Here is a 55,910-nt window from a genome sequence, read left to right as displayed (position 1 = left end):
GCGGACGGTCCGCACGCCGATCTCGTCGCGCATGATCCGCAGCGCCTCGGCGTACTCGGCGGCGACGTCCGAGCCGCCGGGGCCGGGCCGGTCCCAGACCAGCAGGGAGAAGTGCTCGGCACCGATCATCCGGCGCCAGACGTCGGGCAGCGGGGCCGGCGCCGTGGTCGCGTCGACCGACACGACCACCCGCGCCTGCGCCGGACCCGCCGGCTGGGGGGTGGCCGACGCGGTCGTCGACAGCGACCCTGCACCGCTGTCGCTCCACGTGGCCACCCGGTAGTGGTAGGTCGCGCCCGGCTCGACCATCGTGTCGGCGTAGGGCGGGTGCGGTACCGCGAGCACGTCGCCGCCGAGGTGGTCGAGCGGTTCGAACGGGCCGTCCTGGGTGCTGGCCCGGTGCACGAGGTAGCCGAGCGCGCCGTCGACCGGCCGCCAGTCCAGTCGCACGAGCCCGGTGCCGGCCTCGGCGACCAGGTCCTGCGGCGGGGCCAGCTCGCCGATGCCGGTGAGCCGCTCGTCACTGGGCATGCCGATGCGCTGCTCCCAGTCCCGCCGCGCGCTGGTGTCGGTCACTACGCCCCCTTGCTGTAAGCGCTTGCTGTAAGCGCATACAGTAGGTGCCCCGCCAACCCTCCCGCAACCAAGCCGCCCCGCCCCCGCGCCCGCACGAACCCCCGCGAGTCCAACGCTCGCGACCCGCGAGTCCAACGTTCGCGCACCTGGTCCGATGTCCGGAACGTTGGACACGGAGGTCCGGAGGGTTGGACTCGCGGGTCCGGAACGTTGGACTCGCGGGTTCTGGGGGTTGGACTCGCGGGGGGGTGGGGGCGCGGGGTCAGGGGCAGCCGCAGCTTCGGCGGCGGGTCTGGGTGACCGGGAGCAGTACCGAGCGGGGTTCGCGGTCCGGGTCTCCCAAGCGTTCCACCAGCAGGTCCACCGCCGTCTGGCCCAGGCGGCGCATCGGCTGGCTCACCGTCGTCAGGCTGGGGCGGACCACGCGGCCCAGCGGGATCCCGTCGAAGCCGACCACCGCCATGTCCTCCGGCACCAGGATCCTGCGCCGCTCCAGTGCCTGCAACGTGCCGACCGCCATCTGGTCGTTCGCGCACACCAGCGCCTGCGGCGGCGGGCCGTACCCGTGGAGCAGGCGCTCCGCCGCGGACCGGCCGTCGGCCTGGGTGAAGTTGCCCCGGGTGTCCGGCTCGGCGGGGACCGGGAGGCCGGCCGCGCGCAACGCCCGCTGGAAACCGAGGAAGCGGGCCGCCGCGTCCGGTGAGTCGGTGCTGCCGCCGACGAACGCGAGCCGGGTCAGGCCGTGGTCGGCGATCAGGTGCGTGGTCAGGTCGCGCTCGCCGTCGGCGTTGGCGACCTCCAGGTGGTCGAGGTGGTCGATCTCGCGCGGGCCCGCGATCATCACGATCGGCAGCCGCCGGGAGATGACCTCGAGGTCGTCGGTCGGCACGGTGCGGGCCAGCACGGCGAACCCGTCGACCCGGCCGGCGACCTTCGCCACCAGGCTCTCCGGGCCACCGGCCAGCGACGCGGCGATCAGCAGCGCGTAGCCGTGCCGCCGGGCCGCGCGCTCCATGCCGCGGGTGATCTCGTCGGCGTAGAGCATGTGCTCGGGGTCGTCGGTGTCCGGGCTGTCGGGGTCGTCGGGGTTGTCGACCTCGGGGTCGGCGTAGTCGGGAAAGCACAGGCCGAGCACGCCGGTGCTGCGGCTGGCCAGGCCACGCGCGTTGCCGCTGGGCACGTACCCGAGCTCGCGCGCGACCGCCAGCACACGCTCGCGGGTCTGCGCACGCACCGTGTCCGGGTTGCGGTACACGCGGGACACGGTCGCGATGGATACCTGTGCGCGTTCGGCGACGTCATAGACCGTGGGGGCACTCACCCAGTAACCGTCCCTCGTGTAAGCGCATTCAGCTGACCAAAACTACCCGGCGTGTCGGGCGGCAGCAAGGAGTTAACTCGCTGTGCCGGCCCCGGTCCAGCTACGCCACAACTCCGCGTACCGCCCGCCCGCCCGCACCAGGTCGGCGTGCGCGCCCGTCTCGACCACGCGGCCGCCGTCGAGCACCAGCACCCGGTCGGCGAGCTCGGCCTGGGTCAGCCGGTGCGCGACGATCAACGTCGTCCGCCCGGCGGTCGCGGCCAGCGCGGCCCGCTCCAGCTCGCGGGCACCCGCGCTCCCGGCCTCGGCGGTGGCTTCGTCGAGGATCGCGACGGTCGGGTCGGCGAGCACCAGCCGGGCCAGCGCCACCTGCTGCGCCTGGGCCGCGGTGAGCCGGTGCGCGCTCTCGCCGACGACCGTGTCCAGCTCGGCCGGCAGCGCGCGGACCCAGTGCGTCGCGCCGACGGTCTCGAGTGCCGCCCGGACCTCCGCCTCGGACGCGTCGGCCTTCGCCAGCCGGAGGTCGGCGACCAGCGGGCCGGAGAAGACGTGCACCTCCTGGCTGAGCATGGCGATGTGCCGGCGGTCCAGCTCGCGGACCGGCACGCCGCCGACGCGGACGACGCCCCCGACCGGGTCGAGCAGACCCGCGGCGATACCGGCGAGCGTCGACTTGCCGGCCCCGGTCGCACCGACGACGGCCAGCCGCTCGCCGGGCTCGATCCGGACCGTAACGTCGGCGAGGACCAGCGGCCCGTCGTCGTAGCGGTGGCTGACGCCCTTCAGCTCGAGCCCGCGGTCGGTCGGCTCGCTCGTGGTCTCCGGCGGGCGCGGCCGGTCGAGCTGGGCGACGCCGACGAGCCGGGCGAGGCTCGCGCCGGCCGACTGGATCTCGTCGAACTCGATGACCACCGCGCCGACCGGGTTGAACAGCCGGTGGAAGTACAGCGCGGCCGCGGTGGTCGCGCCCACCGAGACGATGTCCGCGCGGACCAGCAGGAACCCGGTGACGAGGATGGCGGCGAGACCCACGAACTCCGCCCGGTTCATCCGCGCGACGAGGCGGGTGAAGATCCGGAACACGCCGATGGACAGGTCCATGGCGGCGCGAGACCGGTCGTTGATGGCCGCTGTATGCGCTTCCTCCAGCCTGTAAGCGCGTACGGTCGGGCCGGCCTGCAGCGAGCTGACCATGGCCTGCGCGCGCTCGCCGATCGCGACGCGCTCGCGGGCGTAGAACGGGCCGGAGCGGGGGAGGTACCAGCGGACGGCCAGGACGTACATCGGCCCGGCGAGCAGGCCCGCGAGGCCGAGCCGCCAGTCGAGTGCGAACATGCCGCCGCCGGTGAGCACGATCGTCAGCACGGCGGACACGAGCTGCGGGCCCGTGGTGACGAGCGCGGTGGTGACCACCGAGACGTCGTCGCCGACGCGGGACAGGAGATCGCCGGGGCTGACCTTGTCCAGGGTGGCGGCGGGCAGGTGCAAGGTCCGGTCGAGCACCCGCTCGCGGAGCCGGGCGAGGACGGTCTCGCCGAGCCGGGACAGAAGTGTCGCGGACACCCCGGTGAGCAACCCCGTGGCGAGCGCGGCGACCGCGATCACCGCGGCGGCCGCCATGACGTCGCCGTGGTCCCCGCCGGTGGCGATGTCGTCGATCATGTCGCCGAGCACCCATGGCGCGACGAGCCCGCCCGCACTCGCCCCGACGGCGCTGACCGCGGTGGCGACGCCGAGCCAGGGCAGCCGCCGGACCTCGGCCCAGAGCGCGGCCCAGGTCCGCCGCGACGTGGCGATGGGCAGGAGGTCGGTCATCGCGGCGGCTCCGCCGCACGAGGCCGCCGCACGAGGCCGGCGACGGGCGCGGTCATCGCAGTACCGCCTCGCGGTAGCGGTCGTCGGTCGCGGCCAGGTCGGCGTGGGTGCCGGTCGCCACGATCCGGCCCGCGTCCAGCACCACCACGCGGTCGGCGATCGCCAGCAGGGCCGGGCGCAGCTGGTGCATCTCGTGCTGCATCGCGGTCATCAGGTGCCGCGCGCCCCATCGCCAGAACGTGGTCAGCGAGGTGAACAGCACACCGAGCACGAGCACCCACGCCAGCAGCGGCACGACCTCGCCGGTGGCCACCGCCCGGTCGATGATCACCCCGATCAGCACCGGCACCAGCGCCTCGGCCGACTGGTGGCCGGAGAGCAACAGCACACCCGCGGTCATCCGGCCGCGGTGCCGCCCGACCGACCGGCGCAGCAGGCGGCCTCCGGTGAGCTCACGCACGACGGTCCTCCCAGTTCTTAGGCGAGCCTAACCGGGAGCGAACCATGCGCGAGCGTCCAGCGATGTGGCACTTGATACACCGCGCGGCCGCCGAGACAGCCCGGGTCCAGTGCTGTGGCCGGATGGGTTCACCGGGTTGGCGCGGCAGCGGGGCGGCGTCCGCCGAATGCTGTTTCGAGCGTTGTCGCGGTGCCTCTACTGTGGCGCGGTGGCGGCTCAGGTGATCGTTCTCAATGGTGGTTCCAGTTCTGGGAAGTCCGGGATCGCCCGGTGTCTGCAGGCGGTCCTGCCAGATCCATGGCTGGCTTTCGGGGTCGACACACTGATCGACGCGATGCCCGCGTCCATGAGGGCATCGGATGCGGGGATCGAGTTCGCTCCGGACGGCGAGGTGATCGTCGGGGCGGAGTTCCGGTCGCTGGAAGCGGCGTGGATCGAGGGGGTCGCGGCGATGGCCCGCGCGGGCGCCGGGGTCATCGTTGATGAGGTCTTCCTCGGTGGAGCGGCGTCCCAGCAGCGGTGGCAGAAGGCTCTTGGCGGACTTGACGTGCGCTGGGTCGGTGTCAGGTGCGAGGGCGGTGTTGCCGCGGCCCGCGAGGTTGCACGGGGCGATCGGATCACCGGAATGGCCGTATCCCAGGCAGACGTGGTTCACCAGGGCGTGGTGTACGACCTGGAGGTGGACACGACGCATACCGAGCCGATGCAGTGTGCGCGGATCATCGCCGCCAGTCTCAGGTGATCGAGTGCGGGCCGGCGGTGACCGACGCGGCGGACAGGTCGATCACCCGCCGCACCCCGGCGGCCACCGCGCGGGCGAGCACGTCCGCCGCAGTCTCTTCCACCGGGAGCAGACAGATCCGGTCCACGCCGGCGAATGCCGGGTCGACGAGCTGCGCGACCGGCTCCGGGCTACCGCTGCGCCGTTCCGGTGGTCCGCGGGCCGAGGAGCTCGGTCAGCCGCGACAGGCCGTCGGAACCGTGCCCGGCCTCGACGGCCCGCAGCGCCACCGACCGCGCGGCCCGCATCGTCTCGACGGTGATCCCGCGCGCGTCCGCGGACTCGATGATGTGCGACATGCCGGCCACCGCCGAGGCGATCGTCGAGTGGTCGCCGTCGTGGCGGCCCTGGTCGACCCGGCACGCGTGGTTGTCGATCACCAGCGGCAGCAGGCTGCCGATGCCCTTCGCGAACGGTGCCAGCTCGGTGGCGGTGATGTTCTCCGCGCGGGCCATGGCGAACCCGTGCGTCATCCCGGCGACCGATGTCCAGAAGATGTCCAGCAGCGCCACGTCGTACGCGGCCGCCCGGCCCGGGTCGGGCCCGAGATAGGTGGTCGAGCCGCCCAGCGACGCCATGGCCGCCGGCGGTTCCTCCTGGCCACTGAACAGGAACACCGCGTCCGGCGTGCCGATCGTGAACGTCGGGGTGAGGATCGCGCCGTCCACATAGGTGACCCCGTGCCCGGTCGCCCAGTCGGCGAGCGAGCGCGCCGAGTCCGGCGAGCCGGAGGTCAGGTGCACCAGCGACCGGCCACCCAACGCGGGCGCGGCGGCGGCGAAGACCTCACGCGCGGCGGCGTAGTCGAGCACGCACGCCACCACGACGTCGCTCGCGGCGGCCGCGTCGGCGGGGGTCGCCGCCCGGATCGCCCCGCGCGCGACGAGGTCGCCGGCCTTGGCGGGGGAGCGGTTCCACACGGTCGTCGGGTGGCCCGCGGTCAGGAAGGTGCTGGCCAGCGCGTGGCCCATCGGGCCGAGGCCGAGCACGGTCACGGCGGTCTTGGTCGTCATGGGGGCTAAGCTAAACCTTGACATCAGCGTGAGGGTCAACCCGCGAGGGGGCATGGATGCGCATCGGAGAGCTCGCCCGGCGGACCGGGGTCAGCGAGCGGTCGCTGCGCTACTACGAGGAGCGGGGCCTGCTGCGCCCGCGGCGCCGGCCGAGCGGCTACCGGGTGTACGTGGAGTCCGATGTGGACACCGTGCGGCACGTTCGTATCCTGCTCGCCGCGGGGCTGTCCACCACGCTCATCGCCGAGGTCCTGCCGTGCATGGTCGAGATCGAGGCCGGCGCGGGCCTCGCGCCCAGCTGCCCGGAGCTGGTTCCTCACCTCGACAAGGAACGCGCCCGGATCACCGCCGCCATCGACGAGCTGACCTCCGCCCGCACCCTGCTGGACGCCGTCATCACGGCCACACCCGACGGCGACACCGAGTACCAGGCTTGGGCGGCGGCCGCGGGCTGAGCGCCTGCTCCAAGGAATGGACGGTTGCAACCGACCGTTGACGGTCGGCGCGCGGTTCTGTTGCGATGCAGTGGTGACCATCGAGGTAGTCCTGACCAAGCGGCGTCACATCGACTTCGTCCGGATCGGCACCCAGGCCTGTCCGCGCTGAGCGCGGCCCTGACGTCTCCCTGTCACTGATCTCCCTTGCACGGCAACGCCGTCGTGCCGCTGAACCCTGCCCGCACGACGGGAGGGCCGCCATACCGGCCCTCGTCGGCACTCCTTGGGAACCCGCAGTGTCCACAATGGAACTACTCGACCGCACGGAGGTGGTGGGTCCGCCGGCCGGGCGAGTTCGTCGCGCTGCTCGGCCGCGGCGGCTTCGGGAAGTCCACGCTGCTGCGGGTTCTCGCCGGCCTGGACACCGCGGTCGAGGGCACCGCGACCGTGCGCGGCGCCGTGTCGGTCGCCTTCCCAGCAGCCCCGGCTGCTGCCGTGGCATCTTCTCCGGCTACCCGCACCTGGAGGAGGCCTACTGGTTCGGCGAGGGCGTGCGGCCCGAGCTGGACCGCCGCGGCCTGCTCACCGACATCCCCGTTCAGGCGCGCGTTGTCATCTAACCCCATATGGGGGTATATATGGGGGCATGCCAAAAATCAACGTCTACCTCCCCGACGACCTCGCCGAGGCCGTCAAGGACATCGGGGTGCCGGTCTCCGCCATCTGTCAGCGCGCCCTGGAGCTGGCGGTGAAGCGGGTGAGCGCCATCCGTGCGGCGGTGACGGGCGACCTGACCGGCGCGGACCCGACCGCCGGGCTCACCCAGTTCACCCAGCGCTCGCGGGATGTCATCAAGCTCGCGATCGCCAACGCGCGCGAGCGCGGCGCGGCCGAGATCGGCACCCGGGACCTGCTGCTCGGCATGGTCACCGAGGGCGCGAACATGGCGCTGCTCGTACTTCCCTCGATCGAGGTCGACCCGGCGACCGTGCTGCGCGAGCTCGGCCGGGTCGAGTCGCCGGACGAGGGCGGCTCGGCGGACCGCATGAGCCGTACCGCGGCGGGCGCGCTCGAGCTCACCGTCACCGAGGCGATCTCGTTGGGGCACAACTATGTCGGCTGCGAACACCTGCTGCTGGGTCTTGTCGCCGAGCCGGCCGGCGCCGCGGGTCAGGTGCTGCGCGGTCTGGGCGTGGAGCTGCGCGGCGCCCGGCACGCGGTGCGCGCGGCCCTCGCCGGCTACGTGCACCTGCGGGACCATCAGGCCGCGCAGGCCGGCACGGCCCCGATGGCGAACGTCGTGGTGGCCGCCGTGGACGCCGCCGTGGACACGGCGCTGCAACCGGTGCTCAACCGCCTCGACCGGCTCGAGGAGAAGGTCGGTTAGGTCGTGTCTGGTGGATCTTGGTCGATGGGATTCGTGATCCAGATGGCTCCTGGCAAGGCGGCGGAAGGTCGCGCATACCGGGTTGTATTCGGGCCTTCCGACAACGCGGCCAGGGGGCATCTGGGCGCGAATACCACGACCCAAGATCCGCGAGACATGGCCTAGCTCGTCGGCTTGATCTCGGGGACGATCCGGCCGCCGACGCAGCGCAGCCGGACCTCGATCTCCCGCTCGCCGGACTCGAACTTGATCTGCGGGTGGTCGTCGAGCTCGTCGTCATCTGAGTCGACGCTGAAACCCTGCGCCGGCACGGCCGAGAGCACGTCGACGAGGCCGCCGGGCGCGCAGCGGGCGAGCACCGTGCCGCCGTCGGAGGTCACCGGGGTGGCCTGCGGGGTGGGCGGGTCGCTGGTCGTCGGTGGCGTCGACGGCCCCGTCGACGCGGTGGTCGAGGGCGGCGGCGTGGTCGCCGCCGGGGTTCTGGTCGACCCGGCCAGCTGCTCGTCCACTTGGGACTGGCTGAGCGGCTGCTGGTCGGAGCCGAAGATGTCGTTGCCGATCGCGCCGACCGCGAACATGCCGACCGCGGTCGCGGCCGCCGCGGCGGCGAGCCACAGCACCACCCCGGTGGCGGTGCGCACGGATCGGACCCTGGTCACCTCGGCAGTATGCCCGGCACCCGGGTTAAGGGACTCCTAACGCAGCCATAGCGGAGCCGGTGAGCACGCGGATCCGGACGGGCGTGCCTTAGGTTCGTGCACATGGCGCAGGTACTCGTCGTCGAGGACGACGCGACGATCCGCTCGTCGATCATCCGCGGGCTCACCGACCGCGGGCACGCCGTGTTCTCCGCGCCGACCGCGATGGCCGGGCTCGAGCAGGCGGTCAGCGCGCGACCGGACGTGGTGATCCTCGACCTGGGCCTGCCCGATCTCGACGGCACCGCGATGCTGCGGATGCTGCGCGGGGTCAGCGACGTCCCGGTGATCGTGGCGACCGCGCGCGACGACGAGACCGAGATCGTCGCGGTGCTCGACGCGGGCGCGGACGACTACGTGGTCAAGCCGTTCGGGGTGGCGCAGCTCGACGCGCGGATCCGGGCGGTGCTGCGCCGCGGCGCCGACGACGAACGGGTCGCCGCGGTCGAGGTCGGCGGGCTGCGGGTCGACCCGCGCTCGCGCGAGGCGTCCCTGGACGGTCGCGAGCTGGAGCTGACCCCGCGCGAGTTCGACCTGCTGCACTACCTCGCCGCGCGGGCCGGGGAGGTCGTCAGCAAGCGCGAGCTGCTCACCGAGGTGTGGCAGCTTCCCTACGGCGGCGCGGACAAGACCGTCGACGTGCACCTGTCGTGGTTGCGCCGCAAGCTCGGCGAGACCGCGCAGCAGGCCCGCTACCTGCACGCCGTGCGCGGGGTCGGCGTCCGGCTCGCGGCGCCGGAGGGCTGACCCGTGCGCCGCCGGGTCCTGCTGCTCGTCGCCGCCACCACGCTGCTCGTGCTGGTGGCGTTCCTGGTGCCGCTCGCCGTGCTGGTGAAGAACGTCGCCGCGGACCGCGCCGTGCAGAACGCGACCGTGCGGGCGCAGTCGCTGACCTCGCTCGTCGCGACCACCCCGCCGGACGCGCTCGGGGTGACCGTCCAGCAGGTGGACGCCGCCACCGGGTACGACGTCACGATGTTCCTCGAGGACGGCACCCGGTTCGGCGCCGAGGCGGACCGGTCGCCGCTCGTCGAGCTCGCCTGGCGAGGGCGCAGCGAGTCCGCCGAGGTGTCCGGCGGCCGCGAGATCGTGTTCGCCGTCGGCGGTCCCGGCCGGGTGGTCGCGGTGATCCGGACGTTCGTGCCGGACGCCGAGCTCACCCGCGGCGTCACCCGCGCCTGGCTGCTGCTGGCCGGGCTCGGGGTGGCGCTGCTGGTGGTCTCGCTCGTCGTGGCCGACCGGTTGGCGCGCACGCTGGTCCGCTCGACGATCGACCTCGCGGCCGTGTCGCACCGGCTCGGCGGGGGCGAGCTGTCCGCGCGGGCCGACGTGTCGGCGCCGGACGAGCTGGGCGTGGTGGCGAGGGCGCTCAACGGGCTGGCGGGGCGGATCACCGACCTGCTGCGCGAGGAGCGCGAGACGATCGCGGACCTGTCGCACCGGGTGCGAACCCCGTTGACCACGCTGCGCATGGACGCCGAGTCGCTGTCCTCTTCGGACGCGGAGCGGATCGTGGTCGGGGTGGATGCAGTGAACCGCGCGGTCACCGATGTCATCCAGCAGGCCCGCAGGCGCGGCGCCGACCCGTCCGGCGCGTCCGTGGACGCCGCCGAGGTGGTGCGCGAGCGGGTGGCGTTCTGGTCGGTGCTCGCCGAGGACACCGACCGGGAGCTGACCGTCGACATCGGACCGGGCTCGCTGCCGGTGCCGCTGGCCCGGGTGGACCTGGAGGCGTGCGTGGATGCCTTGCTGGGCAACGTGTTCGCGCACACCCCGAACGGGACCGCGCTCGCCGTGCGGCTCGCCGGCCGGCCCGGCGGCGCCACCCTGGTCGTCGCCGACGCGGGCCCCGGCCTGCCCGGGTCCACGACCGGGGCGTTGCGGCGCGGGGCCAGTGGGTCCGGGTCCAGCGGGCTGGGCCTGGACATCGTGCGGCGCGCGGCCGAGCACACCGGCGGCGAGGTGCGGCTGGAGCCGGGTTCGCCCGGGTTGACCGTCGTCGTCGAGCTGGGTGCATTAGGGCCGCGTTAACCGTCGGGCAGCGCGGTGCTAGGCCGGGTCGCGACACCGTGGTGAGGACCTTGCAGCTGATCCGAAGGGACTCACCATGAGCGAGCTTGCGAGCGAATCAATGTCACAGGGCGACCGCGAGGGGCTCGACCGAGCCTGCGAGGGGGAGTCATGAGCGAGCTTGCGAGCGAATCAATGCCACAGGGCGACCGCGAGGGGCTCGACCGAGCCTGCGAGGGGGAGTCATGAGCAGGAAGACACTGGTCATCGTCGCGGCGGCCGGGGCCATCGCGGTCTCCGGCGGTGCCGCGGTCGCGCTGGCGGCGAGCGGCGATCCGCTCTCGGCCGGCGCCCAGCCGACAACGAGCACGACGTTCGACCCGACCTCGTCCGCCGCCACGTCCCCCTCCACCGCCACCCCGACCGCCGCGACCGGTCAGCTGACGCCGGACGACGCGGCCCGGATCGTGCGCGAGCGGCTCGGTGGCGGGACCGTGCACGAGATCGAGCGCGAGCTCGAGCACGGCCGCACCGAGTGGAAGGTGGAGATCACGAAGGACGGCGTGACCTATGACGTCCGGGTCGACGCCGAGACCGGCGACATCACCCGCATCGAGCAGGACGGCCGCCGCGGCGGCCGCGACGACGACCGCACCGGCATGCCGACGCCCAGCGCCACGGTCGACGACCACGGCGGCGACCGCCACGACGGCTCCGGTGACGACCACGGTGGTGACGACGACCACGGTGACGACCACGGTGACGACCATGGCGGCCACGGTGGTGACGACGGCCCGGGCGACGACAAGGGCGGCGACCGTTGATCAGCCGCCGGCGTTAGCCTGGCTGTTTGTGCACCGAGGCATCATCATGCGCCGCACCGACGCGATCCAGCTCGGCCGGCACGCCACCCAGCTCGAGAGCCTGTACCGGCGCTGTTTCACCGAGCCACCGTGGCGCGAGTCGGCCGAGCGGCTCGCCGGTTTCCCCGACCGGCTGACCGCGCACCTGGGCCGCGGCGGCTTCGACGGCCTGCTGGCGGTGGACGATGGCTACCTGGTCGGTGCGATCTACGGCTGGCCCGCCGGCCCCGAACTGGCCTCGGGCTCCCGCTTCGACGACGCGTTGGCCGCCGCGGTCACCCCCGCGGTGGCCGGCCGCTTGGTGGGCCCGGCGCTGATCGTGGCCGAGCTGATGGTCGACCCGGCCCACCAGCGCCGCGGCATCGGCCGTTCACTGCTCACCCGCTTCGTCACCGGGTGGCCCTCCGCGTGGCTCTGCACCCACCCCGAGGCCCCGGCAGCCGGCATGTACCGCCGCGGCGGCTGGCGCGAGGAGGCCACCTTCGCGATGGAGGAGTACCCGATGGTCCTGTTCACCTGGCAGGCACCGGTCTGACCTCGTCCCAGGCGAAGGGGGCCAGGGGCTCGTCCAGTGGGGCGGCGGTCATCCGGTTGGCCAGTGTGGACAGTGTGTAGGTCCCGATGCCCAGCACCACCTCCAGCGCCTGCCTCCGCGTATAGCCGGCCGCCAGGAACGCGGCCATGCGCTCGTCGCCGACCGCGCCTGCCGACTCCAGAACGTCCACAGTGAACAGTCGAAGCACCTCCAGGCGGGGGTCGGTCAGTGGGACGCCGGAGCGGAGCGCGGCGATCAGCGCGGGGTCGGCGTCGAGTGCGTGCAGCTTCGCCGTGTGCATGGCCACGCAGACGTGGCAGCCGTTGCGGGTCGCGATCGTCATGATCAGGGTCTCGCGGGCGAGGGGATCGAGGGTCGTGGTCTCGAACAGACCGCTCAGCTTCAGGAAGCCGTCGAGCACCTCCGGCGCCTCGGCCAACCTGGCGACCGCGGCCGGCAGGTAGCCGAACCGCGCGGCGGTCGCGGTCAGGGTCCGGCGGGCGGCCGGCGGGGCGGACTCGACGGTGTGGTCGACGAACATGAGACTCCGGTAAGTTAGACAACATGGTTGACGAGATAGTAAACCGAGTTGTCGAATCTGGCAAGGACGGTGCTCCCGGCTTCGAGCTGCCCCTGCTGCTGTTCGCGGGTTTCCGCTCGCTCATCGACCAGCTGCACGCCGAGCTCGCCCGCCAGGGCCACCCCGACGCCCGCCCGGCGCACGGGTTCGCCCTCCAGGCGATCGGCCGCGACGGCGCCACCGCCAGCGAGCTCGGCCGCAGGCTCGGCGTGTCCAAGCAGGCCGCCGGCAAGACCGCCGACCGGCTGGCGAAGGTCGGCTATGTCGAACGCGCGGGCGACGACGCCGATGCGCGGCGCAAGCTCATCCGCCTGACCCCCCGGGGGGCCGACGCACTCGCCCGCTCGGCGGCGATCTTCGACGACCTGCGTGCGCGGTGGGTGCGCACCCTCGGCGCGAACCGCGTCCGCGACATCGAGTCGGCCCTGCGCACGGTCACCCCGGACGGCATGTGGCGCCTGGACGTGGCGGGCTGGTTCGGCTCGTGATCCCGCCCCGCATCCGTCGAGCGGGTCGAGGTCGTCGACCCGGGCCCCGGCGAGCACATCCTGGAGATCGGCTGCGGTCGCCGGCATGGACAAGGCGTTCTCCGTCGACGTCAACGTGTTCTGGACCCGCGACCACGCCCGCGAGCTGGCCGTGCTCCACCGGGCGCTGCACCAGGGCGGGCGCCTGTACATCCTCTACGGCACCGGCCCCACCGGCGAGGACCGGGTGATCCGGACGATCGCGGCATCCCTGGCGGACCACGGCGTCACCCGCCGTCGGGCCGTTACGCTCGGCCGACGGGATGGGCATCATCGCGGAGAGGACGGAGCCGTAGTGGACGCCAAGGAGATCAACCGGAAGGTGATCGAGCAGTTCCGGGCCGGCGGCGAGATCGAGGGCATGCACCGGGACCGGCTGCTGCTGCTCACCACCACCGGCGCGCGGACCCGCCACGAGCACACCACGCCGATGATGTTCGTCTCGGACGGGGACAGCGTCCTCGTGCTCGCCTCCAACGCCGGCGCGCCGTCGCATCCGGACTGGTACCGCAACCTCGCCGCGCACCCCGACGTCACCGTCGAGATCGGCGCCGAGCGGTACGCCGCCACCGCCACCACGCTCACCGGCGACGAGCACGACCGGAAATGGGCGGAGATCAAGGAGAAGTTCCCGTTCTTCGCCGACCACGAGGTGAAGGCCGGCCGCACCATCCCGGTCGTCGCGCTCACCCGGTATTGAGTCCCACCCGCCACTTTTGTCTCCGCGCGCAGAACCGTGCGGCATGGGCGGAGCCGCCGTCAGTCGGAGACTGTCACGAGCATTCCTACTCCGAACTGGTTCTACTTCTGTCGAGATTGCCCTTTGCCGTTATCGCGTTCGAACACGCGACGAGTCCCGCGGCCGGCGATCAGGCACCGGCGGGATTCATGGAGATGCGAGTTGTGGGCGCCCGGTCCGACGGCCGGACGCCCATTCGCAACTAACCAACTGAAACTGGATGGATGGTGGTTGGCTGACCAGCGGTTTCGGTGGTTTCCTCCTCCGTTTCCTCAGTGTTGCCTCAGTGGCAGTACCACCAGCCGCAGCAGAGGGAGATTCCGATACCCAGCCCGATGATGATCACGAGCACCTCCACCTGTGGGGGTTTCGTTTCGCTGTTGCGAACGTGACATCGACGTTAGCGACGGGTTGGGCGCACTGTCTTTCCCCGGTCAGGCTGACGATTTGTCGCCGTGCGTGGCTCAGTTTCGGAAACTCCCCGCGAATGGCCTAGTGCGCGACCTCGTTCAGGTGGATCGGCCCCACTTGCGGCGGTATCGCTCGGCCTCGTCGGCATGTTTCGCCGCGTCTTTCGCGCGCCGCGTCGCGGTCGCGTGTCCCGGCGGGAACCCGTACCGGACGAGCCGCGCGTCGACGCTCTCCATCGCGTTGGTCACCGCGAACCGCAGGCTCACCAGCACCCCGAGCAGCACCGACCCCAGCGCGACCGGCCAGTTCCCGCCCACGAGCCCCAGGAGTACCAGCAGCACCACGAAGATCGGCGCCAGCACGACGAACGTGCGCAGCAGCGCGCGGGCGAGCCAGCCGCGGCACGTGGCGTCGTGCAGGACCCAGTCCCGGTAGCGGGCGGGGAGCCGGCCGCCGTACTGGTACCACAGCCACAGTGCCGGGTTCGGGCGCCTCATGGTCGCGGCTCGGCAACGGAGATCGTGCCCTGCGCCGCACCGGTCCGCTCCACTGGATCTCCCTTCCTCGCCGGCAAATCCGGATCTTGCCATTGTTCACCGCCGTCTGCTTGTGTGATGTGATGCGCACCCTCACCCGGCTCGTCGCGATGTCGTTGGCCCTGCTTGGTTTCGCCGCACCGCCCGCCTCGGCGGCCACCGCGCCGGTCAGCACGGCGACAACGACAGCGGCCACCACCGTCAAGGTCCTGCAGCTCAACATCTGCCACAGCGGTGTGGCCGGCTGCTACGCCGGCGCGGAGCCGGTGATGGCGAAGGCGGTCTCCGTGATCTCGTCGACGACGCCACAGGTCCTGTCGGTGAACGAGGCGTGCTCGGGCGACGTGGCCCGGCTGCGCGCGGCGATGGGTGACGCGCAAGCGGCGTTCGTGGCGGCGCAGCGTCGGGACGGCTCGCCGGTGCTGTGCACCAACGGCCAGCAGTACGGCAACATCATCATGGTCGTCGCGGCACTCGCCGGCGGCCCCGCCGTCACCGGCCGCTACACCGCCCAGGACGACAGCAACGAGATGCGCGTGTGGGCCTGCATCCCGGCAGGCGGGCTGAGTGCCTGCACCACCCATCTGTCCGCGCGCAGCGGCACGACCGCGCTGGCCCAGTGCCGCGAGCTGATGACCCGTGCGGTGGGCTACGCCGCGAACGGCCCGGTGGTGGTGTCCGGCGACATGAACCTGCGCTACCAGGGCAGCCCGAACGTGCAGGACTGCAACCGCTCGGGCTTCTACCGCAAGGGCGATGGCAGCGTCCAGCACGTCTTCGCCACGACGAGCCTGACCTTCGTGAGCGGCCGGTCGATCAGCATGTCGGGCACCACCGACCACCCGGCGTGGCTGGTCACCACCACGATGGGCTAGGCCATGTCTCGCGGATCTTGGATCGTGGTATTCGCGCCCAGCTGCCTCCTGGCCGCGTTGTCGGAAGGCCCGAATACAACCCGGTATGCGCGACCTACCGCCGCCTTGCCAGGAGACATCTGGATCACGAATCCCATCGACCAAGATCCACGAGACACGACCTAACGGCGCTCCGCGACGATGGAGACGCCGTGCCGGTCGACGCCGAGCAGGCAGGGGATCATCTCCGAGGACGGGTAGTCCGACTCCATCACCATCGAGCGGATCGTGCGCACGTGCGGGGACGACGCGGCCGCCACGATCACGTGCTGCGGGCAGGGGATCGCCGCCACGAAGCGGTCCTCGCCGACCAGCGGGGCCAGCTGCTCGTGGAAGTCCGGCAGGCACACCACCGGCGCTGCCAGGCTGCCGTCCCGGTGCATGTCGATCACGCCGTTGTCGTAGCCCTCCATCCGCAGCCCGGTCGTGAGCGTCGTGCGGGCAGTCTCGAACAGGTCATCGAACGTGCCGGGGAACGCGCCGGCCGGGCTCAGCTGGTGGTGCGTCATGTGACTGACGCCCAGCCCGCCGCCCCGCGTCGGGCCGACCATCGCCAGCGACACGTACAGCCGGCCGGGAACCACCGCGCGGTGCGGCATCGTCTCGAGCAGGTCGAACTGCGGTGACGACGCGCTCCACAGCATCGGCAGCAGCTCGCCGTCCCGTTCCACCTGCTCGGCCCGCTCCGCGAACCCCTGCGTCGCGACCGCCTCGAGCTGGTCGCGCGCGGCCGCGAACGCCTCCGCCCAGCGGTCCGGGTCCGGCCGCGGGAACGTGTAGTACACGGCCGCGTTCGGGAACGTCGTCTCGATGAAGAAGCTGTCCGCGATCGACGGCTCCCACTCCGAGTGCAGCGCCACGACGTCCTCCGGCCGCGCGTGGTGCCGGTAGCGCGCCGAGTCCCACGCCCGGCGCACGCAGTCGTCCGCGATGGTGGGCGCGCTGGCGGCCGCGTGCTCGTCGCGGCCGCGGCGCAGCTGGAAGACCACCACGTTGCTGGAGGGGTCGGTGTCCACGTGGGACACGATGCCGGCGCTCGCCGGTGCGGGCCACGTCCGTTGCACGGCAGGGCACATCCGCTGCGCGTCCGGACAACACGATCATCGCACCAGCCGGAGGAACGTCCGCACCTCCCCGACGAACAGCTCCGGCTGCTCGAGCGCCGCGAAGTGCCCACCCCGGTCCAGCTCCCCCAGTGCCGGATGTCCGGGTACCGCTTGGCCGCCCAGCGCCGCGACGGCCTGGGCACCTCCTTCGGGAAGATCGAGCAGCCGGTCGGCACCGGCACGGTGTCGTCGGTGGACGTGGTGAACCACTCGGTCACCTGGCGGATGCTCTCCCAGTACAGCCGCGCCGAGGACGCCGCGGTGCGGGTCAGCCAGTACAGCGTGATGTCGTCGAGCATCTCGTCGCGCGTCAGCACGTTCTCCGGGTGGCCGTCGGAGTCGGTCCACGACGCGAACTTCTCCACGATCCACGCGGCGAGGCCTGCCGGTGAGTCGGTCAGCGCGTAGCCGACGGTCTGCGGCTTGGTCGACATCTGCGCCGAGTAGCCGGACTCGTACTCGGCCGAGCGCCTCAGGTCGTCCAGCGCCGCCCGTTCGGTGTCCGTCAGGTCGCCGAACGTGTCCGGGTCCGGGGCGGCGATCGGCGGGTTGAGGTGGATGCCGACCAGGTGCTCGGCGTCCTGCTGGGCGAGGCTCGTGGTGATGCTCGTGCCCCAGTCGCCGCCCTGCGCGCCGTAGCGCTCGTAGCCCAGCCGCGCCATCAGCTCCCGCCAGGCGGCCGCGATCCGCTGCACAGTCCATCCCGGCTCGGCCGGCTTGTCGGAGAAGCCGTACCCGGGCAGCGACGGGCACACTACGTGGAACGCGTCCGCGGGGTCGTCGGGTCTGGTCAGCGGGCCGATGACCTTCTCGAACTCGATGACCGAGCCCGGCCAGCCGTGGGTGAGCACCAGCGGCAGCGCGTCCTCGTGCGGGGAGCGGACGTGCAGGAAGTGGATGCCGAGCCCGTCGATCTCGGTGCGGAACTGGGGGAGCGCGCCCAGCCGCGCCTCGGTCGCCCGCCAGTCGTAGCGCTTCTCCCAGTGGTCGCACAGCTCGCGGAGATAGGTCAGCGGCACTCCCTGGGACCAGTCGGCGACCGGCTCCCGCTCGGGCCAGCGGGTGCGCGCGAGCCGGTCGCGCAGGTCGTCGAGCTCCGCGTCAGGGATGTCGATCCGGAACGGGAAAACCTCCGCTGACATGCGGACCTACCTTTCTGTCGGTGGTTGATGCGAACATATGTTCGTGACTGCGGCAACCATCCTGCATGCCGACCTGGACGCGTTCTACGCCTCCGTCGAGCAACGCGACGACCCCAGCCTGCGCGGCCGGCCGGTCATCGTGGGCGGCGGCGTGGTGCTGGCATGCAGCTATGAGGCCAAGCGCCTCGGCGTCCGCACCGCGATGGGTGGTCATCGCGCGTTACGCCTGTGCCCCCACGCCATCGTGGTGCCGCCGAGGATGTCGGCCTACAGCGCCGCCAGCAAGGCGGTTTTCGAGGTCTTCCGCAACACCACGCCGCTGGTCGAGGGGTTGTCGATCGACGAGGCGTTCCTCGAGGTCGGCGGGCTGCGCAAGATTTCCGGCACACCGGTCGAGATCGCCGGGCGATTACGCAGGGAGGTGCTCGAGCAGGTCGGCCTGCCCATCACCGTCGGCATCGCCCGCACCAAGTTCCTGGCCAAGGTGGCCAGCGGGGTGGCCAAGCCCGACGGTCTGCTCGTGGTGCCTCCGGACGGTGAGCTCGAGTTCCTGCACCCGCTGCCGGTCGAACGGCTGTGGGGTGTCGGCCGGGTCACCGCCGACAAGCTGCACGAGCGTGGTGTGTACACGGTCGGGCAGGTGGCGGGGCTCGCGCAGTCGTCGCTGGTGGGCATGCTCGGCAAGGCCAGTGGGCGACACCTGCATGCGCTGGCGCACAACTATGACCCGCGCCCGGTGCGGGTCGGTGTGCGGCGCCGGTCCATCGGGTCGCAGCGCGCGCTCGGCCGCGCGCCGCGCACCCGGGCCGACCTGGAGGCCACGCTCGCCTCGCTGGTCGACCGGGTGTCCCGGCGGCTGCGCGCGGCCAAGCGGGTCTGCCGCACGGTCGTGCTGCGCCTGCGGTTCGCCGACTTCGTGCGGGTCACCCGCTCGCACAGCCTCATCCACTCCACCGACGACACGCAGCTGCTGCTCGACGTAGCCCGCCGCCTGCTGCGAGACGCCATGCCACTCATCGACGAAAGGGGGATCACCCTGGTCGGCATCGCCCTGGCCAACCTGGACAACGAGGACGCGATCCAGCTGGCCCTGCCGTTCGAGCGCTACCCTGCCGGTTCGTTGGACGCCGCCCTGGACCATGTCCGCGACCGCTACGGCACCGCGGCCGTCACGAGAGCCGCGTTGCTGGGCAAGGATCCGGGCATCTCGGTCCCGCTGCTACCGGACTGACCGCGCTTGTGTTTCCAAGCCGGAAACTCTAAAGTTTCCAGTATGGAAACCGAGGGTGGGATCAGCGCGGCCGAGGCGTCGGCGGCGTTGGCGTCGGTCGGGCGGAGCCGGGCGCGCGTGGCGTGGACCGGGTACCCGAGGTGGTACTGGCTCGTCACCGCGGCAGTCCTGGCCGTGGCACCGTTGGCGACGCTGCTGCCGGACTGGCTGGGTCTCGCGGTCTGCGCCGCCGCCGTCGTGGTGCTGGCCATGCTCGCCGTTGCCGCGAGTCGGGCTCGTGGCGTGTGCGAGTCCTGGACGCGCAGCGCGATGCGGTTGCGGGACCTGCTTCTGCTGTACGGGCCAGCGGTCGTCGTGATGCTCGCGGGCACCTTCGCGTCGCGGTTTGCGTGGTGGTTGCCGATCGTGGCCGCGATGCTGGGGTTCGTGCTGTTCGCCGGCACCGGGCTCACGCTGAGCGCTCGGGCCGGGCGCAGGTGAGCCCACGGCCCGACACCGAACGGTCGGCCGCGTCGGCCGCGGGGCCGGCCGGGGCGGCCGACGACGACGGGTTCGATGCGGTGATCCACGCCCCGGTTCGGCTGCGGATCTGCGCGGCGCTCGACCCCGTGCGGGAGATCGAGTTCGGCACGATGCTCACCGTCCTCGACATCAGCAAGTCCGCGCTCAGCAAGCACATCGCGGTGCTCGCCGACGCCGGCTACGTCGTCCAGCGCCGCGCCGTGCGCGACACCCGGCAGCGGGTCAGGCTCGGCCTCACCGACCGGGGCCGGCGCGCGTACAAGGGGCACGTCGCCGCGCTGCGCCGGATCGTCGGCTGACCGATTTGTCTCAAGTGGACGATCGCGCCTCGGCTTCGTGCTGTCCTTCGGCTACCGGTCGACGAACGGTCGGTCACTGCGCGGCTGCTCGGCGTGTACGGTCTGGTCACCGTGCCGCGGTCGCTCGAGGTGCCGGAGCGGGAGTCGGAGCAGCAGGACGGCGAGCAACCGCTCGCCGCCGAGTAGGGAGGTTGGCGTTGGACGCCGGTATGGACATTGCCGCCGCGGTCGTGGTGGGTCTGGTCGCGTTGCTGCACGTGTACATCCTGGTGCTGGAGATGTTCCTGTGGCGGACGCCGCGTGTTCGGGCGATCTTCGGCACCACCGCCGAGGTCGCCGAGTCCAGCGCCGCGCTCGCGGCCAACCAGGGGCTGTACAACGGGTTCCTCGCCGCAGGCCTGGTGTTCGGCCTGGTCGCCGGCGGCGCGGACGGCACCGTGGGCTTCCCGGTCACGGTGTTCTTCACCGCCTGCGTGGTGGTCGCCGGTGTCTACGGCGCGGCCACCGCGAACCCGCGGATCCTCCTCGTGCAGGCACTTCCCGGCGCGGTCGCGCTGGGCCTCACCCTGATCGCCCACTAGCCCAAGAACCCGCGAGTCCAACACCCAGAACCCGCGAGTCCAACGTTCGGAACCCGCGAGTCCAACGTTGGCGCCGCGGGTGTCGGGCTCGCGGGTTTCCCGGGCTCCTCGGCGGTCGGACCGGGGCCCGACCGCCGGCGACCCCGCCAGCTGGTTGTCTCAACTCGCGGGATCTCGACCACGAGCGCTCCCGGGCGTGCCGCGGCCGTGGCACGGGCATACCCGTTGGGTGACCGGTCAATCCTGACGAGGCTCCTCCCAGGGAGCCGGCTCGTCGTCCGCCGGCATCTCGGACTCACGCCACTCCTCGGCGCGGTTCGGGCGGTTGGCGCGGAGCATGCCGTCGAGCTCGTGCGCGAGGTTGTCGTCCCGCCGTGGGCCCGTGCGTGTCGCTTTCCCCGGTGCCTGGGCGCGACCGCGGCGAAGTCGTTGCTGGACCAGGACTTCCGAGTGTCCGAGGAGCGCGGCACGGTCGTGTCGATGCCGGATCGGTCAGGCGGGTCGTGACCACGATGCACCCGTCGCCCGTGCTGCGCGCCAAGGACCGTGAGGCGGCCTGTGGAGAACCTGCTGGCCGCCCTCACGGTCGTGGGCGAAGGCGTTGGGTCAGCGGACGACGCGGCGGTAACGCCGCAGCCGGCGCGGGCCGGGCAGGGCGAACCGGCGGATCAGGTAGGTGAGCACGCCGCCGATCACGAGCCACAGGATGGCGGCGAGGCCCTCGTTGAACAGCGTGGCCAGCTTGGCGTTGTCCGGGGTGAACAGACCGTTGAGGCCCAGCCGGACACCGGACGCCCAGCTGTCCACAAAGGATGCGAAGCCGTTGGCCATGTTCGCCTCGCCCAGCACCAGCACGATGTGCACGCCGAGCACGGCGGCGAACGCCACGGTGATCACGTTGATGACCGTGCAGACGATGTTGACCGTGCGAATCCGCCGGTAGTCCGGGTTCGTGACGCCTTCCTCGACGACCTCGTCCTCGTACGGTCCGGTGGTGCGCGGAGTGGACGCCGGCGGCGGCTCCGGGGTGTGGGATGCCGCGGGTTGCCGCACCGTCGGCGGATCAGCGGCCGGGTAGGGATCGAGCCGGGTTCTGTCCGGGTCCTGCTCGTGGCGCATGGTTCCTCGCAGACCAGCCGCGCGGCCAACGGCACGCGGCTTATCGTCCGGGCGACTGCCTAGGAACCGAGTCTAAGTCCGGGTCCGGGGGCCCGCTGATTAGCGAGCGGCGAAGGACTCGCGCGCGCGGCGCAGCTCGGCGAGGTGTTGTCGGGTCCAGGCGCACTGTGCGGCCATGGGCTCGAACAGGGTGTGGCCGAGCGGGGTGAGCTCGTAGGTGACGCGGGGCGGGATCTCGTCGTGGGCGGTGCGGGTGAGCATGCCGTCGCGTTCGAGCGCCCGCAGCGACTCGGTGAGCACCTTGGGCGTGATGCCCCGCAGCGGGACGGTCAGCTCGGAGAACCGCCGCGGCCCGTCCCGGAGGCAGGTGATGATCTTGGCCGTCCACTTGACACCGACACGCATCGGCAGCGGCTCGGTGAGGCAGTCGGTGAACATGTCGGGGTCCAGCGGCTCGGCCATGCTTCCCAGGTTACGCACACTATCGTTGCGGAAACCGGGGTCGGGCCTCCTACCGTGCCGATCATCAGCCGACGGAGGAGGCTTTCCATGAGCAAGATCGTCGTCTTCGGCGCGGGCGGCCGGGCGGGTCGCCGCATCGTGACCCATGCACTGGCGCGCGGCCACGAGGTGACCGCCGTGGTCCGCGACCCGGGGCGCCATCCGGCCCTGACTACCGAGCGAGGAGACGTGACCGACCCCGACGACGTGGCGACCTTGTCCGCCGGGCACGACGTGGCCGTCAACGCCGCCGCGCGCCTGGACATGTCGTCAACAGGCTTCTACACCGCCGCGACGCGCACGCTGATCGCCGGCCTGGCCACCCCTCGCCTGATCGCGATCGGCATCGGCACCGTGCTGGCCGACGCGTCCGGCACCCCGCTGTACGAGGCCCCGGACTTCCCGGCCGGGGCGAGGGAGTTCACCCTGGGCCATGTGGCGGAGCTCGAGCTGCTGAAGGCGTCGGCTCTCGACTGGGTGGTCCTGGCCCCGCCGCCCACGACCCTGGACCCGGACGCCCCGGGCATGGGCCGCTACCGCTTCGGCGACACCCATGCGCTGCCGGCCGCACCGTTCTCGTATGCCGATCTGGCCGCCGCGGTGGTGGAGGAGATCGAGCAGTCCCACCACCATCGAGCCTTGGTGGCGGTAGGCCCGGCCTGACCGGGCCTGGCCTCCGGCCCCCCGACATCCAGCGTACCGACGGGCACCGACAGTGTCGGGCCACGCCGACCGAGGCTGTGGACAGCCCGGTCCTGGCGCGGGACCGTCCACAGTCAAAACCCACATCGCCCGGGGTTGTCGGTGTCCGCCACTAAAATGGATACCGGGGGCCGGGGGCCAAGGTCGGCGGCGGGTCGGCGGCCTCTCGGACTGCGCGGCGAGCCGTTCGTTCATTAGCCTGGCTTCCCGTGCGAGTCAGTCGGGCGCGGGTTCGGGCGCGGGTTCGGGCAGTGGCGCGGCAGCGGGTCCTCCTGTTGCGGCGGATGGCGCTACCCATCCTCCAGTGCGCGGTCGCCGCGGCCCTCGCCTGGCTCGTCGCCACCCAGGTGTTTCAGCACGCCCGGCCGTTCTTCGCGCCGATCGCGGTCGTCATCTGCATCGGCGTCGGGCTCGGGCAGCAGCGGCTGCGGCGGGTCGTCGAGCTCGTCGTCGGGGTGAGCCTCGGCATCGGGGTCGGGGATCTGCTCGTCAGCAGCATCGGCACCGGGCCCTGGCAGATCGCGCTCGTGCTCGCGCTCGCCATGACCACCGCCGTCCTCCTCGACGGCGGGCCGCTCGTCACGTTGCAGGCCGGCTCGTCGGCCGTCCTCGTCGCGACGTTGCTCCCGCCCGGCGGCACCGACGGCATCGACCGCATGCTCGACGCGCTCATCGGCGGCGTCCTCGGGCTCGCCGCGATCGCCGTGCTCCCCGGCAACCCACCCGAGATCGCCCGCAAGCACGCCCGCCAGATGATCGCCGAGCTCACCACCGCCCTCACCGCCGCCGCCGACGCGCTCGACGGCCACGACCGCGACCTCGCCGCCCGCGCGCTGCGCCGCATCCGCACCCAGCAACCCATCGACGACTACCGCAACGCCCTGCGCACCGCCCGCGAGATCCTCGCGATCTCACCCCTGCACCGCCGCCAACGCCACCTGCTGCGGTCCTATCTGGACGCGGCCGAGCCGCTCGACCACGCGCTGCGCAACTGCCGCGTTCTGCTCCGCCGCACCCGGTCCGCACTCTCCGACGACGAGCCGGTCCCGCCCGCCCTGCCGGAAGGGCTGCGCAAGCTCGCCGCCGCCACCAAGCTGCTCGCCGCCGAGCTGGGCGAGGACACCACCGCCACCCGCGAGGCCCTTCGCGACGCCGCGGCCACCGTCGACACCGACAGCCTCGCGCACAGCGGCTTCTCCGCCCAGGTCGTCGCCGCGCAGCTCCGCTCGGTCGCGGTCGACCTCCTCCAGGCCACCGGCCTCCGCCACGACGCGGCCCGTGCGATCCTGCCTTCGGTCAACGACTGAACGCCGGGCGGCCGTCAGCGGGCCAGGGCGTTCATCTCCGGGCTGTTCAGGACTCTCGTGTCGGCGCCGCCGCCTCGGGCCAGCGCGAGCATCGCCCTGCCCACCGTCTCCGTCGTCGTGATGTGGTCGCGGAGCACCAGGCGCAGCAGCGGGTACAGCACCGACGTCACCCGGTACATCGTCCGATACAGCGCCACCTTCGACCGCGCGCCGTGCCGTGGCTGGATGTAGCCCGGCCGCAGGATGTACGCGTCGAGCGGGCCGTCGAGCAGCGCGTTCTCCGTCCGGCCGCGCACCCGCGCCCACATGACCCGGCCCTTCTCGGTGCGGTCCGCGCCCTGGCCCGACACGTACACGAACACCGCCGACGGGTCGAGCACCGAGGCGACGTACAGGGTCAGGTCGTGCGTGACCCTCGTGTAGTCCGCCTCGCTCATCCCGCTGGACGGCACGCCCAGGCAGAAGAAGCACGCGTCCACACCGGACAGCTCGGCGACACCGGCGAGGTCGAACAGGTCCGGGCGCCGCACCTCGCGGAGCTTCGGGTCGGACACCCCCGCGGAGCTGCGACCGACCGCCACGACCGACTCGACGTCCGCGGCCAGCAGGCACTCGCGGACCACACCCTGGCCGACCATCCCGGTCGCGCCGAACACCAGCACCTTCACCCCGCGACCGTACCGCCGGCCGGCATACTCTCGGCCCGTGGCCACGCCGATCATCCTCGACTGCGACCCCGGGCACGACGACGCGCTGGCGATCGTGCTCGCCGCCGCCCACCCGGCGGTGCGGCTGCTCGCGATCAGCACCGTGGCCGGCAACCAGACGCTCGACAAGACCACCCGCAACGCCAGGCGGATCTGCGATGTCGCTGGCATCGCGGGTGTTCCGATCGTGGCCGGGCGGGCGAAACCGTTGCGCGGCAACCAGATTGTCGCCGCTGATGTGCACGGTGAGTCCGGGTTGGACGGTCCCGGCTTCGGCCCGCCGGTCACCCCGGTCACCAGCACCGACGGCGTCGGCTACCTGCGTGACCTGCTGCGCGGACGGGCCGAGCAGGTCACCGTCGTCGCCACCGGACCGCTCACCAACGTCGCCGCGCTGCTGCTCGCCGCCCCGGACGTCGCCGCCATGATCGAGCGGGTCGTGTTCATGGGCGGCAGCACCGAGCAGGGCAACGTCACACCCTGCGCCGAGTTCAACGTCTACGCCGACCCCGAGGCCGCGGACATCGTGCTGCACAGCGGGATCCCGGTGACGATGGTCGGCCTCAACGTCACCCACCAGGCGCTCGCCGACGAGGCCGTCCAGCGGCGCATCGCCGCGATCGGCAGCCCACTCGCCCGCGTCTGCGTCGAGCTGCTCGACTTCTTCGCCGGCACCTACCACGACATCTGGGGCTTCCCTGCGCCGCCGCTGCACGACCCGATCGCGGTGGCGCTGCTGGCCGAGCCCGATGTCGTCGGCACCACCCGCACCCGGCTGGACATCGAGCTCACCGGGACATTCACCCGCGGCGCCACCGTCGTCGACCTCTACGAGCGGACCGGCCGCCCGCCGAACGCGGACGTCGCGGTCCGCCTGGACACCGAGCGGTTCTGGGACATGGTGGTGCGCGCCGTCGCCACCCTGTCCACCTGAGGCACGCCCCCGCTTCGGACGTCGCGGGCCTCGACGCGCTCGACGTTCGGGATGGCGCGTTTCGTGCAAGTGTCCCCCGCCGGAAGTTCGTCACTCGATTCGCCGGCCCAGCTTCCAGCTGGCGGCGTTGCCGGCCCGCCCGAGTACAAGCCAGTACGAGGAACCGGCGCCTTGCCAGCAGAAATGATCGGCGAGGACAAGGACTGGATCGCTCGGAACCGTTCCGGGCCGGTGTCCGGGGTGTGGGGCGGGCTGTCGATGAAGCTGCACCCGGTGGCGGTGATCCTCGCGGTGACGATCGGGGCCGAGCTGGCGGGGATCGTCGGGGCGCTGCTCGCGGTGCCGGTGCTGACGACCGTGCGTGGCGCCACCCGGCCGCTGCTCACTGCAGATAGCCCTCCACCACGTCGGCCGGCCTGACCTCGGCGTCGTTGGGGTTCTCGCCCGCGGAGCGGCGGGCGTGACGCTGGCGCAGCAGGTCCCAACAGCGGTCGAGCTCGACCTCGAGGGCCTTCAGCCGACGCGCGTCCGGCTCGCTGCCGCGTTCGAGCTTGTGCTCCTCGTCGATGAGCTCGTCGATGCGGGACGAGATCTCCTTGTCGTTCATCACTGCCCCTTCGTACGGCCGTTGTTCCCCGCCCATGCTCGCAGAAAAGGCTACGGTCGGCCGATGAAGGTGCTGATGGCCACGACAGCCGGGTCCGGTCATTTCGGACCGATACTGCCGCTCGGTGCCGCGCTGCTGCGGGCCGGTCACACGGTGGAGGTGGCGGCGCCGCGGTCGTTCGTTGCCGCGGTCGAGCGTGCCGGCTACCCGTACCGGCTGTGCGAGGACATCCCGCCGGAGGAGTACCAGGCCGCGCACGAGCGCCGGCTCGCGAACGTGGCGACGTTGGGCCACGCCGCGGCGGCGGAGATCTTCGCGCACCTCGCTCCGCGCGCGATGTTCCCGGGTGTGCTCGACGCGATCGACTCCTGGCGGCCGGATCTGGTGCTGCGGGAGGTCGGGGAGCTGAGCTCGCACCTCGCGGCGGTGCTGCGTGGGGTGCCGCAGGCGCAGGTGATGCTGGGCCTGTCCGCGTTCGACGACCTCCTGCTCCCGGCGATCGTGCCCTACGCGGACCGGCTGCGGTCGGAGACCGGGTTGCCGCCGGACCCCGACGGCTCGGCGTTCGCGGCCGTGCCGTCACTGTCCCAGCTGCCGCTGTCCTATGAGGACCCGTCGGCGCCGGGCCACCCGGAGATGCGTCGGTTCCGAGCTGTATCGGCGGCCCCGGCCGCGCTGCCCGCCTGGTGGCCCGCCGCGGACCTGCCGCTGGTGTACGTGACGTTCGGCTCGGTGGCGCCGGTGGTCCCGTTCGCGTCGGCGGCGCTGCGGACGGTGGTCTCGTCGCTGGCCGACCTGCCGGTGCGCCTGCTGGTGACGGTCGGCGACGCCGGCTCTGTCGACGGGTTCCCGGCCGAGGCGCACGTGGAGCGGTGGGTGCCGCAGCGGGACGTGCTCGCGGCGGCGTCGGTGATGGTGTGCCACGGCGGGATGGGCACGGTCCTGGGCGGTTTGGCGGCCGGCGTGCCGATGGTGGTGGTGCCGCAGTTCGCCGACCAGCCCGAGAACGCGTCGCGGGTGGCCGCGTTGGGCGCGGGCCTGCGGGTGGGTGACTTCGGGATGGTGGCGGAGGCGCCGCCGCCGGATCCCGCCGCGGTGCGTTCGGCTGTGTTGCGGGTGTTGGAGGAGCCGCCGTTCCGGGAGGCGGCCGGGCGGGTGGCCGCAGAGATCCACGCGCTGCCTACGGCGGACGAGATGGTGCCGGAGCTGGAGGGGCTGGCCGTTCGGGTATAGCCGGTGGCGAGACCTGGGCTCGTGGGGATCAGCCCAGGCGAGAAGTGCGCCCAGCTCCAGCTTGCCGAGGTCGGTCAACTCGTGGTAGCGCCGCGGCGGCCGGCCGCCAGTGATACCTGATCACCACGGACCCCTGCTGAACACAGCCCACACGATGGCCCGCGGGTGCTCCTAAAGTTCTGGCAAGCGCCGGCGGAGCAGGCAGAACTCGTTGCCTTCCGGGTCGGCCAGGACGTGCCACGACTCGTCGCCGGTTTGGCCCACGTCCGCCGGACGGGCGCCCAGCGCCAGCAGTCGCTCCAGTTCGGCGTCCTGGTCGCGGTCCACCGGGTTCACGTCCAGATGGAACCGCAGCGGAGCCGTCTTCTCCTCGGCCACGAGCGCAAACACGATGGTCGGCGCGGCGCTGTCGAAACCCGACTCCGGGCCGATCTCGATGTCGGCCCCCTCGCGGCCCAGCTCCACGTAGCCGAGCACCTCGCACCAGAACCGGGACAGCGCCTCGGGATCGTGGCAGTTCAGCACGAGTTCGGAGAGTCGGCAGCTCATGTGTCGAACCTAGACAGGCGGTCCCGCGCCGTCTCCAGGTGGTGGGTCATCGCCTGCCTGGCCTGGTCAGGGCGGCCGGCGACCAGCGCCTCGACGATCGCCCGGTGTTCCACGATCGTCTGCTCGCCGAACGGCTGGTTGTACGACAGCCGGAAGAAGTGCAGGTGACAGTGGGTCCGCACGAACGCCTGCTCGATCGCCAGGTTTCCGGCGATGAAGGCGAGTCTTGCAGTTCAGCGTCGGAGCCGCCGATCGTGTGCGTGACACAGACCATCTACGTGCGGTTCTGCTCGCCTGTCGGCGGCCGGAGGTTGTCCGGGAGGACCCGGTGCACGCCGGTCGGGAGCATCGCCGACGAGGTGCTGTCCAGGTGATCGTCACACCGGACGACAAGATCATCTGCGTGCGCTCGACCATCTCGTAGCCGGTGGTGGCGGACCAGAACTCCGCCAGGGTGCGGGGGTTGCGCGCGTCGAAGGTGATGGTTGTAGATGAAGGCCATCTACATCACCACGAAGGACTCGGCCGGGACGCGGACATGGGTGCCGGTGACCTCGGGCCGCGCGGAGGCAAGGAGCACCGGGCCCGGTCGGCGGTCGAGCAGGAACTCGGCGTCCGCGGTGCCCAGGTTGACCAGCACCCGGCGGCGGCCCCGGTGGAGGATCAGCCACGCGTCGGACGTCTCGACGGTGAAGTGGTCCAGCCGGGGATCCGCCAGCTCGGGATACGTGCGGCGCAGCGCGATGAGCGCCCGGTAGGTGTCGTAGACGCCGCGGTGGGCCGGGTCGTGCAGCTCGGCCCACGGGAGGGTCGAGCGGATGACCGTGCCCACGTCCATCGGGTCGGGGACCTCGGACTCGCCCCACCCGTGCTCCGCGAACTCCTTGCGGCGGCCGTCGCGGACCGCGGCCGCGAGGTCGGGATCGGTGAAGGAGGCGAAGAACTGCCATGGCGAGCCGGCCGCCCACTCCTCGCCCATGAAGATCATCGGGGTGTACGGGGAGCACAGGACGATGGCCGCGCCGCAGAGCATGCGCGCGGGGGAGATGGTGGCGGTCATCCGGTCGCCCCGGGCGCGGTTGCCGATCTGGTCGTGGTTCTGCAGGTAGATGAGGAACCGGTGGCCCGAGGTGCGTCGCGGGTCCACCGGGCGGCCGTGCGTGCGGCCGCGGAACGACGACCACGTGCCGGCGTGGAAGAACGCCTGGCGCAGCGTGGTCGGCAGCGCGCCGGGAGCGCCGAAGTCGGCGTAGTAGCCGTCGGTCTCGCCGGTGAGCGCGACGTGCAGCGCGTGGTGCAGGTCGTCGCACCATTGGGCTTCCAGGCCGTAGCCGCCCGCGTCGCGTGCGGTGACCAGCTTCGGGTCGTTGAGGTCGGACTCCGCGATGAGGTGCAGCGGCCGGCGCAGCCCCGCGGCGAGCGCGTCGACCTCGGCGGCCAGCTCCTCCAGCACATGCGTGGCGCCCCTGTCGACCAGCGCGTGCACGGCGTCGAGGCGCAGGCCGTCGAGGTGGTAGTGCTGCAGCCAGCACAGCGCGTTGTCGAGGACGTAGCGGCGGACCTCGTCGGAGTCGGGGCCGTCGAGGTTGAGCGCCGGACCCCAGACGGTGCGGCCGGCGAAGTACGGCCCGAACCGGTCGAGGTAGGCGCCGGACGGGCCGAGGTGGTTGTAGACGACGTCGAGCAGCACGCCGATCCCGCGCGCGTGGCACGCGTCGACGAACCGCTTGAACGCGGTCGGCCCGCCGTACGGCTCGTGCACCGCGCCCCACCCGACGCCGTCGTAGCCCCAGCCCGCGGTGCCGTCGAACGCGTTGACCGGCAGCACCTCCACGAAGTCGACGCCGAGGTCGACGAGGTGGTCGAGGTGCTCGAGCGCCGCGTTGAACGTGCCGTGCTCGGTGAACGTGCCGACGTGCAGCTCGTAGATGACGCCGCCCGCGAGCGGCCGGCCGGTCCAGCGCTGGTCGGTCCAGCCGAACGTGCCGTGGGAGTAGCGCCGCGACGGTCCGTGCACACCTGCCGGCTGCCACTGCGAGCGCGGGTCGGGCAGCGGCGTCCCGTCGTCGTCGAGCAGGAACGCGTAGTCGGTGCCGTCGCCGGTGCCGGGAACCTGGGCGTGCCACCAGCCGCGGTGGTCGCGCGCCATCTCGCGGGTGGCCGGGCCGAGCCTGAGCCGGACCCGCTCGCGATGCGGGGCCCAGACGGAGAAGTGCTCGTCGTCGCGGGTCATGGGGCCTCCCTGCGGAGGAAGGCGACGGGGTAGCGGTCGAGCAGATCGCCGAGCGCCGCGGTGGGTGCCACCGAGCGGCCGGTCAGCAGGTCGGTCCACGTGCCGCGCCCGGCGGGGAGCGCGAGCACGGTGTCCTGCCAGCCGGTGCGGGCCAGGCCCACCGGGAGGCGGGTGGCCACCGCGGCCAGGTCGGACCCGCGCATGAAGGCCAGCGCGTGCCGCGCGGCCGGGCCGTCGGCGTGCAGCGGCCGGTAGCCGGTGAACAGCCGCGGTTCCGCGCGGCGCAGCCGCAGGACCGTGCGGACCACGTGGAGCTTGACGGCGCCGGTGTGATCGACCTCGGGGAGCCAGCCCTGTTCCAGGCGGGTCAGCAGTTCGGCGCGCAGCGGGTGGTCGACCGGGCGGCGGTTGTCCGGGTCGACCAGGGACAGGTCCCACAGCTCGCTGCCCTGGTAGACGTCGGGCACGCCCGGTCCGGCCAGCTGGACCAGCTTCTGGCCCAGCGCGTTGGACCAGCCGGGCAGCCGGACTCGCTCGACGAACGCTTGTACCTCGGCGGCCAGTCCGGCATCGCCCAGGACCGCCTCCGGCCAGTCGCGCACGGCCTTCTCGAACTCCTCGTCGTGGTCGACCCACGAGGTGGCGACCTTGGCCTCCTTCGCCGCCTTGTCCAGGTATGCGGACAGCCGCGCCGGGGTGATCGGCCACGCGCCCACCAGCGTCTGCCAGGCCAGGAGCTCGAGCGTGGGCTCGGGCAGCCCGCGGCGGGCCGACCATCGGGCGGCCGCCTCGGCGAACTCGGCCGGCAGCTCGGCGAGCACCGCCAGCCGGGCGCGGACGTCCTCGGACCGTTTGGTGTCGTGTGTGGACAGTGCGGTCATGCCGGCGGGCCGGCCGGACTCGCGGGCCACCGCGCCCGCGTGGAACTCGGCCACCGACACACCGAACCGGTCGGGTGCGCCGCCGACCTCGTTGAGTCCGGTGAGGCGCGGGTAGCGGTAGAACGCGGTGTCCTCGTCGCCCTTCGCGACGACCATGCCCGACGTCTGCTGGATGCGGGTGGCCAGCTCGCCGTGCGGGTCGGTGCGCACCGCGCGGTCGATGGTGTCGACGGCCTCCGCGAGGTGGGGCCTGCGCGCCCGCGCGACCGCCGCCGACCAGTGCGCGGAGCCTTCCGGCAGGTACGAGCGGTAGACCGGGAACGCGACCATCAGCTCGGCGACGGCCTCCCGCGCGGCCTCCTGCGCGACCTCCGCGGGCACGCCGGGCACCAGGGCGGCGATCCGGCGCGTCTCGGCGACCAGCGACGTCGAGGTGATGAGCCGCCGGCAACGCTCCGCCTCGGCGTGGAAGTCGATGCCGCCGAACGTGGCCGCGAGCCCGGTGAGCGGCCCCTCGCCCGCCTGGTCGACGAACACCCCGCAGATCTGGCGGAGCGCGTCGTAGCCGGTGGTGCCGTGCACCGGCCAGGATGCCGGGAGCTCCTCGCCGGCCGCGAGGATCTTCTCGACGACGAGCCAGCAGTCGGTGTGCTCGCGCAGCCGCCGGAGGTAGCCACCCGGGTCGGCGAGGCCGTCGGGATGGTCGATGCGCAGGCCGTGAACCTCGCCGGACTCGACCCAGCGCAGCACCTCGGCGTGCGTGGCGGCGAAGACCTCCGGGCGCTCGACCCGGACCGCGGCGAGCGAGGTGACGTCGAAGAAGCGGCGGTAGGTCAGCTCGGCGTTGCCCCGCTTCCAGTGCACGAGCCGGTAGTGCTGGCGCTCGTGCACCTCGGCGGCACTGCCCTGGCCGGTGCCGGGCGCGATCGGGAACTCGTGGTCGTAGTAGCGGAGCCGATCCTCCCGGACCTCGAGCCTGCCCCCGTCGCCCTCGTCGCCGAGGACCGGCAGCAGGATGGGGCCGCGCGCGAAGTCGATGTCGAAGTAGCCGGCGTAGCGCGACGCCGGGCCGTGGGTGAGCACGTCCCACCACCACGGGTTGGCCAGGGGGACCTCGACCGACATGTGGTTGGGCACGAGGTCGACGACCAGCCCGAGGCCGGCCGAGCGGACCGCGGCCACGAGCCGCAGCCGGGCCTCCTCTCCGCCGAGCTCCGGGTTGGCCCTGGTGGGGTCGACGACGTCGTAGCCGTGCGCGGATCCGGGCGCCGCGGCCAGCAGCGGCGAGGTGTAGACCGCACCGACGCCGAGCCGGTCGAGGTAGGGCACGAGGTCGGCGGTGGCGTCGAGGGGGAAGTCGGGGCGGACCTGGATCCGGTAGGTGGAGCTGGGCACCATCACACCGGGGCTCCGGTGCGCTGCAGGACCAGGAGCGAGCGGGACGCCACCGTGGTCGTGGAGCCGGCGTGCACCGTGCGGGCGGCCGTGGGGTTGCCGCCGGCCACGACGCCCACCACCACGCCGCCGCCGGACTCGGCGAAGACCTCGCCGCTGGCGGTGTCGACGATGACCGTCCATTCGGCGCCGTAGCTCCCGTCCGGAACGGTCATCTCGATGTCGTCGTCGTGGGCGTTGAAGCACAGCAGGAACGAGTCGTCGCGGACGCGTTCGCCGCGGCGGTCGAGGTCGCCGATGGCGTCGCCGTTGAGGAAGACCACGATGCAGCGGCCGAACCCGGACTCCCAGTCCTGCTCGGACATCTCCTCGCCGGCCGGGGTGAACCACGCGATGTCGCGCAGCTCCCCACCCTTGCGGATGGGCCGGCCGGCGAAGAACCGGCGCCTGCGGAACACCGGGTGGTTGTGCCGCAGCTCGATGACCGCGCTGGTGAAGTCGACCAGGTCGCCGTTGCGCTCGGCCAGCGACCAGTCGACCCACGACAGCTCACTGTCCTGGCAGTAGCCGTTGTTGTTGCCCTGCTGGGTGCGGCCCAGCTCGTCGCCGTGGAGCAGCATGGGCACGCCTTGCGACAGCAGCAGCGTGGCCAGCATGTTGCGCCGCTGCCTGGCCCGCAGATGGTTGATCTTCTCGTCGTCGGTGGGGCCCTCGGTGCCGCAGTTCCACGACCGGTTGTCGTCGGCGCCGTCGCGGTTGCCCTCGCCGTTGGCCTCGTTGTGCTTCTGGTTGTAGGACACCAGGTCGTCGAGGGTGAAGCCGTCGTGCGCGGTGACGAAGTTGATCGACGCGTACGGCCGCCTGCCGTCGTCCTGGTAGAGGTCGGACGAGCCGGTGATGCGCGAGCCGAACTCGCCGAGCGTGGCCGGCTCGCCGCGCCAGAAGTCGCGGACGGTGTCGCGGTACTTGCCGTTCCACTCCGTCCACAGTGGAGGAAAGTTGCCCACCTGGTAGCCGCCGGGCCCGACGTCCCACGGCTCGGCGATGAGCTTGACCTGGCTGATGACCGGGTCCTGCTGCACCAGGTCGAAGAACGTGGACAGCCGGTCGACGTCGTAGAACTCCCTGGCGAGCGTGGCGGCCAGGTCGAAGCGGAACCCGTCGACCCGCATCTCGGTGACCCAGTACCGCAGCGAGTCCATGATGAGCTGCAAGGTGTGCGGGCTGCGCACGTTGAGCGAGTTGCCGGTGCCGGTGTAGTCCATGTAGTACCGCCGGTCGTCCTCGACCAGCCGGTAGTACGCCTCGTTGTCGATGCCGCGCAAGGACAGCGTGGGGCCGAGGTGGTTGCCCTCCGCGGTGTGGTTGTAGACGACGTCGAGGATGACCTCGATGCCGGCCTCGTGCATGGCCCGCACCATCGCCTTGAACTCCTGCACCTGGCTGCCCGGCGTGAGGCTGGCCGCGGCGTAGCCGTCGTGCGGCGCGAGGTAGGCGATGGTGTTGTAGCCCCAATAGTTACGCAGGCCCCGCTCGGTGAGCCCGTGGTCGTGGAGGAACTGGTGGACCGGCATCAGCTCGACCGCGGTGATGCCGAGGTCGATGAGGTGGTCGATGACCACCGGATGGGCGAGCCCCGAGTAGGTGCCGCGCATCTCCTCGGGGATCTCGGGGTGCAGCTTGGTCATCCCGCGCACGTGTGTCTCGTAGATGACCGTCTCGTTGTACGGCGTCTTGGGCGGCCGGTCGGTGGCCCAGTCGAAGAACGGGTTGACGACCACGCCGCGGATGGTGTGCCCGGCCGAGTCGGCGTCGTTGTGCTCGTCCGGCTCGCCGAACGGGTAGCCGAACACCGACCCGTCCCAGTCGACCGCGCCGGTGACCGCCTTGGCGTACGGGTCGAGCAGCAGCTTGGCGGGGTTGCAGCGCCGGCCGTCGGCCGGGTCGTACGGGCCGTGCACGCGGAAGCCGTACTGCTGGCCGGGGCCGACCCCCGGCAGGTAGCCGTGCCACACGAAGCCGTCGACCTCCGGCAGCCGCACGCGCGTCTCGGCGCCCGCCGCGTCGAACAGGCACAGCTCGACCCGCTCCGCCATCTCGGAGAACAGCGCGAAGTTGGTGCCGGCGCCGTCATAGGTGGCGCCGAGCGGGTAGGGGGAACCTGGCCAGGCCTGCACACGTGCTCCTCGGTGGGGCGGTCGAAGCGATCGGAAACAACGTTAAATGCCAGCACCGACAGTGCTACCGCCGTTTGAGCGGCTCCACGGCAGGACCAACCGATCGGGTTTTGGGCTCGGTCCCCGACCGGGCGGCACGCAGGAAGGCGACCGCCCGAACGACTACTGGGTGTGTCAAAAGTTCGTCCACCGACACCGGAAGAGGGATCCGCCAGTTGGGGTACTCGTCGATGGTGCCGGGCAGGTTGGGCTGGTGGACCTCGCCGAGCGCGTCCTGCGGCGAGGTGAGCAACAGCCGGCTCGCGGAGGTCGCGAGCAACGCGTGCAGCGCCGCGACCAGGTCGGTCTCGCCGACGGCACCGTTCTCGCCGGCCGGCAGCAGTCCGTGCGCTGCGAGCTCGGCCAGGAGCTCGTCCCGGTCGGCCGCGGCGCGCGCCTTCTCCGCCTCCGGGTCCGCGAGCAGGCCGCGCTCGGCCCGCACCCGCACGTGCTCGCCGCGCAGGAACCCGGCCGCCGTCGGCAGGTCGTGGGTGGAGATGCTCGCCATCGCGTCGGCCGGCCAGCGGCTCGGCGCCAGCAGCGGCTCGCCGGGGGCGTCCTCGTCACGCTGGAACCACAGCACCGCGGAGCTCAGCACGCCGCGGTCCCGCAGCGCGCCGCGCACCTCGTCGGACACGGTGCCCAGGTCCTCGCCGACGACGATCGCCGACGCCCGGTGTGCCTCCAGCGCGAGCACGCCGAGCAGCGCCTTCGCGTCGTAGGTGACGTAGGTACCCCCGCTCGCGGGCCGACCCGGCGGGATCCACCACAGCCGCCACAGCCCCATGACGTGGTCGACCCGGATCCCGTCGGCATGGGCCAGCACGGCGCGGATGACGTCACGGAAAGGGGCATACCCGGCCGCGGCCAACCGGTCCGGGCGCCACGGCGGCAGGTTCCAGTCCTGGCCTTGCTGGCTGAACGCGTCCGGCGGCGCGCCGACGGTGACCTCCGAGGCCAGCACGTCCTGCAGCGCCCACGCGTCCGCGCCGGCCGGGTCGACGCCCACCGGGAGGTCGTGCACGATGCCGACGGCCATGCCTTCCGCGGCCGTCCGCACCTCGGTCAGCTGCTCCCGGCACAGCCCTTGCAGCCACGCGTGGAACGCGGTCCGCGGGTTGTCCCGGCGCGCCGCCTCGACCGCGGTGCTCCGCGGGTGGCGCAGCTCCGCCGGCCACCTCCGCCAGTCCGGCCCGTGCCGCTCGGCCAGCGCGCAGAACGTGGCGAAGTCGCACAGCGCCGGGTCGTCCGGCGGGGGCGGCAACGGCAGCGAGCGTCGCCACAGCAGCTCCAGCGCGGCGAGCTTGGCCGCCCACACCGCGTCGTAGTCGATGAGCCCGCCACCTGGTGGCGGCGCGAGCGCGACGACCTCGGCCCGAACCTCGGGCGAGGCCCGGCGGAACGGCTCGGTGTCGGTGATCCGCAGATACAGCGGGTTGGCGAAGCGGCGGCTGGACGGCGAGTACGGCGAGCGCTGGATCGGCGGGACCGGCGTGATCGCCTGCACCGGGTTGACCAGCAGCACCCCCGCGCCGAGCTTCGCCGAGCCGGTGACCAGGGTGCGCAGGTCGGTGAGGTCGCCGATGCCCCACGAGCCGGGCGAATGCAGCGCGTAGGCCTGCACCATCCAGCCCCAGGCCGGCGGCACCGGCGGCAGCTTCGGCGGCGTCACCGCCACGGTGACCTGCCGCTCGCCCACCGTCAGCGTGTGCCAGCCCAGTGGTAGGTCCGGGGGAAGCCGGTCGGGTACCGGCCGGACGGTGCCGTCCTCGAGGGTCAGCTCGCCGGGCACGCCGAGCACGGGTGCCTCGCCGGCCCGCAGCACCATCGGGTCCGGCACGGTCGTGCGGCCGTGCCGGGCGATGGCGTCGGTCAGCTCGGCGTGGACGGTCGCTGGGGTGGTCGCGTCGACGCCGAGCTGGGCGAGTACCGCGACCACGGTGTCGTCGGCGACCTCGATCCGGCGGCGTTCGGTGTCCTCGTACCAGGTGGCGACACCGTGCGCGCCGGCGAGCGCGCGGAGCTCGGCGTCCATTCGCGGCCGGGTCAGCGCGCGTCGCGCCGGCTCGGCTGGTTGAGGCCGTCCCGCGCGCTGACCAACGCGGTGCGGGCCCCGTCCGGATCGTCCGCGTCGAGCCGGACACGCGCGGTGCGCACCGCGTGCACGGCGGACTCGATGCGGCAGGTGTCCCCGGTGGCCGCCGCCCAGGCCAGGCCGCCGACCAGCAGGTCGTCGAGCTTGTGCAGCGTCGGATGGTCGGGGGTGGCGGTCGCGGCCAGCTCCGCGAGCGCCGCGTCCACCGCCCTTCGCAGGCGATCGCCGGGCCGGGGTGCCTGGCGATGCCGGAGAATCGGCGCCGGGATGCCGGATCTCAGCTCTTCGTGGACGTCGACGGACAGATTTTGCTTGGCCACCGTGGCCCTCCGCTTGAATGATTCGCAGGGCCGGCCGGACCCGCGGCCGGCGCGTACCCCGATCCTTGCACGCCGAAACGCGATAGCCCAGTCCGGACAGGTCATCTCACCTCCCTCGGCAACTGTCGACGACATGGAGTGCGATCGGGTGAGGTGACCACGTTCCGAACGGGTCAGGCCGCCACCGCCGCGGCGGTCAGCTTTCCCTGTACCAACGGGGTGTAGCCGGCGGACTGGCCGGTGGCGTTCGGGTGGTAGGACTCGAGGATCGGGTCGGACAGGCCGTTGAGCCACTCGACGTCGTCGCAGACCGCGTGGCCGGTGAAGGCCGAGCGGACGTCCACGAAGCCGAAGCCGTGCGCGGCCGCCCGGCCGGCGATCGTCGTGGCCAGCAGATCGGCGGTCCTGTTCAGCTCGGCCTGCTCACCCGAGCTGATCCGGGCGCCGAAGTTGCACTCCTCCCCGTTGAACAGGCGCGGGTAGCCGACGACCGCGACCTGTGCGCCGGGTGCCCGGCTCCGGATCTGGTTGTAGAGGTTGTCGAGGGACCCGGGCAGCGTGTTGCGGATGTAGTTGTTCGCCGCGTCGATGTCGCCCCAGCACGTCCACGGCCACGGGTAGGCGCACTTGGTGATGACGTCGGCGAACCCGGCGTCGTTGCCGCCGACCGAGACGGTGACGAACGCCGTGGCGGAGCTGAGGCCGCCGAGCTGGTTCAGCACGTCCGGCACTCGCGCCCCGGAACAGGCGGCGAACGTCAGCGGCGCGCCGATGCGCTGGGCGACCAGCACCGGGTAGGCCTTGGGCGAGCGGTAGCAGGAGCCGCTGTCGGCGTAGTAGGTGCGGCTGCCGACGCCGGAGGAGTAGGAGTCGCCGAGCGCGACGTAGGGCCCGGCGGCGGCCTGCGCGGGTTGCAGGCCGACGAGGGTGAGGGCGACGGTGAGCACGGCGAGCAACGCTGGTCGGATGATGCGCATGGGCTGCCTCCACACGGTGCGTTGGGTGGACGCCCGGCACCGGCGGGTCTCAGCAGGGGGTGGGGCCGGGCTGCTATCAGCGTGCGGTTCCGCCGGGGTGACGATCAATCGCCCATCGAGGTGGAAGTTTTCTGGTTCCTCTGAGGACTTCGCGACTTTCTGTCAGCGCTGGCCGGCGCGGCGCGAGTGCGGCGTCGTAGGCTGCGATGCGTGGACGAGGTGTCAGCGACCGTTCGGACCGTGTGCCACGGCTGCCGTCAGGTCACCCAGTACCGGAGCGACGAGGGCGCCATCCGGCCCATGATCCTGCCCGGCGACGGGACGGTCCTGGTGGACAAGATGTCCGGCGGGATGGTCGAGGAGCAGTGCCCGGTGTGCGGTGAGTCAGAGGACCCGGGCTGGGTGCCGAGCTTTCTTCCGCCGGTGTGAGCCGGCCCGGACTGTCGGTGGCGGGACGTAGGCTCGGGCGCATGTGCCGAAACATCACCCCGCTGCGCGGCCTGGAGCCCGCCGCCACGTCCGACGAGATCGAGGCGGCCGCCCGCCAGTTCGTCCGGAAGGTGAGTGGCGTCCAGTCTCTGTCGGACAGCACCCGAGCCCCGTTCGAGGCCGCGGTGGCCGAGATCGCCGCCATCACCACGCGCCTGCTCACCGAGCTCCCACCCCGCAAGCAGCCCCCGTCGACGCTGCCACCGCTGCGCCGCCCGGAGGTCCAGGCCCGGCTCGCGGCCAAGAGTCGGGCCGGCTGACCTCGCCACCTGGCGATTGCGGTCACCCGCGGCTGTCGTGACCATGTGATGATCCTGCTCGCAACGGACCAGTCTCGCGTGGCCCGAGCGCAGGCGTGACATCCGCGTGGTTGGTTGGTGACGTTCTGCACTGATGGTCGGGTCCGACCGTCACGCACCATTGAGCTCGTCCACAGTGGCCGGGCGAATGGAGCTGACGCGAATGGACCAGGACTACCAACCGTTCTGCATGGCCGATCCGTCGTTCTACGACGCGATGCACTCCGAGGAGACCGCGGGCGCCTCGTTCGCCACCGCGGCCCGGCCGTTGCCGCCCGGATGGGCGCTGCACGAGCAGGACGACTGGTTCGTCGTCGACCCCGCGGTCCGCCAGGTCGTCCCGCCGCAGGGCTGGAAGATCCACGCATCGGCCACTGTGGACAACGCCGACCGCGTGCTCGACGCGGTCTGGGACTACTGCGTCCCGCGCGGCATCTCGTTCAAGTTCCTCCGCTCGAGCCAGGCGCTCACCGCGCGCATCTCCAAGTACGCCCCGCGCGGCTACGCGGGCAAGCTCGTCACGATCTACCCGCGGGACGACGCCGCCTGCGAGCAGATCCTCACCGAGCTGGGTGACCTGCTCGACGGCGAGGCCGGCCCCTACATCCTCAGCGACCTCCGCTGGAACAAGGGCCCCCTCCACGTCCGCTACGGTGCGTTCGCCAACCGCTACACCGTCGACGACACCGGCGAGGTCGTCGAGGCCATCGCCGACGAGACCGGCACCCTTGTGCCCGACCGCCGCGACCCCGTCTTCCGCGTCCCACCGTGGGTCACGCTGCCCGGCTTCCTCCAACCGCACCTCGACGCCCGCAACGCGGTCACGACCACCGACCTGCCCTACGTCATCGAGCGCGTCCTGCACTTCTCCAACGGCGGCGGCATCTACGTCGGCCGGGACACGCGCACCGGCCGGCAGGTCGTACTCAAGGAAGGCCGCCCGCACGCAGGCCTCGACGCCTGGGGCCACGACGCCGTCCGCAGGCTCGGGCGCGAGCACGAGACGCTGACCAGGCTCGAGGGCATCCCGGGCATCCCCGAGGTGTACGACCTGTTCTGGCTCGGCGAGCACCGGTTCCTCGTGATGGAGTACGTCGAGGGCGACGTGCTCGGCAAGGCCATCACGCTGCGCTACCCGCTGATCGACCCCTCGGCCGGCCCCGAGCGCTACGCCGAGTTCACCGACTGGGCCGTCAGCGTCCACCGCCAGGTGGCCAACACGATCGCCGCCATCCACGAGCGCGACGGGGACGACCTCGTGACCGCACTTCACGTCGGCGATCACCTCCATGTCCTCCTCGTCGGAGAGCAGGCTGACGAGCGCCGTGCGTAACAGGTCCATGTCCTCGGCCAGCAGCACCCGGATCGTCCTGGTGACCGTTCGTTCAATGGTTTCTCCGATTGCGACCTCGATCGTGATTCCGGCGGGCGTTGCCCGAGTGCCACAAGCGCACGCCTTCCGGTGACGACGGGACTCTCCGTCGCGAACTGTTACGTGGATGTCACGATCGGCGACTATAACTGGTGGGAGTGCGTGGACGACGGGGCGAGGTCGCGTGGGAAGCCGGGATGCCGAGAGTGGCGAGACGGCTCGCAACGAGGTCGCGGGCGCGGTGTCCGGACAGGTCGTGCAGGCGGGCTCGGTCGGCTCGGTTCACTTCCACGGCTCGCGGGCCGAGCGCGGGATGCCGGCCCAGCTGCCGCTGGCGCCACGGTCGTTCGCCGGCCGGGAGGCCGAGCTCACCCGGCTGCGCCGGTTGCGCGAGGCACTGCCGGAGGGGTCGCTGCTCGTCGTGCTGACAGGGCCGGCCGGGGTCGGCAAGACGTCGCTGGCGCTGCGCTGGCTCCACGAGCTCCGCGCGGAGTTCCCGGATGGGCAGCTGTTCGCCGACCTCGGCGCCGCGCAGCCGGTCCCGGTCGCGCCCACCGAGGTCCTCGACTGGTTCCTCGTGTCCGCCGGCGTCGCGGCCGAGCGGGTTCCGGTCGGCCAACCGCGGCGCGAGGCGATGTACCGCTCGGTCACCTCGACCCGGCGGCTCGTCGTGTTGCTGGACAACGTCGTGTCCGCCGCGCAGGTCCGGGCGCTCGTGCCCGCCGGGGTGCCCAGCGTGGTCGTGGCGACCAGCCGGTATCGGCTGTCCGGGCTTGCGCTCGACGGCGCGCGGTGGGTCGACGTCGCACCGCTGGACGAGGCCGGGTCGCTCTCGGTACTCCACGAGATGCTGGGCGCCGGACGGGTGACAGCCGAGGCCGAGGCCGCCCGGACGATCGCGGAGCTGTGCGGGGGCATGCCGCTGGCGCTGTCCGTGGTGGGCGCGCGGCTCGCGGCCCGGCCGCGCCGTTCGCTGGACCGCGAGCTCGCCGACCTGCGAGTCGACCAGCGCAGGCTGCCAGCGTTGACGCTCACCGGCGACGTGTCGGTCGGCGCGGTGCTGGACGCCGCCTGCGACGGGCTGGCCGGCGACGCCGCGCACCTCTACCGGCTGTGCGCGTTCCATCTCGGACGGGAGTTCGGGACCGAGGTCGCCGCCGCCGCCGCGGGCTGGCCGGCCGACCGTACAGAGTCCACATTGGACGAACTGGTGGAGGCCAACCTCGTGGCCGAGGTCGGGGACGGTCGGTTCGCCTACCACGACCTGCTGCGGCTGCACGCGCGCAGGCGGGCCGAGCTGGACGATCCCGAGCAACACGCGGTGGTGGTGCACCGCATGACCGAGTGGTACCTGGGGCGCGCGGTGTGCGCCGACGTGGTGGTGCACCCCGCGCGACCCCGACTCGGCCCGCGGTACCGAGACGCCCGGCCCGAGTTCGCCGACGCACGGGCCGCGTTGTCATGGTTGGAGACCGAACGCGTGAACCTCCGCGTCGTCGTCGACACCGCGGCGGGGTACGGCTGGCCGGAGCTGGCCTGGCAGATGTGCGAGGCATTGTGGGGCTTCTTCCTGAACACCAGGCACTACGGCGACTGGATCAAGATGCACCGGACCGGCATCGCCGCCGCGCGCCAGTGCGGCGACGCACGGGCCGAGGCGAGGATGCGCTCGCAGCTGGGCTTCGCCTACGCGAAGCTGCGTCGCTTCGACGACGCGGTCGCCGAGAACACCGCGGCGTTGCGGCTGGCCGAGGAGGCCGGGGATGACCAGGCGTGCGCGATCGCGCAGTCTCAGCTCGGCCGGGCGGCGCGGGGTCTCGGCGACCTGCCGGCGGCGCTCGCGTACTTCGAGGCGGCCCGGGACGCCCAGGTCCTGCTCGGGGAGTGGCGGGGCGTGGCGCTGTGCCGCAGACGGATCGGCGACCTCCGGAGCCGGCTCGGTGACCACGACGGAGCCGTGGGCGAGCTGATGGCGGCGGCGGCCGAGATGGCGCGACTCGGCGACCGCACCCAGCACGCGCGCACGCTGATGTTCCTGGGCGCCGCGCGGCTGCGCGCAGACCGTGCCGACCTCGCCGACGCGCCATTGCTCGAGGCGCTCGGGCTGATGCAGGCGCTCGGCTCGCCCTACTACCAGGCCGAGATCCTGGCCCAGCTCGGCGAGGTGGCCGAGCGACGCGCGGACCGGGACGTCGCGGCGGGCCGGTACCGCGAGGCCGCCGAGCTGTATGCGGCCGTCGAGGACCCGCGCGCCGATGTCATGCGGTCCCGTCTGTCCGCGCTGGAGTCCGGCTGACCCGTGCGTGGTAGGCCAGCGCGGCCGACCGGACGAGCCGGGTCGGGTCCGCGGTGGGCGGCGACGTGACGACCACGTCGGCGAGCGCGAGCCAGCGCGCGTCCGCGTGCGTGCGGTCGACAAGCACACCGTCGGTCGGCGGGTCGCCGCTGACATCGACCAGGTACACGCCGGGCGCGTGCAGGTGGACCACGGGGCGGTCATCACACATGACGGTCTCCCGGGCAGGTGGCGGGACGGGGCAGCGGGAGCACGGCGTTCGGCGCCGGCCAGGACGGCTCGTCGAGATCCAGCAGGCGGTACATGGTTCTCCGCAGGATGGCGGCCGCGGAACCCGGCCGGCTGGTGATCATGCCGGCCAGCGACGGGACCGGCTTCGCGTCGGCGAGTTGGGGGAGCACCGGTCGGTCGTGGTCGAGCCGGGGCGCGGTGCGCGCGAGGGTCGCCGCGATACTGGTTGGCCGCACTGTGCGCGCGGGGAACGCGGCGAGGTGCACCGGCCGACCGATGGCGGCGGCGTAGCTCGTGGTGGAGCCGTGGTCGCCGAGGACCCGATCGCTCGCGATCATCACGGCACGCCAGCCCTCGTCCGGCGGGACCACGATCAGGCCGCGGTCGCGGGCAGCGGCCAGCCACGTGTGCACCTGCCGCGACCCGTGCGCCGCATGGACCATCGGGTGCAGCACGGCGGCCACCCTGGTGCGGTCGTCTGCTTCGGTCAGGATCTGTTGGTACAGCTCGGGGTGCCGCCCGAAGGTCGACTCGGTACCCCAGGTCGAGCTGATGGTGACCAGCTCCTGGCCGTCGGCGATGCCGAGGGCCGAGCGGTAGTGGTCGCGGAAACCGATGCTCGCCGACATTCGGTCCAGGCAGGGGTCGCCGGTGACCACCGCGACCGGTTCGGCCTCCGGGCACGTGCGGCGCAGCACCGCCAGCTCGAGCTCGTGGCTCAGCGCCAGCGCGGCCGGCACGAGACGCCCGCGGAACGTCAGCAGGTCCCGGTCGAGCCCCGTGGTGTCCCGGGTCGCGCCGCTCGCCTTTCGGCTGCGCCGCAACGATCCTACCGACCCGGCGCCGTGCGGCAGGACGAGGACCGGCCCGTGCACCTGCTCGATGTGCCGGTGGCTCGCGGTGAGCACGAGATCCCAGCGGTGCCGCATCGCCTGCGCCCAAGGCACCACGATCCCGCCGGTGCGTCGGGTGAACTCCTCGACGCCGTGCCATGTCTCGCCGGTGTTCGGCACCGTGAAGACCGCCTGCACGCGGTGGTCGACCTCGACGAGCGGCAGCAGGTCGAGCAGCCGCGTGCCCGCGGTGACCGACGGCACCATCACCAGCACGGTCCGGAACCCGGCGCGGGTGATCCGTGCGCCGGCGTCGAGCCCGACCGGTCCGCGTACCCATGAGCCATGCATCTCGCCTCCCCGGCCGCGGGCATCGCGTCGTCGTGCGTGGAGTTGGTCTCCGGTCCCGATCGGCCACGACCAGCGTCGGTGACGGTCCTTGTCGCCGCCCTTACCCGGATTTACACATGGGAATTTCCTGGCCGCCCGGGAAAGCGCGGTTTCCGCATTCCACTTAGCCGTCGGCAGGCCTGTGGGCGAATCTACTGTCAGGAACCTTTCATGGAACTGGACATCGTGCTGTCCCGGGCAACAATTCAGCTACGACCTGCTTACTGATCTCCATCGTTCAGTAGTATCCACCGATTGGCGCCGCTCCGCGGACCCCACCGGAAACTGGTGGTCGGGACCAGCTTCATGGGGTGAAAGCTGGTGGACACGACATCGTTCGGGATCCTGGGAACAACCGCCCTCCGTATAGACGGCGGTATGGACGAGTCCTGGGGACGGCTGCGCGAACGCGGGTTTCTCGCGACTCTGCTGGCGCATCCGGGCCGCCCGGTTCCGGTCGACACCCTCCTGGAGTGGGTGTGGCCGCGGGACGCGCCGCTGCCGCAGTATCCGGCGCAGACCTTCTACACGTATGCCACGAGAATCAGGAAGTCGTTACAGCGCTTGGACTCGCCGCCGAAACTACGCGCCGCCAACGGTGGGTACGTGCTCGAGGTGGACAAGTCCGAGATCGACTATCAGCGTTTCCGCGAACTGTCCGCGGCGGCCAGAGCCGAGGCCCGCCAGCGTGATCCACATCGGACGGTCGAGCTGGTCGAACAGGCGCTGCCACTGTGGCGGGGTCGCCCCTTGGCCGACCTGGCAAGCGCCCGTGCGGATGCATGGCGCGACCAGTTCGTGCACAACATATGGCTGCCGGCCAATGTCGCCCTGCTGGACGCGCTTGTCGCGACGGACCGACTCGACGACGCCCTCGAACGGCTCGACGAACTCCAGAGCGAGCACCCGCACGACTTGCGGCTCGCCATGCTGCGCTTATCCGTACTGCACGGGGTCACCCGTGCGGACGATGCGGCGGCCTACCACCTCGGCATGCGCCGTCACTTCCGCGCCGAGGCGAACGAGTCCGCGGCCGAACACCTTCTGGCGCACTACAACAGCCTTGTGATGCAGAACCGGGACACCGTGTACTCGGCCGTGCCGGTGGTCGCACCCCGGCAGTTGCCGCACGACCTGGCGGACTTCGCCGGTCGCGAGGACCTCCTGGCCGCGCTCGACGCGGCGACGACCACTGCTGGCGGCAAGGCGACGAGCGGAGTCGTGATCCTCGATGGGATAGCCGGCGTGGGCAAGACCGCACTGGCCGTCCGGTGGGGATACAGAGCTCGTCAGCGTTTCCCGGACGGAGAGCTGTTCGTCAACCTCAAGGGGTTCGCGGACGCTGCTCGGATCGAGCAGTCCACAGTCGTGGACGACTTCCTCATCGCACTCGGCCAAGAGCCGGACGCGACGACCGTTCGCCGTTCCAAGGAACTGCTCCTCAGCCGAGTTCTCGCCTCACGGCGCATGTTGGTGATCCTGGACAACGCCGGCGAGCATGCCCAGGTGGATGGCCTCGTTCGATTGTTGTCGAGCTGCTTGGTCCTCATCACGAGCAGGCGCCGCCTGGGCACGTTGGCCGCCGCGACCGGCGCCCGTCGGGTTCGGGTCGAGCCGATGACCCACGAGGAGGGAGACGACCTACTGGCGATGAGACTCGGCGGCCGGACGCAGATGGACCCGGAACGCCGTGTTCGGCTCGTGGAGCTGTGTGGGGGGTTGCCGTTGGCGATCACGCTGCTGGCGGACCACCTGACCCGCGCCCCGGCCGCGGAGCTGTCGGGCTACGTTGACCAGCTTGACCGGCGGCAGCTGCTCACGGATGTCGGCGAGCACGGTGACGGTGCGGCGACCGTACGCGCGTTCTTCTCCCATTCCTACCTGGCCTTGGCACCCGCAGAGCGTCGCCTCTTCCGGCTGCTCGGTCTCCACCCCGGACCGGACATCAGCATTGACGCGGCGTGCGCATGTGACGGCCGCACTCGCGCAAAGACCAACGAAAGTCTCAACGCCTTACTCAGCATGCATTTGCTGGAACAACCTCGCGCACTCGATCGGTTCGACTTTCATGACCTCATCGGCGAATTCGCCGATGAATGCGCGGCGCTCGACGAGCTCCCGGAGACAAGGAATGTCACCCGAGAGCGAATCGTCGCCTTCTATTTGGCCAGCGCCCGGAACGCCGCGGCGACGCTGTACCCGGGCCAGCCCATGGCACCGGCGCTGGCGTCCGCGCCGGACATTCCCTCCATGAGCTTCGCCGACGGGCCGGCGGCTCGCTCGTGGTTCGACCGGGAACGCACCAACCTCATCGCTGCTGTCAACCTCGCTGCCGACCATGGCATGGACGAATACACCTGGCGGCTCACGGATCCGGTTGCGACCTACTTCGACCGCAGGGGCTATCTGGACGACAGCAAGGCGATTCGACGGCTCGCCGTGGCGGCCGCTCGAGCTGCGAGCCACCGGACCGGCGAAGCTTCCTCGTTGGTGGGTCTGGGCATGGTCGAGGTCTCCCTCGGCGAGCACACGGAAGCTCGTCGTTGCCTCGATGCCGCCCTCCGTCTGGTCGAGGACGAGGGGGACGAACGAGGCGTTGCCTCGACACTGCACCAGCTCGGTCGGCTCGAACTGGTTCGGGGAGACGCTCCGGCGGCTCTCGAGCTGTATCTGCGTTCATTGGACGTCGCGACCGGGATCGACGATCACGAGGCGCTGTGCTGGATCCACCGGAGCCTGGGAGAGGCCTACCGGCACGTCGAGCAGTACGACACGGCGCTCGTCCACCTCCGCGAGGCGGGTCATCTGGCGCAACGCATCGGCGAGCAGTCCGCGTACGGGGGAAGCCTCGTGGACATCGGGATCATCTACCGCGACCTCGGGAACGTGAACGACGCGGTGGCGCATTGCGAGCGGGCGTTGTCCGTCGTCGAGGACATCGACCTGGAGATGACGGCGCGGGCGTGCATCGCGCTGGCGGAGATCAACGGCGACCGGGGCGTCCCGGCGGCGGCGGTCGAGCACGCGCGACGTGCCATCGAGCTCTGCCGCGAGACGCGCAGCGTGACCGACGAGGCGCGCGCCAGGGAGGTGCTCGGCGACGCGTACCACGCCGACGCGAACCTGCCCGAAGCCGTGGTCGCGTGGCAGCTCGCGGCGGACCTGAACGTCCGCATCGGCAACGGGAGCCGCGCCGCCATCGTTCAGGCGAAGATCGACAACGTCCCGGTCCGCGAGCCCCGGCTACCGGAGGCTCGCCCAGGTCAGAGGTCGGTTGAGGGTCCGCTCGCCGACCGAGCCGTCTCGCCACACATCAAGGACCACCCGATCGTGTGATGCGTTGTCCCATTGGGTGAAGTAAGAGCCTGTCTGGGTATGGCATGAGTGAGTAAGGCCTGGTTACCGTCGTGGCTTCGACGTGGTATCCCTCTGTATACAGATGTGACACTGAGTGTCACACGTCCCGTAGGCGTTGACTTCGGACCTGGACGGGTGTGAGATCGCCGCACCGCGAGCGAGTTGCTGGGACGGCATCACCATTGTCGGCTACCGAACGTACCTATTGGACCCTGAAAGAGGTCTTGTGGACACGACCAGCATGTTTACGAACCAGGTTGCGGTGGTCGCAACCCTTCGGGCGGGTGCTGTCGACGGCGCGACTCGACGGACCAAGGGCGGTGGTCGGTGATGACGATGTTCTGGTGGTGCTGGTTTCCGTTCCGCTGATCAGCGGAGATCTGCGTCTCGACGCGCCGAGCGCGGAGGGAAGGTGGCCAGGTAGTCGACAAGCGCCGGCCGAGGAATGCCGAATATGTGGGCCATCTCGTCCACTGCCGCCGGCTCGAGAAACGCGACTTCCGACTCCTCCGACTGCGTGAGACGGTTGCTCGCCCACCGGCGCACCTGGGCGAACTCGGCGGTGTCGTCGCGTAGTACCGCTGGCAGGTCGACCTGCAGGGTCAGCGTCTGCAGTTCCACCTTGGCTCGTTGCAAGGCCAGGCCGAGCACGCTCGGCGCGGCCACGCCCAAGGCCCGACATATCTCGACGAATCGGACTACGGTGCACTGCCGAATGCCGCTCTCGTAACTCGCGAGCGTATGTGTATGAATGTCGGCCGGCATCCTGGCTATCAGCTGTGCTCTGGTCAGCCCGATTCTGTCTCTCGCCCGGCGAAGTTCCTCGCCGAGGAGACGGCTGACTGCCTCGTCGGTCACGCCGGTCAACGCGGTGTCCATCGAGGGCCCCTCCCTCTCGAGTGACCAGCCGCTGGCCGGTCGCGTAAACCCGCAAGGGGACCTGGCCAAGGTGCCCTGCTTACGCGGGACACGGCAATTCCCCGGCCCGTCGCCGCTATTTGTTGTTACTCGCGGTAGCCGGCGATATCAAGGTGCATTCGGGGTAAGCGACGTGCCGGTGGCGGGGTTCCCGGGTCTGGTCGGAGGCCGGACATAGACTGCGGGCTCAGCTGACGAGCGAGCCGAGGAGCGTCTGTGGCCGAGCCGAGTCCGGCGACCAACGGGGAGGTTGCCCCGGGTGGGCAGGTGCCGGTCGGGCTGGTGGTCGGAACCGTCGCGGCCTCGCCGCTCGAGTTCTCGGTCGGGGTGGCTCCCGACCAGTTCCTGCAGCTCGACGACGTCGTGGTCACCCGGCGCAAGCTGCCGGACGGGACCGAGGTCCAGATCGCCGGTGTCGTCACCAACGTCGAGGCCGGGCACGAGGGCGCCCGGTTCGCCTCGGACGTCTTCCTCATCAAGGAAGGGGCGCTGCCGGCCGAGGTGTCCGAGGTCGCCGAGGTCACCGTCACCCGGGTCGAGCCCGAGGTCTACGTGCCGCCGCGGCCGGGCGAGGCCGTCAGCCGGGCCGTGGGCGAGGAGCGCGACTCGGCCCTGTACTTCGACAAGATGGCCGACGCCAAGGTGCCGGTGGGCCTCGGGCGCGACGGGCAGCCCGTCTACCTCAACTTCGAGTTCGTCGACGGCACGCGCGGCGGGCACGTGTCGATCTCCGGTGTGTCCGGCATCGCGACCAAGACCAGCTTCGCCACGTTCCTGCTGCACTCGATCTTCAACTCGGGCGTCCTGGCCGGCGAGGCGCACAACACGAAAGCCCTGATCTTCAGCGTCAAGGGCGAGGACCTGCTCTTCCTCGACTACACCAACTCCCGGCTCACCGACGAGGCGCGGGCGAAGTACGGCCTGCTCGGTCTGCCGGCGACCTCGTTCCGCAACGTCCAGGTCTTCGCGCCCCCGAGGCCCGGCGACTCGAGCGGCACGCCGGACGTCCGCGCCCGCGACAAGGCCGTCAGCCCCTTCTACTGGACCCTCGCCGAGTTCTGCGAGCAGGAGCTCATGCCGTTCGTCTTCGCCGACGGGGAGGACGAGCGCAGCCAGTACACGATGCTCATCGGCCAGGTCGCCGCCCGGCTCAAGCGCGACCACTCGAAGGTCGGCGCGGACGGCGCGGTCCAGATCGCCAACGTCGACCCCGGCCGGGGCGGGCAGCTGCGCAGCTTCGAGCAGCTCGTCGGCCTCATCGAGGACGAGCTGCTCGACGAGGACACCCGCCGCGACTGGGTGGCCGGCAGCACCTCCACCGGCAGCGTCAACGCCTTCCTGCGCCGGCTGCGCTCGGCGGTGCGCCCGCTGTCGGCGATCATCCGGGCCGACCTCAAGGACCGCGGCAACCGCGCGCTCACCACGTCCGAGGCCCAGGTCACGGTCATCGACCTGCACAACTTGCCCGACCGCGCCCAGCGGTTCGTGGTCGGCGTGTCGCTGCGCCAGGAGTTCCGGCGCAAGGAGGAGATGGGCACCGCGCGCCCGCTGATGTTCATCGTCCTCGACGAGCTCAACAAGTACGCCCCGCGCGACGGCGACAGCCCCATCAAGCAGATCCTCCTCGACGTCGCCGAGCGCGGCCGCTCGCTCGGCGTCATCCTCATCGGCGCGCAGCAGACCGCGAGCGAGGTCGAGCGCCGCATCGTCGCCAACTGCTCGATCCGCGTCGCCGGCCGGCTCGACCCGGCCGAGGCCGCCCGGCCCGAGTACGGCTACCTGCCACCCGCGCAGCGGCAGCGTGCAACGATCGCCAAGCCCGGCACGATGTTCGTGTCGCAGCCGGACATCCCGGTGCCGCTCGCCATCGAGTTCCCGTTCCCCGCGTGGGCCACCCGCCCCGCGGAGAAGGGCCACTGGACCGGCGTCGACACGGGCCCGGCCGCGCCGGCGGACCCGTTCGCCGGCCTGGACGACGACCCGCCACCGTTCTAGTGTCGTGTGATCCTGTTCCTTTGCGTCCGCTGTGGATCCACGTGGTTCCTGGCAAGGCGGAGGAAAGTCGCTCGTACTGGCTGTACTTCGGCTTTTCTCCAACGCAGCCAGGGGCCGCGTGGGCCGCAGCGGCGTAAAGGTTTCAGGGTCACGCGACACTAGAGAAGGGCCGCATGAAGATCCTGCACACGGCTGACTGGCACGTCGGCAAGGTGCTCAAGAACCAGCCACGTATCGACGAGCAGAAGGCGGTGCTCCGCGACCTCGTGCGGGTGGCCGACCAGGAGGACGTCGACGTCGTCATCGTGGCGGGCGACCTGTTCGAGACCGCGGCCCCGAACCCCCAGGCGCAGGGGCTCGTGCTGCGAACCCTGATGGACCTGCGAGGCGGGGGCCGCCAGGTGGTCGTGCTCGCGGGCAACCACGACAACCCACGGCTGGTGCAGGACGTCTACCGGCCGGTGCTCGGCGAGCTGGGGCTGCACGTGGTCGGCACGCCGCAGCGCCCGGACACCGGCGGCACGGTCACCCTCGAGACCCGGTCCGGTGAGCGTGCGGTGGTCGCCGCGCTGCCGTTCCTGTCCCACCGGATCGCCGTGCGCGCGGCCGAGGTGCTGCTGCACGACCCGTCCCAGCACAACCAGGACTACGCCAACCGCGTCAAGGCGATCATCTCGATGCTGTGCGCCGGCTTCACCGCCGACACCGTCAACCTGGTCACCACCCACGCGACACTGCTCGGCGGCCGCTGGGGCGGCGGCGAGCGAGCCGTGCAGCTGCTGGGTTACGAGGTACCGCCCGACGCGTTCCCGACCAACACCCACTACGCCGCGCTGGGGCACCTGCACCGCTACCAGCAGATCGGCGGTCCCTGCCCCATCGCGTACTCGGGCTCGCCGCTGGCCCTGGACTTCGGCGAGGAGGAGAACCAGTCGGTCGCGGTGATCGTGCACGCGACGCCGGACAGTCGGGCGTCGATCCGGCCGGTGCCGCTCAAGGGCGGCCGGACCCTGGCCACGCTGCGCGGCACGCTCGACGAGGTCGTCGCCGCCGGTGCGGAGGCCGGGGACGCCTTCCTGCGGGTGATCCTTACGCAGAAGGCCAGCGCGGGTCTCGCGGACGTGGTGCGCGAGAAGCTGCCGAACACACTCGAGGTGCAGATCGACGAGAAGTTCCGCGCTCGCGCCGAGTCCGGCGGCGTGACGCGGTCCCGGACCGGCCGGTCGCCGAACGACCTGTTCGCGGACTTCCTCGCGGAGAAGGAGATCGATGATCCGCGGCTCGGCGCGATGTTCACCGAGTTGCTCGAAGACGCGACCGGAGGTCACTGATGCGCCCAGTGCGGCTGGTGTTCGAAGGGTTCGGCAGCTACCGGGACAACACCGACGTCCAGTTGTCCGATGTAGACTTCTTCGTCCTCACCGGGCCCACCGGCTCGGGCAAGAGCACCGTGATCGACGCGCTGTGCTTCGCGTTGTACGGCACCGTTCCCCGCTGGGGCAAGAAGGACGCCATCCGAGACGCGCTGGCGCCATCGGTCAACGAGTGCACCGTCTGTCTGGTCTTCGAGGCCGCGGGTGGCCGGTACGTCGCGGTCCGGCAGTTGCGCAGGGACGCGCGCGGCAAGGTCCACACCAAGGAGGCTCGGCTCGACCGGGTGGACGCCGGTGTTCCGGCCGACGCGGACATGGCCAAGATCCTCGAAGTGGCGCAGCCGATGGCCGAGGGCGACAAGGTCACCGGGGCGGTCAGCGAGCTGCTCGGCATCGGCTACGAGCAGTTCACCCAGTGCGTCGTGCTGCCGCAGGGGCGGTTCGCGGAGTTCCTGCAGGCCAAGCCCGGTGACCGGCAGGACCTGCTGATCCAGCTGCTCGCCTACGCGGTCTACGAGGACGTCGGCCAGCGGGCCCGCGAACGCGCCAAGCTCGCCGCCGGCAAGCTCGAGACGGCCCAGAAGCGGCTGGGTGAGCTGGGCATGATCACCGACGAGGTAGTCGCCGCGGCGGAGCGACGCGTCACCGATCTCGTTGCCGTGGAACCCACGGTGGACGCGGCGGTGGAGCGGATGGCCGCGCTGCGGGTCGAGTGGACCGAGGCGAACGCCGCGACGAAGGTGGCGGAGGAGCAGCACCACGAGCTGGGTGCGCTGCGGCAGCCGGGCGACGTCACCGACCTGTCCGACCGGCTCGCGCTCGCTGACGAGCGGATCGCGAGCCGGGTCGTGGAGCGGCAGGCGACGGAGGAGGCGGAGGCCCAAGCCGAGCGGGGGCTCGCGGACCTGCCCGAGCTCGCCGTGCTGCAGCGCTGGCGCGACGCGCACGCCCGGTCGGCGGCACTCACCGGACGGCTCGACGGTCTGCGCGGAGGCGCCGAACGGGCCGAGGCGGCGGAACAGGCCGCCGCGGTCGAGCTGGAGACGGTGGAGCAGGCGGCCACCGCGGCCGAGACCGCGCAGGTCACCGCGGACCGGGCGCACCGCGCGGTCGCGCTCGCGTCGACCCTCGCCGAGGGCGAGCCGTGCCCCGTGTGCCGCCAGCAGGTCCACGACCTGCCGCACCACCAGGTGCCGGCCGACCTCGACGCCGCGCGGGCGGCGGCGCGGACCGCCAAGGCCAAGGTCGCCGCCGCGAGCCGGGCGCACGCCGAGGCGAGCAAGGTGGCCGCCGCCGCCCGCGCCGAGGTCGGCTCCGCGCAGCGGCAGGCCGCGGAGCTGGAGACGGAGCTGCGGGACGCGCCGCCGGCCGCCGAGGTCGACACGGCGCTCGCGAGCCGCGAGGCCGCCGACGCCGCGCGACGCCGCGCGGTCACGGCCGCTCGCGCCGCCCGCAAGGCCGTGGACGGCGCGCAGCGGGAGCGCACGGCGCTCGGCGACGAGGAGAAGCAGGCCTGGTCGGCCTTGCGGCACAGCCGCGACAGGTTCGTCTCGCTCGGGGTGCCCCAGGTCGAGAGCATCGACCTCGCCGCGGCTTGGAAGGCGCTGCTCGCCTGGGCGGGCACCCACAAGACGGAGCTGGCCGGCCGGGTCACCGGTCTCGAGCAGCGCGAGCGGGACCTGAAGGACCAGGGCACCGCGGCCGCCGCCGAGGTGGCGGGTCTGCTCGCCGAGCACGACGTGCCGCTGCCGGCCAAGGCCAAGGCCGATGTGGTGCTGGCCGGGCACATCGAGCGGGCCAAGGCCGAGCTGGCCGATCGCGTCGATAGGCGAACCAGGTCCGCGGCACTCGCGGAGGAGGTCGAGCGGTGCCGGGAGGACGAGCAGGTCGCGCGGATGCTCGGCAACCTGTTGAAGTCCAACGGGTTCGAGGCGTGGCTGTGCGCGGAGGCGCTGGACTCGCTGGTCACCGAGGCGTCGGAGATCCTCATGCAGCTCTCCGGCGGGCAGTACGAGCTGGTCCGGGCCGAGCGCAACGAGCTGGTCGTGCTCGACCACAACGACGCGGGCACCCAGCGGCCGGTCAACACGCTGTCGGGCGGGGAGACGTTCCAGGCCTCGCTCGCCCTCGCGCTCGCGCTCTCGCACCAGGTCGCCGGGCTGTCCGGTGGGAAGCGCGACCTCAACTCGATGTTCCTCGACGAGGGCTTCGGCACCCTGGACGAGTCCACACTGGACACCGTGGCCGCCACACTGGAGCGGCTGGCGCAGGAGACCGACCGGATGGTGGGCATCGTCACGCACGTGCCGGCGCTGGCCGAGCGGGTGCCGGTGCAGTTCGCGGTGAGCCGGGACGGCGCGTCGTCGCGGCTGCGGCGGGTCGAGGTGTGATGGTGGCGCCATGACCACCGTGCTCTCGCCGACCTCGTACACGGTCGACCCGTGGGACCCCGGCTACGGGGTCGCCCGCGGGGACGAGCTGGACGGCCGCGAGTCGACCGCCCGGCTCGAGCTGGACATCGAGCTGAAGGCCGCGGACTGGCGGCCGGTCGCGCCGCGGGGCGGTGCGCTGCCCGGCTCGGTGCTGTTCCTCGACGGCGTGCGCCGGATCGACGCGCGGATCTGGGTGCACGACAAGGAACCGGAGCCGCTGCCCGGGGTGGTCGCGTCGCTCGCCGCGGGCCTGGTGTGCTGCGACGGCACCGCGCGGATCATCGACGTCGCCGTGGACCGCGGCCTCTACGCGGAGGTCGGCGGCGACATCGAGACCCGGCACGCGCGTTACAGGTTCCACCGCACCACCGGCGGGCTCGACAAGCTGACGCTCGGCGTGCAGGGCCGGCTCGCCGCGCTCGAGGTCGAGCTGGCGAACTCGTGGCGCCAGCACAGCAACGTGGAGGACGACCTGCTCGTGGTGGACGGTCCGCTGCGCGGGCGCACCCACCTGGCGCGGACCGTCGGGTACGTGAAGACGCACCAGAAGTCCTACCTGCAGCCGGAACAGGCGGCGGTGATCGCGGATCTGGCGCCGGGGCAACGGAGTCCGGTGTTCACGATGGGCACGTCGTGGGAGCGCAAGTCGTGGTACCTGCGTCTGCCCGGCGCGTCCCGGGCGCCGTGGTCGGCGGTGGTGCGCCTCGAGTGCTCGGCCGACCTGCCGGACGACGACGCGATCGCGCTGGCCGATGTCACCGCGCGGGTGCTGCCGGTGCTCGCCAGCTCGCCGCACAAGGACCCGCGGGCGCCGCAGAACCTGGTGCCGATCGGTGGCCTGGAACGGCAGCTGCGGCACCGCCTCGGCGATGCCGCACTGCTGTACCGCTCGCTACGCGGCGCTCTGGCCGCTTAGGACGTTCCCGCCCGCCGGGGCCGCCGGGGTGCGCCGCCACATCGCGACCGCCAGCCAGACGAGGCCCACCAGCATCAGCACGCCGTGCGCGATGCGGACCGGTGCGGGGGTGAAGAACTGCGGCAGGAACAGCACGAACCCGGCGGCGAACGCGATGGCGCTGTAGCGGGGCAGCACCTGCGACCGCCGGACCGCGACGGCGACGAGGACCGCGCCGACGGCCAGCGTCAGCAGGCCGACGCCGAACATCGTGATGGCCAGTGGGTTGTTGCGGGTGGCGTCGGCGACCGCGAGCAGGTCGGTGCCCTTGGTGGTGGCAGCGGCGTGCAGGCCGAAGTCCTCCGCGCCGTAGTAGGGGAGGGTGAGCCCGGCGCCGACCGACATGGTGACCGCCGGGACTAGGCCGATCGCGTCGCGCAGACCGAGCAGCGCCGGCGGCACGAGGATGAAGCCGACCATGGCGAAGAAGTGCGCGGCGACCCACGCGCCGGAGGCCATCGCCTCGTGCGCACCGTCCACAGTGGTCTCATCGGTCCACGGCCGGAGGACCGGGTACAGGAGGAACAGCACACCGGCGGCGGCGAGTGAGCTGGCGCTGAGCTTGGACACTAGTGCAACCGCTCTAAAATCCTTGAGGGGTTTGGTGGTTACTAACCGTGATTGTCGGTGTTGCTGAGGTAGAGGGTCGCTGCGGTGTCGAGGGCCTGGTTGGGATGACCGGTGGACCTGCCATCGAGTAGGGCTGTGGT

General features: G+C 71.8%; 54 protein-coding genes and 3 pseudogenes (1 of these 57 running past the window's edge). 29 read left to right on the top strand and 28 right to left on the bottom strand.

Going from position 1 to position 55,910, the window contains the following annotated elements:
• The 4 genes from GEV28_RS05675 to GEV28_RS05660 all read right to left on the bottom strand — a co-directional run.
• Positions 1-576, bottom strand: the beginning of a protein-coding gene (locus tag GEV28_RS05675) for a hypothetical protein (RefSeq protein ID WP_291409298.1). Its footprint begins 1,260 nt before the window's first position; the window shows 576 of its 1,836 coding nt (coding positions 1-576); it begins with the start codon at positions 574-576; the stop codon falls past the left edge of the window.
• A gap of 262 nt (positions 577-838) precedes the next feature.
• Positions 839-1,897: a LacI family DNA-binding transcriptional regulator gene (locus tag GEV28_RS05670; protein WP_291409296.1), complete on the bottom strand. Its 1,059-nt coding sequence runs from the start codon at positions 1,895-1,897 to the stop codon at positions 839-841.
• A 72-nt stretch (positions 1,898-1,969) separates the two neighbouring features.
• Positions 1,970-3,712, bottom strand: coding sequence for an ABC transporter ATP-binding protein (locus GEV28_RS05665; RefSeq protein ID WP_291409294.1), 1,743 nt, complete (start codon positions 3,710-3,712; stop codon positions 1,970-1,972).
• A 52-nt stretch (positions 3,713-3,764) separates the two neighbouring features.
• Positions 3,765-4,172 (bottom strand): hypothetical protein, encoded by a 408-nt coding sequence (locus GEV28_RS05660; protein ID WP_291409293.1) that lies wholly within the window; start codon positions 4,170-4,172, stop codon positions 3,765-3,767.
• Between the two features lie 208 nt (positions 4,173-4,380).
• On the opposite strand from GEV28_RS05660, the gene cpt reads away from it, so the two are divergent.
• Positions 4,381-4,914, top strand: coding sequence for a chloramphenicol phosphotransferase CPT (gene cpt / locus GEV28_RS05655; protein WP_291409291.1), 534 nt, complete (start codon positions 4,381-4,383; stop codon positions 4,912-4,914).
• A gap of 170 nt (positions 4,915-5,084) precedes the next feature.
• Here cpt and GEV28_RS05650 read toward each other — a convergent pair whose 3' ends face one another.
• Positions 5,085-5,966 carry an NAD(P)-binding domain-containing protein gene (locus GEV28_RS05650; protein WP_291409289.1) on the bottom strand — a complete coding sequence of 294 codons (882 nt, stop codon included), beginning with the start codon at positions 5,964-5,966 and terminating at the stop codon, positions 5,085-5,087.
• Between the two features lie 56 nt (positions 5,967-6,022).
• Here GEV28_RS05650 and GEV28_RS05645 point away from each other — a divergent pair, with 56 nt between their 5' ends.
• The 3 genes and pseudogenes from GEV28_RS05645 (at position 6,023) to GEV28_RS05635 (ending at position 7,790) form a co-directional block, all read left to right on the top strand.
• Complete coding sequence (locus GEV28_RS05645) at positions 6,023-6,421, top strand: MerR family transcriptional regulator (protein WP_291409287.1); 399 nt, start codon at positions 6,023-6,025, stop codon at positions 6,419-6,421.
• Between the two features lie 330 nt (positions 6,422-6,751).
• Positions 6,752-6,902, top strand: a pseudogene (locus GEV28_RS05640) (ATP-binding cassette domain-containing protein); the annotation flags it as partial.
• Between the two features lie 147 nt (positions 6,903-7,049).
• Positions 7,050-7,790, top strand: a complete 741-nt coding sequence (locus GEV28_RS05635; RefSeq protein WP_291409348.1) for a Clp protease N-terminal domain-containing protein — start codon at positions 7,050-7,052, stop codon at positions 7,788-7,790.
• 161 nt (positions 7,791-7,951) lie between these two features.
• On the opposite strand, the gene GEV28_RS05630 is transcribed toward GEV28_RS05635, so the two are convergent.
• A complete protein-coding gene (locus GEV28_RS05630; protein ID WP_291409285.1) occupies positions 7,952-8,449 on the bottom strand; it encodes a hypothetical protein in 498 nt (165 codons plus the stop codon).
• A gap of 102 nt (positions 8,450-8,551) precedes the next feature.
• Here GEV28_RS05630 and GEV28_RS05625 point away from each other — a divergent pair, with 102 nt between their 5' ends.
• From GEV28_RS05625 to GEV28_RS05610, 4 genes are all read left to right on the top strand, one after another.
• On the top strand, positions 8,552-9,235 hold the full coding sequence (locus GEV28_RS05625) for a response regulator transcription factor (RefSeq protein ID WP_291409283.1): 684 nt from the start codon (positions 8,552-8,554) through the stop codon (positions 9,233-9,235).
• A 3-nt stretch (positions 9,236-9,238) separates the two neighbouring features.
• Positions 9,239-10,519 (top strand): HAMP domain-containing sensor histidine kinase, encoded by a 1,281-nt coding sequence (locus GEV28_RS05620; protein WP_291409281.1) that lies wholly within the window; start codon positions 9,239-9,241, stop codon positions 10,517-10,519.
• 224 nt (positions 10,520-10,743) lie between these two features.
• Entirely contained in the window at positions 10,744-11,322 is a 579-nt protein-coding gene (locus GEV28_RS05615; protein WP_291409279.1) for a PepSY domain-containing protein, read from the top strand.
• Between the two features lie 28 nt (positions 11,323-11,350).
• Positions 11,351-11,896: a GNAT family N-acetyltransferase gene (locus GEV28_RS05610; RefSeq protein ID WP_291409277.1), complete on the top strand. Its 546-nt coding sequence runs from the start codon at positions 11,351-11,353 to the stop codon at positions 11,894-11,896.
• On the opposite strand, the gene GEV28_RS05605 is transcribed toward GEV28_RS05610, so the two are convergent.
• Positions 11,874-12,437, bottom strand: a complete 564-nt coding sequence (locus GEV28_RS05605; protein ID WP_291409275.1) for a carboxymuconolactone decarboxylase family protein — start codon at positions 12,435-12,437, stop codon at positions 11,874-11,876. The genes GEV28_RS05610 and GEV28_RS05605 overlap by 23 nt on opposite strands.
• 23 nt (positions 12,438-12,460) lie before the next feature.
• Between GEV28_RS05605 and GEV28_RS05600 the strand changes: the two genes are divergently transcribed.
• Together GEV28_RS05600 and GEV28_RS42165 are read left to right on the top strand one after the other, a co-directional pair.
• Positions 12,461-12,964 (top strand): MarR family transcriptional regulator, encoded by a 504-nt coding sequence (locus GEV28_RS05600; protein ID WP_291409274.1) that lies wholly within the window; start codon positions 12,461-12,463, stop codon positions 12,962-12,964.
• Positions 12,965-13,049: 85 nt separating this feature from the next.
• Positions 13,050-13,703, top strand: a complete 654-nt coding sequence (locus tag GEV28_RS42165) for a nitroreductase/quinone reductase family protein (protein WP_367115037.1) — start codon at positions 13,050-13,052, stop codon at positions 13,701-13,703.
• A 548-nt stretch (positions 13,704-14,251) separates the two neighbouring features.
• On the opposite strand, the gene GEV28_RS05590 is transcribed toward GEV28_RS42165, so the two are convergent.
• Positions 14,252-14,650 (bottom strand): DUF5313 family protein, encoded by a 399-nt coding sequence (locus GEV28_RS05590; RefSeq protein ID WP_291409272.1) that lies wholly within the window; start codon positions 14,648-14,650, stop codon positions 14,252-14,254.
• Between the two features lie 122 nt (positions 14,651-14,772).
• Here GEV28_RS05590 and GEV28_RS05585 point away from each other — a divergent pair, with 122 nt between their 5' ends.
• Positions 14,773-15,564, top strand: a complete 792-nt coding sequence (locus GEV28_RS05585; RefSeq protein WP_291409270.1) for an endonuclease/exonuclease/phosphatase family protein — start codon at positions 14,773-14,775, stop codon at positions 15,562-15,564.
• 161 nt (positions 15,565-15,725) lie between these two features.
• Here the strand turns inward: GEV28_RS05585 and GEV28_RS05580 are convergent, their stop codons facing one another.
• Together GEV28_RS05580 and GEV28_RS05575 are read right to left on the bottom strand one after the other, a co-directional pair.
• Positions 15,726-16,619: a hypothetical protein gene (locus tag GEV28_RS05580; protein WP_291409268.1), complete on the bottom strand. Its 894-nt coding sequence runs from the start codon at positions 16,617-16,619 to the stop codon at positions 15,726-15,728.
• 84 nt (positions 16,620-16,703) lie between these two features.
• Positions 16,704-17,851, bottom strand: a pseudogene (locus tag GEV28_RS05575) (epoxide hydrolase family protein).
• Positions 17,852-17,888: 37 nt separating this feature from the next.
• Between GEV28_RS05575 and dinB the strand changes: the two are divergent.
• The 4 genes from dinB (at position 17,889) to GEV28_RS05555 (ending at position 20,484) form a co-directional block, all read left to right on the top strand.
• Entirely contained in the window at positions 17,889-19,082 is a 1,194-nt protein-coding gene (dinB, locus tag GEV28_RS05570) for a DNA polymerase IV (RefSeq protein WP_291409266.1), read from the top strand.
• Positions 19,083-19,124: 42 nt separating this feature from the next.
• Entirely contained in the window at positions 19,125-19,562 is a 438-nt protein-coding gene (locus GEV28_RS05565; RefSeq protein WP_291409264.1) for a hypothetical protein, read from the top strand.
• On the top strand, positions 19,559-19,903 hold the full coding sequence (locus GEV28_RS05560; protein WP_291409262.1) for a transcriptional regulator: 345 nt from the start codon (positions 19,559-19,561) through the stop codon (positions 19,901-19,903). Before GEV28_RS05565 ends, GEV28_RS05560 begins: the two co-directional genes overlap by 4 nt.
• Before the next feature lie 209 nt (positions 19,904-20,112).
• On the top strand, positions 20,113-20,484 hold the full coding sequence (locus GEV28_RS05555) for a DUF1304 domain-containing protein (RefSeq protein ID WP_291409260.1): 372 nt from the start codon (positions 20,113-20,115) through the stop codon (positions 20,482-20,484).
• A 237-nt stretch (positions 20,485-20,721) separates the two neighbouring features.
• Here the strand turns inward: GEV28_RS05555 and GEV28_RS05550 are convergent, their stop codons facing one another.
• From GEV28_RS05550 to GEV28_RS05540, 3 genes are all read right to left on the bottom strand, one after another.
• Positions 20,722-20,925, bottom strand: coding sequence for a hypothetical protein (locus tag GEV28_RS05550; protein ID WP_291409345.1), 204 nt, complete (start codon positions 20,923-20,925; stop codon positions 20,722-20,724).
• Between the two features lie 165 nt (positions 20,926-21,090).
• Positions 21,091-21,603, bottom strand: a complete 513-nt coding sequence (locus tag GEV28_RS05545) for a hypothetical protein (RefSeq protein ID WP_291409258.1) — start codon at positions 21,601-21,603, stop codon at positions 21,091-21,093.
• Between the two features lie 99 nt (positions 21,604-21,702).
• Positions 21,703-22,065 carry a helix-turn-helix domain-containing protein gene (locus GEV28_RS05540; RefSeq protein WP_291409256.1) on the bottom strand — a complete coding sequence of 121 codons (363 nt, stop codon included), beginning with the start codon at positions 22,063-22,065 and terminating at the stop codon, positions 21,703-21,705.
• 87 nt (positions 22,066-22,152) lie between these two features.
• On the opposite strand from GEV28_RS05540, the gene GEV28_RS05535 reads away from it, so the two are divergent.
• Together GEV28_RS05535 and GEV28_RS05530 are read left to right on the top strand one after the other, a co-directional pair.
• Positions 22,153-22,767, top strand: a complete 615-nt coding sequence (locus tag GEV28_RS05535; RefSeq protein ID WP_291409254.1) for an NAD(P)-dependent oxidoreductase — start codon at positions 22,153-22,155, stop codon at positions 22,765-22,767.
• A 248-nt stretch (positions 22,768-23,015) separates the two neighbouring features.
• On the top strand, positions 23,016-24,113 hold the full coding sequence (locus GEV28_RS05530) for an FUSC family protein (protein WP_291409252.1): 1,098 nt from the start codon (positions 23,016-23,018) through the stop codon (positions 24,111-24,113).
• Positions 24,114-24,127: 14 nt separating this feature from the next.
• Here the strand turns inward: GEV28_RS05530 and GEV28_RS05525 are convergent, their stop codons facing one another.
• Positions 24,128-24,826 (bottom strand): NAD-dependent epimerase/dehydratase family protein, encoded by a 699-nt coding sequence (locus tag GEV28_RS05525; protein WP_291409250.1) that lies wholly within the window; start codon positions 24,824-24,826, stop codon positions 24,128-24,130.
• Between GEV28_RS05525 and GEV28_RS05520 the strand changes: the two genes are divergently transcribed.
• Both GEV28_RS05520 and GEV28_RS05515 read left to right on the top strand, forming a co-directional pair.
• A complete protein-coding gene (locus tag GEV28_RS05520; protein WP_291409248.1) occupies positions 24,819-25,754 on the top strand; it encodes a nucleoside hydrolase in 936 nt (311 codons plus the stop codon). The genes GEV28_RS05525 and GEV28_RS05520 overlap by 8 nt on opposite strands.
• 171 nt (positions 25,755-25,925) lie before the next feature.
• Positions 25,926-26,174 carry a hypothetical protein gene (locus GEV28_RS05515; protein ID WP_291409246.1) on the top strand — a complete coding sequence of 83 codons (249 nt, stop codon included), beginning with the start codon at positions 25,926-25,928 and terminating at the stop codon, positions 26,172-26,174.
• On the opposite strand, the gene GEV28_RS05510 is transcribed toward GEV28_RS05515, so the two are convergent.
• On the bottom strand, positions 26,137-26,361 hold the full coding sequence (locus GEV28_RS05510; RefSeq protein WP_291409244.1) for a DUF2630 family protein: 225 nt from the start codon (positions 26,359-26,361) through the stop codon (positions 26,137-26,139). The genes GEV28_RS05515 and GEV28_RS05510 overlap by 38 nt on opposite strands.
• Positions 26,362-26,424: 63 nt before the next feature.
• Here GEV28_RS05510 and GEV28_RS05505 point away from each other — a divergent pair, with 63 nt between their 5' ends.
• Positions 26,425-27,594, top strand: coding sequence for a glycosyltransferase (locus GEV28_RS05505; protein ID WP_291409242.1), 1,170 nt, complete (start codon positions 26,425-26,427; stop codon positions 27,592-27,594).
• Between the two features lie 171 nt (positions 27,595-27,765).
• Here GEV28_RS05505 and GEV28_RS05500 read toward each other — a convergent pair whose 3' ends face one another.
• The 9 genes and pseudogenes from GEV28_RS05500 to GEV28_RS05465 all read right to left on the bottom strand — a co-directional run bounded on the left by GEV28_RS05500 (position 27,766) and on the right by GEV28_RS05465 (position 38,260).
• Positions 27,766-28,143: a VOC family protein gene (locus GEV28_RS05500; RefSeq protein ID WP_291409240.1), complete on the bottom strand. Its 378-nt coding sequence runs from the start codon at positions 28,141-28,143 to the stop codon at positions 27,766-27,768.
• Positions 28,140-28,358, bottom strand: coding sequence for an FCD domain-containing protein (locus GEV28_RS05495; RefSeq protein ID WP_291409343.1), 219 nt, complete (start codon positions 28,356-28,358; stop codon positions 28,140-28,142). The genes GEV28_RS05500 and GEV28_RS05495 overlap by 4 nt, the downstream gene beginning before the upstream one ends.
• A 160-nt stretch (positions 28,359-28,518) precedes the next feature.
• Positions 28,519-28,626: pseudogene (locus GEV28_RS42160) on the bottom strand (VOC family protein); the annotation flags it as partial.
• A gap of 19 nt (positions 28,627-28,645) precedes the next feature.
• Positions 28,646-30,376: a malto-oligosyltrehalose trehalohydrolase gene (gene treZ, locus GEV28_RS05490; RefSeq protein WP_291409238.1), complete on the bottom strand. Its 1,731-nt coding sequence runs from the start codon at positions 30,374-30,376 to the stop codon at positions 28,646-28,648.
• Positions 30,373-32,655, bottom strand: a complete 2,283-nt coding sequence (gene treY, locus GEV28_RS05485) for a malto-oligosyltrehalose synthase (RefSeq protein WP_291409341.1) — start codon at positions 32,653-32,655, stop codon at positions 30,373-30,375. The genes treZ and treY overlap by 4 nt, the downstream gene beginning before the upstream one ends.
• Positions 32,655-34,829: a glycogen debranching protein GlgX gene (glgX, locus tag GEV28_RS05480; protein WP_291409236.1), complete on the bottom strand. Its 2,175-nt coding sequence runs from the start codon at positions 34,827-34,829 to the stop codon at positions 32,655-32,657. The genes treY and glgX overlap by 1 nt, the downstream gene beginning before the upstream one ends.
• A 64-nt stretch (positions 34,830-34,893) precedes the next feature.
• The gene (malQ, locus tag GEV28_RS05475; RefSeq protein ID WP_291409234.1) at positions 34,894-36,903 is read right to left on the bottom strand and encodes a 4-alpha-glucanotransferase; all 2,010 of its coding nucleotides are present in this window, start codon (positions 36,901-36,903) and stop codon (positions 34,894-34,896) included.
• A gap of 11 nt (positions 36,904-36,914) precedes the next feature.
• On the bottom strand, positions 36,915-37,283 hold the full coding sequence (locus GEV28_RS05470; protein WP_291409232.1) for a hypothetical protein: 369 nt from the start codon (positions 37,281-37,283) through the stop codon (positions 36,915-36,917).
• 173 nt (positions 37,284-37,456) lie between these two features.
• On the bottom strand, positions 37,457-38,260 hold the full coding sequence (locus GEV28_RS05465; RefSeq protein WP_291409230.1) for an SGNH/GDSL hydrolase family protein: 804 nt from the start codon (positions 38,258-38,260) through the stop codon (positions 37,457-37,459).
• A 210-nt stretch (positions 38,261-38,470) separates the two neighbouring features.
• On the opposite strand from GEV28_RS05465, the gene GEV28_RS05460 reads away from it, so the two are divergent.
• The 4 genes from GEV28_RS05460 (at position 38,471) to GEV28_RS05445 (ending at position 42,716) form a co-directional block, all read left to right on the top strand.
• On the top strand, positions 38,471-38,689 hold the full coding sequence (locus GEV28_RS05460) for a hypothetical protein (protein ID WP_291409229.1): 219 nt from the start codon (positions 38,471-38,473) through the stop codon (positions 38,687-38,689).
• Between the two features lie 41 nt (positions 38,690-38,730).
• Positions 38,731-39,009 (top strand): DUF2277 domain-containing protein, encoded by a 279-nt coding sequence (locus GEV28_RS05455; RefSeq protein WP_291409227.1) that lies wholly within the window; start codon positions 38,731-38,733, stop codon positions 39,007-39,009.
• 187 nt (positions 39,010-39,196) lie between these two features.
• The gene (locus tag GEV28_RS05450; protein ID WP_291409226.1) at positions 39,197-40,381 is read left to right on the top strand and encodes a hypothetical protein; all 1,185 of its coding nucleotides are present in this window, start codon (positions 39,197-39,199) and stop codon (positions 40,379-40,381) included.
• A 223-nt stretch (positions 40,382-40,604) separates the two neighbouring features.
• A complete protein-coding gene (locus tag GEV28_RS05445; protein ID WP_291409224.1) occupies positions 40,605-42,716 on the top strand; it encodes a tetratricopeptide repeat protein in 2,112 nt (703 codons plus the stop codon).
• Here GEV28_RS05445 and GEV28_RS05440 read toward each other — a convergent pair.
• Both GEV28_RS05440 and GEV28_RS05435 read right to left on the bottom strand, forming a co-directional pair.
• The gene (locus GEV28_RS05440; protein WP_291409222.1) at positions 42,679-42,927 is read right to left on the bottom strand and encodes a hypothetical protein; all 249 of its coding nucleotides are present in this window, start codon (positions 42,925-42,927) and stop codon (positions 42,679-42,681) included. The two genes, GEV28_RS05445 and GEV28_RS05440, sit on opposite strands and share 38 nt — an antisense overlap.
• A complete protein-coding gene (locus GEV28_RS05435) occupies positions 42,920-44,131 on the bottom strand; it encodes a hypothetical protein (protein WP_291409220.1) in 1,212 nt (403 codons plus the stop codon). The genes GEV28_RS05440 and GEV28_RS05435 overlap by 8 nt, the downstream gene beginning before the upstream one ends.
• 417 nt (positions 44,132-44,548) lie before the next feature.
• On the opposite strand from GEV28_RS05435, the gene GEV28_RS05430 reads away from it, so the two are divergent.
• Positions 44,549-47,506, top strand: coding sequence for a tetratricopeptide repeat protein (locus GEV28_RS05430; RefSeq protein ID WP_291409218.1), 2,958 nt, complete (start codon positions 44,549-44,551; stop codon positions 47,504-47,506).
• 390 nt (positions 47,507-47,896) lie between these two features.
• Here the strand turns inward: GEV28_RS05430 and GEV28_RS05425 are convergent, their stop codons facing one another.
• Positions 47,897-48,406 (bottom strand): helix-turn-helix transcriptional regulator, encoded by a 510-nt coding sequence (locus tag GEV28_RS05425; RefSeq protein WP_291409215.1) that lies wholly within the window; start codon positions 48,404-48,406, stop codon positions 47,897-47,899.
• Positions 48,407-48,661: 255 nt separating this feature from the next.
• Between GEV28_RS05425 and GEV28_RS05420 the strand changes: the two genes are divergently transcribed.
• The 4 genes from GEV28_RS05420 to GEV28_RS05405 all read left to right on the top strand — a co-directional run bounded on the left by GEV28_RS05420 (position 48,662) and on the right by GEV28_RS05405 (position 55,161).
• A complete protein-coding gene (locus tag GEV28_RS05420; protein ID WP_291409213.1) occupies positions 48,662-50,440 on the top strand; it encodes an ATP-binding protein in 1,779 nt (592 codons plus the stop codon).
• Between the two features lie 173 nt (positions 50,441-50,613).
• Entirely contained in the window at positions 50,614-51,771 is a 1,158-nt protein-coding gene (locus tag GEV28_RS05415; RefSeq protein ID WP_291409211.1) for an exonuclease SbcCD subunit D, read from the top strand.
• Positions 51,771-54,203, top strand: coding sequence for an SMC family ATPase (locus tag GEV28_RS05410; RefSeq protein WP_291409209.1), 2,433 nt, complete (start codon positions 51,771-51,773; stop codon positions 54,201-54,203). Before GEV28_RS05415 ends, GEV28_RS05410 begins: the two co-directional genes overlap by 1 nt.
• 10 nt (positions 54,204-54,213) lie before the next feature.
• The gene (locus GEV28_RS05405; protein ID WP_291409207.1) at positions 54,214-55,161 is read left to right on the top strand and encodes a hypothetical protein; all 948 of its coding nucleotides are present in this window, start codon (positions 54,214-54,216) and stop codon (positions 55,159-55,161) included.
• On the opposite strand, the gene GEV28_RS05400 is transcribed toward GEV28_RS05405, so the two are convergent.
• Positions 55,138-55,770 carry a hypothetical protein gene (locus GEV28_RS05400; RefSeq protein WP_291409205.1) on the bottom strand — a complete coding sequence of 211 codons (633 nt, stop codon included), beginning with the start codon at positions 55,768-55,770 and terminating at the stop codon, positions 55,138-55,140. The two genes, GEV28_RS05405 and GEV28_RS05400, sit on opposite strands and share 24 nt — an antisense overlap.
• Positions 55,771-55,910 lie beyond the last annotated feature (140 nt).

It is taken from the genome of Actinophytocola sp., assembly GCF_009379765.1.
Lineage (GTDB): Bacteria > Actinomycetota > Actinomycetes > Mycobacteriales > Pseudonocardiaceae > Actinophytocola.
This window is presented reverse-complemented; position numbering and strand designations above follow the sequence as displayed.

What these genes read in the sequence shown, in the direction of transcription:
- GEV28_RS05540 (WP_291409256.1), bottom strand. Translation starts at nt 22,065, where the DNA reads ATGGCCGAGCCGCTGGACCCCGACATGTTCACCGACTGCCTCACCGAG.
- GEV28_RS05465 (WP_291409230.1), bottom strand. Translation starts at nt 38,260, where the DNA reads ATGCGCATCATCCGACCAGCGTTGCTCGCCGTGCTCACCGTCGCCCTC.
- GEV28_RS05510 (WP_291409244.1), bottom strand. Translation starts at nt 26,361, where the DNA reads ATGAACGACAAGGAGATCTCGTCCCGCATCGACGAGCTCATCGACGAG.
- GEV28_RS05555 (WP_291409260.1), top strand. Translation starts at nt 20,113, where the DNA reads ATGGACATTGCCGCCGCGGTCGTGGTGGGTCTGGTCGCGTTGCTGCAC.
- GEV28_RS05430 (WP_291409218.1), top strand. Translation starts at nt 44,549, where the DNA reads ATGGACGAGTCCTGGGGACGGCTGCGCGAACGCGGGTTTCTCGCGACT.
- GEV28_RS05415 (WP_291409211.1), top strand. Translation starts at nt 50,614, where the DNA reads ATGAAGATCCTGCACACGGCTGACTGGCACGTCGGCAAGGTGCTCAAG.
- GEV28_RS05590 (WP_291409272.1), bottom strand. Translation starts at nt 14,650, where the DNA reads ATGAGGCGCCCGAACCCGGCACTGTGGCTGTGGTACCAGTACGGCGGC.
- GEV28_RS05405 (WP_291409207.1), top strand. Translation starts at nt 54,214, where the DNA reads ATGACCACCGTGCTCTCGCCGACCTCGTACACGGTCGACCCGTGGGAC.
- GEV28_RS05565 (WP_291409264.1), top strand. Translation starts at nt 19,125, where the DNA reads ATGGAAACCGAGGGTGGGATCAGCGCGGCCGAGGCGTCGGCGGCGTTG.
- GEV28_RS05625 (WP_291409283.1), top strand. Translation starts at nt 8,552, where the DNA reads ATGGCGCAGGTACTCGTCGTCGAGGACGACGCGACGATCCGCTCGTCG.
- dinB (WP_291409266.1), top strand. Translation starts at nt 17,889, where the DNA reads ATGTTCGTGACTGCGGCAACCATCCTGCATGCCGACCTGGACGCGTTC.
- treY (WP_291409341.1), bottom strand. Translation starts at nt 32,655, where the DNA reads ATGGTGCCCAGCTCCACCTACCGGATCCAGGTCCGCCCCGACTTCCCC.
- GEV28_RS05455 (WP_291409227.1), top strand. Translation starts at nt 38,731, where the DNA reads ATGTGCCGAAACATCACCCCGCTGCGCGGCCTGGAGCCCGCCGCCACG.
- GEV28_RS05535 (WP_291409254.1), top strand. Translation starts at nt 22,153, where the DNA reads ATGAGCAAGATCGTCGTCTTCGGCGCGGGCGGCCGGGCGGGTCGCCGC.
- GEV28_RS05605 (WP_291409275.1), bottom strand. Translation starts at nt 12,437, where the DNA reads ATGTTCGTCGACCACACCGTCGAGTCCGCCCCGCCGGCCGCCCGCCGG.
- GEV28_RS05505 (WP_291409242.1), top strand. Translation starts at nt 26,425, where the DNA reads ATGAAGGTGCTGATGGCCACGACAGCCGGGTCCGGTCATTTCGGACCG.
- GEV28_RS05425 (WP_291409215.1), bottom strand. Translation starts at nt 48,406, where the DNA reads ATGGACACCGCGTTGACCGGCGTGACCGACGAGGCAGTCAGCCGTCTC.
- GEV28_RS05450 (WP_291409226.1), top strand. Translation starts at nt 39,197, where the DNA reads ATGGAGCTGACGCGAATGGACCAGGACTACCAACCGTTCTGCATGGCC.
- GEV28_RS05545 (WP_291409258.1), bottom strand. Translation starts at nt 21,603, where the DNA reads ATGCGCCACGAGCAGGACCCGGACAGAACCCGGCTCGATCCCTACCCG.
- malQ (WP_291409234.1), bottom strand. Translation starts at nt 36,903, where the DNA reads ATGGACGCCGAGCTCCGCGCGCTCGCCGGCGCGCACGGTGTCGCCACC.
- treZ (WP_291409238.1), bottom strand. Translation starts at nt 30,376, where the DNA reads ATGACCCGCGACGACGAGCACTTCTCCGTCTGGGCCCCGCATCGCGAG.
- GEV28_RS05645 (WP_291409287.1), top strand. Translation starts at nt 6,023, where the DNA reads ATGCGCATCGGAGAGCTCGCCCGGCGGACCGGGGTCAGCGAGCGGTCG.
- GEV28_RS05440 (WP_291409222.1), bottom strand. Translation starts at nt 42,927, where the DNA reads ATGTGTGATGACCGCCCCGTGGTCCACCTGCACGCGCCCGGCGTGTAC.
- GEV28_RS05665 (WP_291409294.1), bottom strand. Translation starts at nt 3,712, where the DNA reads ATGACCGACCTCCTGCCCATCGCCACGTCGCGGCGGACCTGGGCCGCG.
- GEV28_RS05435 (WP_291409220.1), bottom strand. Translation starts at nt 44,131, where the DNA reads ATGCATGGCTCATGGGTACGCGGACCGGTCGGGCTCGACGCCGGCGCA.
- GEV28_RS05410 (WP_291409209.1), top strand. Translation starts at nt 51,771, where the DNA reads ATGCGCCCAGTGCGGCTGGTGTTCGAAGGGTTCGGCAGCTACCGGGAC.
- GEV28_RS05615 (WP_291409279.1), top strand. Translation starts at nt 10,744, where the DNA reads ATGAGCAGGAAGACACTGGTCATCGTCGCGGCGGCCGGGGCCATCGCG.
- GEV28_RS05600 (WP_291409274.1), top strand. Translation starts at nt 12,461, where the DNA reads ATGGTTGACGAGATAGTAAACCGAGTTGTCGAATCTGGCAAGGACGGT.
- GEV28_RS05500 (WP_291409240.1), bottom strand. Translation starts at nt 28,143, where the DNA reads ATGAGCTGCCGACTCTCCGAACTCGTGCTGAACTGCCACGATCCCGAG.
- GEV28_RS42165 (WP_367115037.1), top strand. Translation starts at nt 13,050, where the DNA reads ATGGACAAGGCGTTCTCCGTCGACGTCAACGTGTTCTGGACCCGCGAC.
- GEV28_RS05635 (WP_291409348.1), top strand. Translation starts at nt 7,050, where the DNA reads ATGCCAAAAATCAACGTCTACCTCCCCGACGACCTCGCCGAGGCCGTC.
- GEV28_RS05585 (WP_291409270.1), top strand. Translation starts at nt 14,773, where the DNA reads ATGCGCACCCTCACCCGGCTCGTCGCGATGTCGTTGGCCCTGCTTGGT.
- GEV28_RS05650 (WP_291409289.1), bottom strand. Translation starts at nt 5,966, where the DNA reads ATGACGACCAAGACCGCCGTGACCGTGCTCGGCCTCGGCCCGATGGGC.